General features: G+C 42.8%; 65 protein-coding genes, 11 tRNA genes and 1 rRNA gene (1 of these 77 running past the window's edge). 17 read left to right on the top strand and 60 right to left on the bottom strand.

All coding sequences use genetic code 11. From position 1 onward, the window contains the following. Positions 1-798, bottom strand: the 5' portion of a protein-coding gene (gene mmuM / locus AAA939_RS06345) for a homocysteine S-methyltransferase (protein WP_338209264.1). The gene continues 129 nt to the left of window position 1, outside the view; 798 of the gene's 927 nt are visible here — the first part of the coding sequence; it begins with the start codon at positions 796-798; the stop codon falls past the left edge of the window. Between the two features lie 107 nt (positions 799-905). Between mmuM and AAA939_RS06340 the strand changes: the two genes are divergently transcribed. The 3 genes from AAA939_RS06340 to AAA939_RS06330 all read left to right on the top strand — a co-directional run bounded on the left by AAA939_RS06340 (position 906) and on the right by AAA939_RS06330 (position 4,769). Next, positions 906-2,282 carry an amino acid permease gene (locus AAA939_RS06340; RefSeq protein ID WP_338209266.1) on the top strand — a complete coding sequence of 459 codons (1,377 nt, stop codon included), beginning with the start codon at positions 906-908 and terminating at the stop codon, positions 2,280-2,282. Between the two features lie 215 nt (positions 2,283-2,497). Continuing rightward, positions 2,498-3,454, top strand: coding sequence for a ferrochelatase (hemH, locus tag AAA939_RS06335; RefSeq protein WP_338209268.1), 957 nt, complete (start codon positions 2,498-2,500; stop codon positions 3,452-3,454). Continuing rightward, complete coding sequence (locus tag AAA939_RS06330; RefSeq protein WP_338209270.1) at positions 3,444-4,769, top strand: Nramp family divalent metal transporter; 1,326 nt, start codon at positions 3,444-3,446, stop codon at positions 4,767-4,769. Before hemH ends, AAA939_RS06330 begins: the two co-directional genes overlap by 11 nt. Before the next feature lie 218 nt (positions 4,770-4,987). Here AAA939_RS06330 and AAA939_RS06325 read toward each other — a convergent pair whose 3' ends face one another. After that, positions 4,988-5,884: an alpha/beta hydrolase gene (locus AAA939_RS06325; protein WP_338209272.1), complete on the bottom strand. Its 897-nt coding sequence runs from the start codon at positions 5,882-5,884 to the stop codon at positions 4,988-4,990. A 294-nt stretch (positions 5,885-6,178) separates the two neighbouring features. On the opposite strand from AAA939_RS06325, the gene AAA939_RS06320 reads away from it, so the two are divergent. Together AAA939_RS06320 and AAA939_RS06315 are read left to right on the top strand one after the other, a co-directional pair. After that, positions 6,179-7,015, top strand: a complete 837-nt coding sequence (locus AAA939_RS06320) for a metallophosphoesterase family protein (protein ID WP_338209273.1) — start codon at positions 6,179-6,181, stop codon at positions 7,013-7,015. A gap of 112 nt (positions 7,016-7,127) precedes the next feature. After that, the gene (locus tag AAA939_RS06315; protein ID WP_057705842.1) at positions 7,128-7,649 is read left to right on the top strand and encodes a GNAT family N-acetyltransferase; all 522 of its coding nucleotides are present in this window, start codon (positions 7,128-7,130) and stop codon (positions 7,647-7,649) included. A gap of 581 nt (positions 7,650-8,230) precedes the next feature. On the opposite strand, the gene AAA939_RS06310 is transcribed toward AAA939_RS06315, so the two are convergent. Further along, on the bottom strand, positions 8,231-8,755 hold the full coding sequence (locus AAA939_RS06310) for a hypothetical protein (protein WP_338209276.1): 525 nt from the start codon (positions 8,753-8,755) through the stop codon (positions 8,231-8,233). A gap of 182 nt (positions 8,756-8,937) precedes the next feature. Between AAA939_RS06310 and AAA939_RS06305 the strand changes: the two genes are divergently transcribed. Together AAA939_RS06305 and AAA939_RS06300 are read left to right on the top strand one after the other, a co-directional pair. Continuing rightward, complete coding sequence (locus AAA939_RS06305; RefSeq protein WP_338209375.1) at positions 8,938-10,014, top strand: NCS2 family permease; 1,077 nt, start codon at positions 8,938-8,940, stop codon at positions 10,012-10,014. 3 nt (positions 10,015-10,017) lie between these two features. After that, positions 10,018-10,563 carry a phosphoribosyltransferase family protein gene (locus tag AAA939_RS06300; protein ID WP_338209277.1) on the top strand — a complete coding sequence of 182 codons (546 nt, stop codon included), beginning with the start codon at positions 10,018-10,020 and terminating at the stop codon, positions 10,561-10,563. A 76-nt stretch (positions 10,564-10,639) separates the two neighbouring features. Here the strand turns inward: AAA939_RS06300 and murI are convergent, their stop codons facing one another. After that, positions 10,640-11,422, bottom strand: coding sequence for a glutamate racemase (gene murI, locus AAA939_RS06295; RefSeq protein ID WP_338209279.1), 783 nt, complete (start codon positions 11,420-11,422; stop codon positions 10,640-10,642). Positions 11,423-11,542: 120 nt separating this feature from the next. After that, positions 11,543-12,187, bottom strand: coding sequence for a Crp/Fnr family transcriptional regulator (locus tag AAA939_RS06290; RefSeq protein ID WP_338209281.1), 645 nt, complete (start codon positions 12,185-12,187; stop codon positions 11,543-11,545). A 98-nt stretch (positions 12,188-12,285) separates the two neighbouring features. Here AAA939_RS06290 and AAA939_RS06285 point away from each other — a divergent pair, with 98 nt between their 5' ends. The 5 genes from AAA939_RS06285 (at position 12,286) to AAA939_RS06265 (ending at position 15,580) form a co-directional block, all read left to right on the top strand. Further along, positions 12,286-12,849 carry a hypothetical protein gene (locus tag AAA939_RS06285; RefSeq protein WP_338209283.1) on the top strand — a complete coding sequence of 188 codons (564 nt, stop codon included), beginning with the start codon at positions 12,286-12,288 and terminating at the stop codon, positions 12,847-12,849. Positions 12,850-12,869: 20 nt separating this feature from the next. Continuing rightward, positions 12,870-13,259 carry a tautomerase family protein gene (locus AAA939_RS06280; RefSeq protein WP_338209284.1) on the top strand — a complete coding sequence of 130 codons (390 nt, stop codon included), beginning with the start codon at positions 12,870-12,872 and terminating at the stop codon, positions 13,257-13,259. 171 nt (positions 13,260-13,430) lie between these two features. Further along, positions 13,431-13,850, top strand: coding sequence for a hypothetical protein (locus AAA939_RS06275; protein WP_338209286.1), 420 nt, complete (start codon positions 13,431-13,433; stop codon positions 13,848-13,850). 141 nt (positions 13,851-13,991) lie between these two features. After that, on the top strand, positions 13,992-14,417 hold the full coding sequence (locus AAA939_RS06270; protein WP_338209287.1) for a MarR family winged helix-turn-helix transcriptional regulator: 426 nt from the start codon (positions 13,992-13,994) through the stop codon (positions 14,415-14,417). A 5-nt stretch (positions 14,418-14,422) separates the two neighbouring features. After that, on the top strand, positions 14,423-15,580 hold the full coding sequence (locus AAA939_RS06265; RefSeq protein WP_338209289.1) for an MFS transporter: 1,158 nt from the start codon (positions 14,423-14,425) through the stop codon (positions 15,578-15,580). 1,791 nt (positions 15,581-17,371) lie between these two features. Here the strand turns inward: AAA939_RS06265 and AAA939_RS06260 are convergent. From AAA939_RS06260 to AAA939_RS06065, 40 genes are all read right to left on the bottom strand, one after another. Further along, on the bottom strand, positions 17,372-17,728 hold the full coding sequence (locus AAA939_RS06260) for a holin (protein WP_338230631.1): 357 nt from the start codon (positions 17,726-17,728) through the stop codon (positions 17,372-17,374). Beyond that, entirely contained in the window at positions 17,725-18,084 is a 360-nt protein-coding gene (locus tag AAA939_RS06255) for a hypothetical protein (protein WP_338230629.1), read from the bottom strand. Before AAA939_RS06255 ends, AAA939_RS06260 begins: the two co-directional genes overlap by 4 nt. 1 nt (position 18,085) lies before the next feature. After that, complete coding sequence (locus tag AAA939_RS06250; RefSeq protein WP_338230627.1) at positions 18,086-19,279, bottom strand: GH25 family lysozyme; 1,194 nt, start codon at positions 19,277-19,279, stop codon at positions 18,086-18,088. An 11-nt stretch (positions 19,280-19,290) separates the two neighbouring features. Beyond that, the gene (locus AAA939_RS06245) at positions 19,291-19,650 is read right to left on the bottom strand and encodes a hypothetical protein (protein ID WP_338230625.1); all 360 of its coding nucleotides are present in this window, start codon (positions 19,648-19,650) and stop codon (positions 19,291-19,293) included. After that, on the bottom strand, positions 19,650-19,817 hold the full coding sequence (locus AAA939_RS06240) for a hypothetical protein (RefSeq protein ID WP_338230623.1): 168 nt from the start codon (positions 19,815-19,817) through the stop codon (positions 19,650-19,652). Before AAA939_RS06240 ends, AAA939_RS06245 begins: the two co-directional genes overlap by 1 nt. A 2-nt stretch (positions 19,818-19,819) precedes the next feature. Beyond that, positions 19,820-20,107, bottom strand: a complete 288-nt coding sequence (locus tag AAA939_RS06235; protein ID WP_338230621.1) for a hypothetical protein — start codon at positions 20,105-20,107, stop codon at positions 19,820-19,822. Further along, positions 20,100-22,757 carry a hypothetical protein gene (locus tag AAA939_RS06230; RefSeq protein ID WP_338230618.1) on the bottom strand — a complete coding sequence of 886 codons (2,658 nt, stop codon included), beginning with the start codon at positions 22,755-22,757 and terminating at the stop codon, positions 20,100-20,102. The genes AAA939_RS06235 and AAA939_RS06230 overlap by 8 nt, the downstream gene beginning before the upstream one ends. A 17-nt stretch (positions 22,758-22,774) precedes the next feature. Continuing rightward, entirely contained in the window at positions 22,775-25,174 is a 2,400-nt protein-coding gene (locus tag AAA939_RS06225; RefSeq protein ID WP_338230616.1) for a phage baseplate protein, read from the bottom strand. A 60-nt stretch (positions 25,175-25,234) separates the two neighbouring features. After that, positions 25,235-26,989 carry a distal tail protein Dit gene (locus tag AAA939_RS06220; protein WP_338230614.1) on the bottom strand — a complete coding sequence of 585 codons (1,755 nt, stop codon included), beginning with the start codon at positions 26,987-26,989 and terminating at the stop codon, positions 25,235-25,237. Positions 26,990-27,058: 69 nt separating this feature from the next. Next, a complete protein-coding gene (locus AAA939_RS06215) occupies positions 27,059-31,876 on the bottom strand; it encodes an NlpC/P60 family protein (RefSeq protein WP_338230612.1) in 4,818 nt (1,605 codons plus the stop codon). Between the two features lie 5 nt (positions 31,877-31,881). Continuing rightward, positions 31,882-32,034 (bottom strand): hypothetical protein, encoded by a 153-nt coding sequence (locus AAA939_RS06210; protein WP_338230610.1) that lies wholly within the window; start codon positions 32,032-32,034, stop codon positions 31,882-31,884. A gap of 95 nt (positions 32,035-32,129) precedes the next feature. Further along, positions 32,130-32,588, bottom strand: a complete 459-nt coding sequence (locus AAA939_RS06205; RefSeq protein ID WP_338230608.1) for a phage tail tube assembly chaperone — start codon at positions 32,586-32,588, stop codon at positions 32,130-32,132. Between the two features lie 45 nt (positions 32,589-32,633). Next, positions 32,634-33,032: an HK97-gp10 family putative phage morphogenesis protein gene (locus AAA939_RS06200; RefSeq protein WP_338230606.1), complete on the bottom strand. Its 399-nt coding sequence runs from the start codon at positions 33,030-33,032 to the stop codon at positions 32,634-32,636. A gap of 2 nt (positions 33,033-33,034) precedes the next feature. Beyond that, complete coding sequence (locus tag AAA939_RS06195; RefSeq protein WP_338230603.1) at positions 33,035-33,658, bottom strand: phage tail protein; 624 nt, start codon at positions 33,656-33,658, stop codon at positions 33,035-33,037. After that, complete coding sequence (locus AAA939_RS06190; protein WP_338230601.1) at positions 33,648-34,040, bottom strand: DUF806 family protein; 393 nt, start codon at positions 34,038-34,040, stop codon at positions 33,648-33,650. Before AAA939_RS06190 ends, AAA939_RS06195 begins: the two co-directional genes overlap by 11 nt. Before the next feature lie 8 nt (positions 34,041-34,048). Then, positions 34,049-34,381, bottom strand: a complete 333-nt coding sequence (locus AAA939_RS06185) for a phage head closure protein (RefSeq protein ID WP_338230599.1) — start codon at positions 34,379-34,381, stop codon at positions 34,049-34,051. Next, entirely contained in the window at positions 34,365-34,676 is a 312-nt protein-coding gene (locus tag AAA939_RS06180; RefSeq protein ID WP_338230597.1) for a head-tail connector protein, read from the bottom strand. Before AAA939_RS06180 ends, AAA939_RS06185 begins: the two co-directional genes overlap by 17 nt. A gap of 72 nt (positions 34,677-34,748) precedes the next feature. After that, complete coding sequence (locus tag AAA939_RS06175) at positions 34,749-35,909, bottom strand: phage major capsid protein (protein WP_338230595.1); 1,161 nt, start codon at positions 35,907-35,909, stop codon at positions 34,749-34,751. Further along, a complete protein-coding gene (locus AAA939_RS06170; protein ID WP_338230593.1) occupies positions 35,902-36,609 on the bottom strand; it encodes a head maturation protease, ClpP-related in 708 nt (235 codons plus the stop codon). Before AAA939_RS06170 ends, AAA939_RS06175 begins: the two co-directional genes overlap by 8 nt. After that, positions 36,593-37,759 carry a phage portal protein gene (locus tag AAA939_RS06165; RefSeq protein WP_338230591.1) on the bottom strand — a complete coding sequence of 389 codons (1,167 nt, stop codon included), beginning with the start codon at positions 37,757-37,759 and terminating at the stop codon, positions 36,593-36,595. The genes AAA939_RS06170 and AAA939_RS06165 overlap by 17 nt, the downstream gene beginning before the upstream one ends. Then, positions 37,759-37,938: a DUF1056 family protein gene (locus AAA939_RS06160; protein ID WP_338230589.1), complete on the bottom strand. Its 180-nt coding sequence runs from the start codon at positions 37,936-37,938 to the stop codon at positions 37,759-37,761. Before AAA939_RS06160 ends, AAA939_RS06165 begins: the two co-directional genes overlap by 1 nt. 13 nt (positions 37,939-37,951) lie before the next feature. Next, positions 37,952-39,832, bottom strand: coding sequence for a terminase TerL endonuclease subunit (locus AAA939_RS06155; RefSeq protein ID WP_338230587.1), 1,881 nt, complete (start codon positions 39,830-39,832; stop codon positions 37,952-37,954). Further along, positions 39,819-40,286, bottom strand: a complete 468-nt coding sequence (locus AAA939_RS06150) for a phage terminase small subunit P27 family (protein ID WP_338230585.1) — start codon at positions 40,284-40,286, stop codon at positions 39,819-39,821. Before AAA939_RS06150 ends, AAA939_RS06155 begins: the two co-directional genes overlap by 14 nt. Positions 40,287-40,502: 216 nt before the next feature. Beyond that, positions 40,503-41,012, bottom strand: a complete 510-nt coding sequence (locus tag AAA939_RS06145; protein WP_338209324.1) for an HNH endonuclease — start codon at positions 41,010-41,012, stop codon at positions 40,503-40,505. A 385-nt stretch (positions 41,013-41,397) separates the two neighbouring features. Continuing rightward, entirely contained in the window at positions 41,398-41,919 is a 522-nt protein-coding gene (locus tag AAA939_RS06140) for a hypothetical protein (protein ID WP_338209325.1), read from the bottom strand. Between the two features lie 40 nt (positions 41,920-41,959). Beyond that, on the bottom strand, positions 41,960-42,166 hold the full coding sequence (locus AAA939_RS06135) for a helix-turn-helix domain-containing protein (protein WP_338209327.1): 207 nt from the start codon (positions 42,164-42,166) through the stop codon (positions 41,960-41,962). A gap of 239 nt (positions 42,167-42,405) precedes the next feature. Then, positions 42,406-42,672, bottom strand: coding sequence for a hypothetical protein (locus AAA939_RS06130; RefSeq protein WP_338209329.1), 267 nt, complete (start codon positions 42,670-42,672; stop codon positions 42,406-42,408). A gap of 29 nt (positions 42,673-42,701) precedes the next feature. After that, complete coding sequence (locus tag AAA939_RS06125) at positions 42,702-43,313, bottom strand: DUF5052 family protein (protein ID WP_338209331.1); 612 nt, start codon at positions 43,311-43,313, stop codon at positions 42,702-42,704. A 39-nt stretch (positions 43,314-43,352) separates the two neighbouring features. Then, a complete protein-coding gene (locus tag AAA939_RS06120; RefSeq protein WP_338209332.1) occupies positions 43,353-43,538 on the bottom strand; it encodes a hypothetical protein in 186 nt (61 codons plus the stop codon). 72 nt (positions 43,539-43,610) lie between these two features. After that, positions 43,611-43,778, bottom strand: a complete 168-nt coding sequence (locus AAA939_RS06115) for a hypothetical protein (protein ID WP_338209333.1) — start codon at positions 43,776-43,778, stop codon at positions 43,611-43,613. Positions 43,779-44,090: 312 nt separating this feature from the next. Then, entirely contained in the window at positions 44,091-44,216 is a 126-nt protein-coding gene (locus tag AAA939_RS06110) for a hypothetical protein (protein WP_338209335.1), read from the bottom strand. Between the two features lie 12 nt (positions 44,217-44,228). After that, positions 44,229-44,990: a hypothetical protein gene (locus AAA939_RS06105; protein ID WP_338209337.1), complete on the bottom strand. Its 762-nt coding sequence runs from the start codon at positions 44,988-44,990 to the stop codon at positions 44,229-44,231. Between the two features lie 12 nt (positions 44,991-45,002). Further along, a complete protein-coding gene (locus tag AAA939_RS06100) occupies positions 45,003-45,461 on the bottom strand; it encodes a replication terminator protein (protein WP_338209339.1) in 459 nt (152 codons plus the stop codon). Then, positions 45,433-45,771 carry a hypothetical protein gene (locus AAA939_RS06095; protein WP_338209341.1) on the bottom strand — a complete coding sequence of 113 codons (339 nt, stop codon included), beginning with the start codon at positions 45,769-45,771 and terminating at the stop codon, positions 45,433-45,435. The genes AAA939_RS06100 and AAA939_RS06095 overlap by 29 nt, the downstream gene beginning before the upstream one ends. Continuing rightward, positions 45,772-46,467, bottom strand: coding sequence for a putative HNHc nuclease (locus AAA939_RS06090; RefSeq protein WP_338230582.1), 696 nt, complete (start codon positions 46,465-46,467; stop codon positions 45,772-45,774). A gap of 2 nt (positions 46,468-46,469) precedes the next feature. Then, positions 46,470-47,339: a DnaD domain-containing protein gene (locus AAA939_RS06085; RefSeq protein ID WP_338209345.1), complete on the bottom strand. Its 870-nt coding sequence runs from the start codon at positions 47,337-47,339 to the stop codon at positions 46,470-46,472. A 12-nt stretch (positions 47,340-47,351) separates the two neighbouring features. Further along, on the bottom strand, positions 47,352-47,858 hold the full coding sequence (ssb, locus tag AAA939_RS06080) for a single-stranded DNA-binding protein (protein ID WP_338209347.1): 507 nt from the start codon (positions 47,856-47,858) through the stop codon (positions 47,352-47,354). After that, positions 47,855-48,229, bottom strand: a complete 375-nt coding sequence (locus tag AAA939_RS06075) for a hypothetical protein (RefSeq protein ID WP_338209349.1) — start codon at positions 48,227-48,229, stop codon at positions 47,855-47,857. The genes ssb and AAA939_RS06075 overlap by 4 nt, the downstream gene beginning before the upstream one ends. Positions 48,230-48,233: 4 nt before the next feature. Next, a complete protein-coding gene (locus AAA939_RS06070) occupies positions 48,234-48,488 on the bottom strand; it encodes a hypothetical protein (protein WP_338209351.1) in 255 nt (84 codons plus the stop codon). A 224-nt stretch (positions 48,489-48,712) separates the two neighbouring features. Next, positions 48,713-48,997, bottom strand: coding sequence for a hypothetical protein (locus AAA939_RS06065; protein ID WP_338209352.1), 285 nt, complete (start codon positions 48,995-48,997; stop codon positions 48,713-48,715). 68 nt (positions 48,998-49,065) lie between these two features. Here AAA939_RS06065 and AAA939_RS06060 point away from each other — a divergent pair, with 68 nt between their 5' ends. Further along, on the top strand, positions 49,066-49,587 hold the full coding sequence (locus AAA939_RS06060; protein ID WP_338209353.1) for a hypothetical protein: 522 nt from the start codon (positions 49,066-49,068) through the stop codon (positions 49,585-49,587). 140 nt (positions 49,588-49,727) lie between these two features. Here the strand turns inward: AAA939_RS06060 and AAA939_RS06055 are convergent, their stop codons facing one another. From AAA939_RS06055 to AAA939_RS06045, 3 genes are read right to left on the bottom strand one after another with little or no spacing between them, the layout of a single operon-like run. Beyond that, positions 49,728-49,961: a hypothetical protein gene (locus AAA939_RS06055; protein WP_338209355.1), complete on the bottom strand. Its 234-nt coding sequence runs from the start codon at positions 49,959-49,961 to the stop codon at positions 49,728-49,730. 5 nt (positions 49,962-49,966) lie between these two features. Continuing rightward, positions 49,967-50,764, bottom strand: coding sequence for a phage antirepressor KilAC domain-containing protein (locus AAA939_RS06050; protein ID WP_338230579.1), 798 nt, complete (start codon positions 50,762-50,764; stop codon positions 49,967-49,969). Then, positions 50,765-51,013, bottom strand: a complete 249-nt coding sequence (locus tag AAA939_RS06045) for a helix-turn-helix domain-containing protein (protein WP_338209358.1) — start codon at positions 51,011-51,013, stop codon at positions 50,765-50,767. 163 nt (positions 51,014-51,176) lie between these two features. Here AAA939_RS06045 and AAA939_RS06040 point away from each other — a divergent pair, with 163 nt between their 5' ends. The 4 genes from AAA939_RS06040 (at position 51,177) to AAA939_RS06025 (ending at position 54,517) form a co-directional block, all read left to right on the top strand. After that, entirely contained in the window at positions 51,177-51,608 is a 432-nt protein-coding gene (locus AAA939_RS06040) for a helix-turn-helix domain-containing protein (protein WP_338209360.1), read from the top strand. A gap of 26 nt (positions 51,609-51,634) precedes the next feature. Further along, positions 51,635-52,129 carry an ImmA/IrrE family metallo-endopeptidase gene (locus AAA939_RS06035; protein WP_338209362.1) on the top strand — a complete coding sequence of 165 codons (495 nt, stop codon included), beginning with the start codon at positions 51,635-51,637 and terminating at the stop codon, positions 52,127-52,129. A 285-nt stretch (positions 52,130-52,414) separates the two neighbouring features. Next, on the top strand, positions 52,415-53,227 hold the full coding sequence (locus tag AAA939_RS06030; protein WP_338230577.1) for a hypothetical protein: 813 nt from the start codon (positions 52,415-52,417) through the stop codon (positions 53,225-53,227). Between the two features lie 174 nt (positions 53,228-53,401). Further along, positions 53,402-54,517, top strand: a complete 1,116-nt coding sequence (locus AAA939_RS06025; RefSeq protein ID WP_338209366.1) for a tyrosine-type recombinase/integrase — start codon at positions 53,402-53,404, stop codon at positions 54,515-54,517. 276 nt (positions 54,518-54,793) lie between these two features. On the opposite strand, the gene AAA939_RS06020 is transcribed toward AAA939_RS06025, so the two are convergent. The 12 genes from AAA939_RS06020 to rrf all read right to left on the bottom strand — a co-directional run bounded on the left by AAA939_RS06020 (position 54,794) and on the right by rrf (position 55,954). Further along, a tRNA-Leu gene (locus AAA939_RS06020) sits at positions 54,794-54,878 on the bottom strand. A gap of 54 nt (positions 54,879-54,932) precedes the next feature. After that, positions 54,933-55,003, bottom strand: a tRNA-Cys gene (locus tag AAA939_RS06015). A 22-nt stretch (positions 55,004-55,025) separates the two neighbouring features. Continuing rightward, positions 55,026-55,097, bottom strand: a tRNA-Gln gene (locus AAA939_RS06010). A gap of 7 nt (positions 55,098-55,104) precedes the next feature. Continuing rightward, positions 55,105-55,177 (bottom strand) — tRNA-His (locus tag AAA939_RS06005). Positions 55,178-55,182: 5 nt separating this feature from the next. Continuing rightward, positions 55,183-55,256 (bottom strand) — tRNA-Trp (locus AAA939_RS06000). An 8-nt stretch (positions 55,257-55,264) separates the two neighbouring features. Then, positions 55,265-55,347 (bottom strand) — tRNA-Tyr (locus AAA939_RS05995). Between the two features lie 5 nt (positions 55,348-55,352). Continuing rightward, positions 55,353-55,425: transfer RNA gene (locus AAA939_RS05990), tRNA-Phe, on the bottom strand. Positions 55,426-55,478: 53 nt separating this feature from the next. Next, positions 55,479-55,551: transfer RNA gene (locus AAA939_RS05985), tRNA-Val, on the bottom strand. A gap of 5 nt (positions 55,552-55,556) precedes the next feature. Continuing rightward, a tRNA-Glu gene (locus tag AAA939_RS05980) sits at positions 55,557-55,629 on the bottom strand. Between the two features lie 22 nt (positions 55,630-55,651). Then, positions 55,652-55,741 (bottom strand) — tRNA-Ser (locus AAA939_RS05975). Positions 55,742-55,758: 17 nt separating this feature from the next. Further along, positions 55,759-55,831: transfer RNA gene (locus tag AAA939_RS05970), tRNA-Asn, on the bottom strand. A 6-nt stretch (positions 55,832-55,837) separates the two neighbouring features. After that, positions 55,838-55,954: ribosomal RNA gene (gene rrf, locus AAA939_RS05965) — 5S ribosomal RNA — on the bottom strand. Positions 55,955-55,964 lie beyond the last annotated feature (10 nt).

Raw genomic sequence — 55,964 nt, 5'->3', positions numbered from 1 at the left:
TTGCCAGGTCTTTGTGATTGGATCGTACTCATCCCCTGAATTGGGATAGACAATCAGTGGAATATCGACCGCTGCACGTAAGGTTTCCAACGCTGGCGCAATGTTTTCTAGCGTCGTACAGTTGACCCCGACCGCTTCCACGTTTGGTTGTTGTGCAACCCACGCGGCGGCGTCAGCTAACGGTGTGCCATCCCATAACGTCTGCGGGTCGGCAATACTGAAACTGACCCAGTAGTGTTGTTCGGGCCATTTTTGATTGATCAGGCGAACCAGCGCTTGGACTTCATCAAATTTTGGCATGGTTTCTAAAGCTAATAAGTCAACGCCCACTTGGGTAATCAGTTCTAGCCGCTCACGGTGAAAGTCTTGGTAGCCGGCCTCGTCCAACTGGTACTTGCCGGTATATTCACTGCCATCGGCCAAGTAAGCCCCGTATGAGCCGATACTGCCCGCAATCAACGCCTGAAAATCAGGATGGCTAGTTACGTAATCAGTCCGCGCTTGTTTAGCAATGCTGACGGCATCCTGAATTAACTGCCGGGCGCGCGATGCGGCGATGCCCGCTTGCACAAACGCCGGTACGCTGGCCTGATAAGTGTTCGTAATCGTGATGCGCGCCCCCGCGTCAAAGTAACTACGATGCACCGCTGCAATTGCCTCTGGATGATCAAGCATCGCCGTTGCCGACCACAGTGCGCTATCCGTTTGGACCCCACGCTTTTCTAGTTCCGTTGCCATTGCGCCATCCAAAACGATGGGCCCTTGTTTTAATAGTTTCTTTACAGTTACAGCTTGCATAAATGATTTCCTCTCTGCCTAGAAGTTATGTTATTCTAATAGCATTACTGATTTCCTCATCTTATTCTAATACTTGCGTTCTTGCAAGTAGGGAAGGCCGTTTTCAAATGTCAAAACAAACTCACCTTAGTCGCCAGATGGAATCCCGGCACGTCCTAATGATTTCGTTAGGCGGCGTCATCGGGACTGGCCTATTTCTCAGTTCCGGCTACACGATTCATCAAGCCGGACCAATCGGGACACTGCTTGCCTATACCATTGGGGCAATCATTGTGTACCTCGTCATGCTCTGTTTAGGTGAACTTGCCGTGGCAATGCCCTACACCGGGGCGTTTCACGTGTACGCTAAAAAGTACATTGGGCCCGGGACTGGTTTTACGGTGGCCATCCTTTACTGGTTGACCTGGACGATTGCGCTCGGCTCAGAATTCACCGCAGCTGGGCTCATCATGCAGCACTGGTTCCCCCACGTTGCCACTTGGCTGTGGAGTTTACTATTCATGGTCGTCATTTTCACGGTCAACGCCTTATCAGTCCGGTGGTTCGCCGAAACTGAGTTCTGGTTTTCCAGTATTAAAGTCTTTGCCATCATTGCTTTTATTATCTTAGGTGGCTTGGCCATTGTTGGCATCTTGCCACTCCATGGTCATACCACCGCCCCGTTACTCACTAACTACACTAAAAACGGGTGGTTTCCTAACGGTTTTGGCGGGGTCTTTACGACCATGCTGACCGTTAACTTCGCCTTTTCAGGAACGGAACTAATCGGGATTACCGCCGGCGAGACCAAGGACCCGGCTCACACGATTCCCGCCGCAATTCACACGACCTTGTGGCGCCTGATCATCTTCTTTGTTGGCAGCATGTTCGTCATGGCAGCGTTGATTCCTTATAAGCAGGCTGGCGTGACGCAGAGTCCCTTCGTACTCGTCTTCAAGGAAATCGGGATTCCGTACGCCGCCGATATCATGAACTTTGTCGTGCTGACCGCCATTATGTCAGCCGCTAACTCGGGACTCTACGCCTCCACCCGGATGTTATGGTCTTTAGCTAACGAAGGCACCATCCCCGTGGTCTTTAAAAAGACGACTAAACGGGACGTTCCGATATTTGCCCTGATGGCTAGTATGATTGGCGGCATTTTAGCCTTATTATCAAGCATCTACGCAGCCGGTTCCGTTTACTTAGTCCTCGTTTCAATTTCGGGTCTAGCGGTCGTGCTCGTTTGGATGGCGATTGCCCTATCTGAAATCAACTTTCGTAAAGCTTACGTTAAAAGCGGGCAGTCGCTGGATAAATTGGCCTTTAAAACGCCTGGTTATCCGGTAGTTCCTTGGCTGGCCTTCATTTTAAGCGGCCTGTCATGCTTGCTCATTTGGTTCGATCCTAATCAACGGATTGCGTTATACTACACGCTCCCGTTTGTAGCCATCTGTTACGCCGGTTACTATATCAACGAAAAAATCAAACGCGCTAAAAATTAAGCTTTAAAATTAAACTTTAAAATTAAACTCATGGTCCGACAGTACTTTCAAACATTGAAAGCCTGTCGGGCCATGAGTTTTTAATTCAGTTATCGCTCGATAACGCTGCTAAATAAGCATTTAAAGCGCTTAACTAAAATTATTTATGCTATGATTATTTTAAAGTTACGAACTAAAAAAGACCCGTTTCAATTAAAAATAAAGGAGCTGATTTCATGGGTCGTGGGTTATTACTTGTTAATTTAGGGTCACCGGCAACACCCGAAACGGCTGACGTTAAAAGCTACCTCCGTGAGTTTTTAAGTGATCAAAGCGTGGTCGAAATGCCACCCGCCCTGTGGCAACCAATCTTGCGCGGCATTATTTTACCAACGCGGTCTTGGCGTTCAGCCACGTTTTACCGGGACTGCTGGTTGCCAGCCGGATCACCACTTATCGTACATAGTCAGGATTTACGTGATCAAGTTCAAGCGGCGCTCCCGGACTGGGATGTCCGGCTAGCCATGACGTACGGCCAACCAGATATTGGTGACACGTTAAGAGCCATGGTCGCGGATGGTTGCCAGCACCCTGTCGTTTTACCGCTCTTTCCCCAGTACACTCAAAGTACGCACCAAGGCATCATTAACCAGGTCAACGCAACGGGTATGCCGCACACTTTGATCCATCACTTTTACGATCAGACCACTTATCAGCAGTTATTAGCCGCCAAAATCGAGAAAAGCTATCAACAACACCACTTTGACGCCGTCGTATTTAGCTATCACAGCATTCCAACCGCAATGGTTCGCCACGGCGACCCCTACCAGCAAGAATGTGAAGCGACAACGGCGGGCGTCAGCCAGTACTTACAAACAGTACCGCAAGACCAAATCGTCACGGCCTACCAATCCAAATTTGGGCCAATGCCGTGGCTTAAGCCGTACCTGCGCAACGAACTGATGCAACTCGTCGAAATGGGTAAACGGGACGTTTTAGTCGTGACACCGTCGTTTGTTTGCGATTGTTTAGAAACTTTGGAAGAAGATTTCGTTCAAAATTATCAAACTTTTCGCGCTAGTGGTGGCGACCGGTTTGATCTGGTGCCCTGCTTCAATGACGACCCCCAATTTGCCCATTTTCTCGCAACATTAGCCCTAAATGCTCAGGAGGTGGTCATTAATGACGCCTAATAAACGTCACAGTTTAGAAGAGATCAACCAGAGTGTGGCCGTTCCCGACGTTTATCAGAGTGCTTTCTGGCAGAAATTTCTTGCCTACAGCGGTCCCGGGGCCCTAGTTGCCGTGGGCTACATGGATCCGGGTAACTGGTTAACCTCACTAGCCGGTGGGGCGCAATTTCAATACCGGTTACTGGCAGTACTCGCCCTATCAATTCTCGTCGCCATGTTCATGCAGGCCTTAGCCATCAAGCTGGGCGTCGTCGCCCGGCAAGACTTGGCCCAGGCCATCGCCAGTACGCTTCCTCGACCCGTGCGCTACGCCGCGTGGATACTCAACGAAATCGCCATGATGGCAACCGACATGACCGGGGTCATCGGAACAGCGCTAGCTTTAAAAATGCTGTTTGGCCTACCCTTACTATTCGGTATCTTACTGACAGTTGGGGACGTCTTAGTCGTGCTCCTTTTCCTCCGCTTTGGTATCAGACGGGTTGAGTTCATTGTATTACTCGCAATTTTGACGGTCGGCATCATCTTCGGACTAGAAGTCGCCCGGGCCCACGTTGATACTAGCGCTGTATTCCGGGGATTCATCCCAAACAGTCTCATTTTTAAAAACCACCAGGCGCTCGTTTTGAGCTTAGGCATCTTAGGGGCAACGATCATGCCACATAACTTATACTTACACTCATCACTAGCTCAGAGTCGGCGCTACGACTATCACGATCCCGTCCAGGTCCGTGAAACTTTACGCTTCGCCAACTGGGATTCCAACGTGCACCTCGTGGCGGCCTTTCTAATCAACGCGCTCCTGCTCGTTTTAGGGGGTAGCCTGTTTTTCGGGCACACCCACGCGTTGGCAAGTCTGCAGGCCGTCTTTCACGGCCTGCAAAATAACGCCATCGTCGGTCAATTAGCGAGTCCGTTAATGGGCGGCCTCTTCGCGTTAGCACTGCTCATCACTGGACTGATTTCTTCCATTACGAGCACCTTAGCGGGACAAATCGTGATGGAAGGCTACCTGCACATTCGCTTACCCTTATGGCAACGGCGGCTATTGACCCGTTGCGTGACACTCATTCCCATTCTCATCATCGGTTTTATGGTTGGCTTCAGTGACCAAGCCTTTGAAGCTTTGATCATCGATGCCCAGGTCGCCCTAAGCGTGGCCTTGCCGTTCACGATGCTCCCACTGGTTGCTTTGACGAGTAACCGCAAATTGCTGGGCACACACGTCAATTCAACCGGCGTTCGTATCCTCGGTTATACGCTTGCTATTATTATCAGCTTATTAAACGTTGACTTAATTGTTAATCTATTTTGAGTTAATTATTGCCAACGCAAAAAGGGAGTTGAGACAAATGTCTCAGCTCCCTTTTACCACCGTGACTAAGATGGCGGATCAATTAACCAGTTCAAATCGTCATTCGAACCCGTGAAGTGATTTAATGACATTACAACATGACGCCATCGATAAGTCAATCCTTATTCAAGTTTAACTAATTATTTCAAAGTACAGCCGTCAAGGTTAAGAATCGTTAATCAGTCGGGGGTATTAACAAGGTACGCCCGTAAGAACGCCTCTTCGTCGTCATTGGCCTGCTGACCGACAGCATTCTTTTGATCGACTAAGAACACGTGGCCTTGGGGCTTTTCCGGCGTTCCATACATCTTGAAGACGTGTGGGATTTCCTTAGCCGTCATAAACCCGTCCATCTTCGCCGAATTATTGCGCAAGAAGTCCGTGTTGCCCGTACAAATAAACGTCGGAATAAACGGCGCTTGCAGGTAATCTTCCGTTGCCAACCGTTGCCGCTGAGTTTTGACGATTTCAGGTGAAAAGTAGGCTGCACCCGCTGCCGTAATCATCCCCGGATCCAACATAAATAACGCCGCACTGTTCAGGACTAACGCCCGAAAATGCAACTTAGTCAACGGATAACCGAACTGACTCCGGTAGTCGGGGTTCGTCAAAATCGTGGCGTACTGTTCAGCCATCTGACCGCCAGCACTGTCCCCCATTAAGATTACGTTATTTGGATCTAACCCGTATTCTTCGGCGTGTTCGGCGACCCAGTGAACGTAGGCGTTAACGTCATCCAACTGGTCTGGGAAAACGACGTCCGGAGCCAGCCGGTAGTTAGGGTTCACAAAGGCGAATCCCCGCTGGGCCCAGTTCAAGCCAAAGAATTGATAGGTTTCCTTAGTCCCATAACACCAGCCCCCACCGTGAATATTGATAATCGTTGGAATGGGCTTGGACACTCCGGTTGGTAAATATAAATCTAATAGGTGCCACGGTGTTTCTGCCCCATACCTTAAGTCATTAACCCGTTTGACACCCGGTACTTCGGTTGGTAAACCCGCGTCACGGCGATCATCGTTTGCCTTAAACGACTGACGCAGGTCCATAATTGCCTTTTTTTCTGATACACTCATTATGTAACCGCCTCCATCACCAGTTAATTTTAAGCCTTAAACTTAGCAACCGGCAAGGGAAACTTTATGCTACAATAAAAACCGTCGTTATCATGAAGATAACGGCGGCTATGAAACGAATTGGCTTGAATATACGTGCTATATATTACTTCGTTTCATCCATAATTATAACAGATAAAGGTTACGATGAGTTTGCAGAGTAATTACAAACGTGCAAATTATCATCCTCACTTTTTCCAGTCATCCACTTCCAAGCTAGTGGATATGGATACATAGAGAAAGGAAGTCCTACTGATGGTTAAAATTGCAGTGCTTTCCGACGTTCATGGTAACGCCACTGCTCTCGAAGCTGTCTTGCATGACGCTTCGGCACAAGGCGTAGACGACTACTGGACGGTCGGCGATATGACGGTCCGAGGCCCCGAATCCGAGCGGTGTTTAGACTTACTAGACGCTGTCCATCCGTCCGCTTACGTCCTCGGCAATCATGAACAAAATTACCAAAAAGTTCTGAACGCAACCCCGACTAACTTCACTAAGCCTAAGCAAGTTATGGCGACCATTTTGACTGCTTATGACCGCCGACAGTTAAGCCCGTCACACTTCCAGCAATTATTACAATTACCGCTGACCGTGACCAAACACGTGGGACCGCTGACCATTCGTTTACAACACGTCCTCCCAAATTTTGCCAGTGGACACTCACTTGCGCCCACGGCCGAACAGGTTAACTTTGACCAGGCTGCCGCTGGAAACGTGGACATCGTGATTTATGCCCACACCCATCAGCCCATCATGCGTTACTCAACCCAAGGACAACTGATTTTAAACGCAGGGACGGTCGGTCTTCCGACTGCCATCAATCCCAGGTTACGTCAGCCCCGGGCTTCTTACCTGATTTTGACGATCGATGAACAGGGGTTACAAAATACGGAGTACCGCCAAGTTGATTTTGACTGGCGACTGGCAATTCAAATTGCAAAAGACCGCAACTTGCCCTACCTGTCATTCTATGAACAGACGTTGGCCACGAATGCTTACCAATACGCCCCCAGTGCCGTATCCGCTTACAACATCCAGCACGACATGGATAAGCAAGCGCGTTTAATTCTTAGCGATAATCGTCGCTGAAAAAACACTAAGAATTCGGAAGAAAATAGTTTCATTCTGTCATGATTTCTGTATACTGTTTAAGTCGAGCGTTGAACGTTAACGTTTGGTTTCAAGAGAGGAGTCATGATTAATGTACATTAAACAAGCAACCCTTGATGATTTAGATACGATCATCGATATTTTAAGCGACGGGCGTAACCAGTTAGCCGAGGCCGGGGTCGACCAATGGCAAGGCGACTACCCTTCCCGCAAGCAAATCACTGGCGATATTATGCAAGGCGTCGCGTTCTTAGTTAACGCCGACGATAACGCTACGGTCGGTGCCGTCGCAATCGTGCCATCACCAGACGCCACTTATGACACGGCTAACGCTGAATGGCTGAACAAGACGGAACCTTACCGGGTCCTCCACCGCGTAGCGATTCATTCAAGCCACGCTGGCCATGGCTATGCCACCCAATTATTTGAAAAAATCATTACTCACATCACTGAAAAACACGCCGAAATTAAAAGTATTCGGATTGATACCCACTCAGACAACTTAGCAATGCAACATTTAATTGCAAAGATGGGCTTCCAACGGGTCGGTGAAATGGTCGGTGTTTACCACCACGATGACGTTTGTTATGTTTATGAAAAATTGATCCACTAAACAAAGTGCTCCTCAAGCCGGATTTCCGGTTTGAGGAGCTTTTTTTGTCATATTTCAAAAATTAAAAAAATCAAATTTTGCTTTGGATGTCGTTATATCAATGCTCAAACTAATTAGTCCGGTCGTCACTGATAGCATGCGGTCGTGGGACCGGGTCAAGCCAAAAACGTCTTGTCCCTCGCCCGGAACGATTGCAAAAAGCGCAATTGTCCCGGACCGTCCGTGGTGTATGGCCGAAAACCATCGGCCCAACGCCACCTTCACGACCGATACTATCAGTGACAACCTCCGATGGTTTAATGAATTTTTGGATTATCGCATTAGTAAATCTACTTTTAGCGAAGTCGGACAGCCTGGTTGTGCTGTGTCGGCAAGATTAGCGAGCGGTTTTCAGTCGCCAATCTTGCGGGGCGATTCAAAGACGCGGGTTATCGGCTTTGAATCGAGGTCGCAGACCGCAGTTTTTGGCTGCGGCCGTCCCCCATAGCACAACCAGGCTGTCCGACGAAGCGAATATTTATGAATAACTATGGCATTGACGTTAATCTTAGACCTTTCAGTTATTGTAGCCGCCCTTAAATCTACTGATCAGGATTAGACAGTACGTGCTTGATTCTAGATAAAACATCTTTATTCTGGTGCACCGTTTGACAGTCTTGGTCTAGCAAGTACGCCAACTGAGCTCGGCGTTGTGGCCGGTCCAAGAAAACGTAACTCCGCGGCGCAACAAAGTTCGGGAACTGCGCCTTTAGATTTGCCAAGCGCACCGGCTCAAAAGTAATGACAGTCGTCACCGGAATTGCTAAGCCCGTGCTGGCGGGTGCTAAGTAGGCCATCGTTGACTGGGGATCATCCCCTTGTAGCTTGGCACCTAGTTGGCCGAGGACTGCGGGGGCCGCTGTAATAGCCGGGGCACACTGGACGTAACTACCGATGCCACCCTGCTTTCCAGTCGTATAAATAAACGCTTGAAACGCGCGTGAATAAAAGCGCCGCCGAAACTCAAGCACCTTATCGCCAGCTTCAATCGCCGCAGCCGGTTGCGGATGTAACGAAAACAGTAACGTTGGTAATTGAGGCTCATAATAATCTTGAATGGTTGACACACTGCCACCTCATTTTGCTTTAAATTGGATGTCTTTAGTATAAAACAAGCCCCACCGGCGAACAAAATACGAACTTTATAGCGTTTGTAATTTTAATTATCCGGATTTATATGTTGATAAGCTGGAAATTACCGTTTTTTTATTGTATATTGTTCGTATCAACAGCAAAGGTGGAATTAATTGTGCACTGGTTAGCAGATTTATTAGCCGCCGTGGGGGTCGTCTTGAACGGGATTCCCCAAGGTATTATGGCAATGACGCTCGGATTTGCCGTTTTTCCGACCGCCTTTTCATTTGGATTAGCAGCACTGGTTAACGGCGTTGCCGGATCGGTTGCCCCGATTTCATTTCAAGCGGAATCCTTAGCCTTAACCGGACATTTAGGTAAGGACCTCCGCGAGCGAACTTCAATCATTTTCTTTGGGGCGGCAATCATGTTAGCAATTGGGCTAACCGGTTCTTTGACCCGCATCGTCGACATTTTAGGCAATCAAATTATGGCTGGGATGATGGCCGGAGTTGGCTTAATGCTCGCCAAGATTGCCCTACAAATGACCAAGGAACAGCGCAATTTTGGGTGGCTGTCGATTGCTCTAGCCACCGTGACTTACATTATCAGTAAGGACTTAGTCTGGACCATTGCCATTTCCGTTATTGGCACGAGTCTATACGCGGTCTTCGGCGAGAAGTATCATGTGACCCTTCCAGAACACGTCACGGCCCGCAAATTTCAATTTGTGAAGCCCTTAGTCAACGTAAAAATCTTACGGGGCGCTTTGAGCCTTGCCTGCTTAAACATCGGTGCCAACATTTCATACGGCCTGATTACGGGGCAAATGACGGGACAAAAACCTAACCCAGTTAACCTTAATTTATTGACGAGTACGCAAGCGTTGGCCGACTTTGGCACGAGTTTACTCGGTGGTGCGCCCGTCGAAACCATTATTTCTGCGACTGCCAGTGCACCGGAACCTGTGATTGCCGGCGTCTTAATGATGGTCATCATGGCAATTATTCTATTGATGGGCTGGCTCCCTAAAGTGGGGCAATACGTTCCTAGTGCTTCAATTGCCGGTTTTCTATTTATCTTAGGGACCGTCGTCATCTTCCCAGAAAACGCCGCAACCGCCATGCACGGTTCAATGGGAACGATTGCTGGAATCACTTTAGTCATTACCGCGCTGGTCGATCCGTTTACCGGGCTTCTCAGCGGTGCCATTTTGAAATTTGGTTTGCCATTATTAGGATTGGGGATCTAACACATGTCAAAAACTTATGAACTAACACTTGGGCCACTCAAACGCGACTTACCACTGGTTAGGATCAGCCCAACGACCACCATCGCGTCATTCGTGCTACTAGGCGACGCGGAACTAACGGAATACGCTGCCGACCAACTGAGCCAAAAACTGGCTACCACGCCGTTTGACTACCTCGTCACCATGGAAAGCAAGGGCATCCCGTTAGCACAGGTGCTAAGTGACAAGACCCACCATCCCCACTTCATCGTGTTACGTAAAAGCGTTAAGGATTACATGCACGCCCCGGTTTCCGAACCCGTACATGCGATTACCACCAGTTCGGATCAAAAATTAGTCTTGGACGGGGCCGACGCAGCGCTAATTAAGGGCAAACGGGTCATCATTGTCGACGACGTCATTAGTAGCGGGGGTTCGTTAAATACGGCTCGCGCCCTGCTGAATCAGGCTGGTGCCACAATCGTTAAACAGTTGGCGATTCTCGCTGAAGGGGACGCCGCGGACCGTGACGATATTGATTTTCTGGCCCCCCTACCTTTATTTAAATAATCTTTCACTAAAAAATAGTGGTTCAGAAATCTACACTCAACAGATTTCTGAACCACTATTTTTAATTTTGCTTAATTTAAGCTTCAATCCCACGGTCAAACAACTCTTGGTACAAAGCTAATTCTTCAGGCGTATTGCGACTACTCATGAAGTGAATCGTCCGCTCACGTGATGCAGTCTGTAGCAAATTCTTTTGTTTTAATTGATACTGTAAGTTCCGACTGATTCCCGCATAGCCGGTGTAGACACTAACGGGATGGTCAAATTCTGATTGAATTAACTTTTCAATAAACGGGTAGTGGGTGCAACCTAAAACTAAACCGTCCACTTGTGCCGTCGCGACCGTTCCTAATAACTGATGAACAAGTTGCTTGATAGCGGGAAGCGCTGTTTTTCCTTGTTCAACCAAGTCGGCTAACCCCGGACAGGCTAACGATTGAATAGCCGTTTGTGCTTGATACCTAGCGACCTGCGCGTTGTACTTTGGCAAACTGATTGTTAGCGGCGTCGCCATCACTAATATGTGACGTTTACCCGCATCCACGGCTTCTTTTAAAGCTGGTTCAATGCCTAAGATGGGCAGTTCTGGATAAGCAGCCATTAATTCGGGCTTAGCCGCACTGGTTGCCGTGTTGCACGCAATTACGACTGCTTTAACCTGTTGCTGCCGTAGCGTTTCAATCACGTTAGTAGCTAACGTACAAACCTCGGCAGCGGATTTCTCACCGTACGGGGCGTTAGCCGAATCCCCATAAAAAATAAAATCTTCATTTGGCAAATCGGCTGCTAACGTCCGCAGCGTACTAATTCCACCAACCCCGGAGTCAAAGACTCCGATTGGTGCATCTAATCGTTCCATTTCAATCCCTCTTATGTCATCCAACCAATTACCCACTGATTGGACCAATCTTTGTTGTTACGTGTCACAATATTAAGCATACGCTCGTTTTTATCCCGATACAAAATTTATTATACGCAGCTAATACACGGTAATTTCACGACCATCCACACTGATCAGTTGATCTTCAGCTAGAAGCTTAAATTGTCGACTCAGCGTTTCCGGCGTCACGCCTAGGTAGCTGGCTAATTCTTTCTTCTTCACCGGTAATCGGAAATGTGTTTGTTGGTTTTCTTGGCTAACTTGTTGTAAATATGTCAGTAGGCGCTCCTTAGAACCAAGATTACTAGTTAAGGCACTCATGGACTCTAAGGCAGTTAAGCGGTCCCCTAACGCGTTTAACAAGTTCAGGGCCAAGGTTGGGACTCGCTTGACTAAGCCCTGGAAATCATGGCTCCCGATGGAACAGATGCGGGTATCTTCCACCGCCTCGGCGTAATTATAATGCGGCCGTTGCGTAAATAGCGCTGCCTCACTGTCAATGCTGCCGGGACGTAACATGTACAAGATCTTTTCCTTACCATTTTCATTCAACTGGTACACCTTGACCTGGCCCTGATCAATAATCATCATTCGGTCTAGCAGCGTCGTGGGCGCGTACAGGACGGTTCCCTTGGGGAAAAGTTGTTGGTGAACGGATATTTTAGCTAACGCCGCAATGTCGTCATCACTCAGTCCCTGGAAGATTGAAGCGGATTGCACACATTTAAATGCAGAATGGGTCATTTTTTCTCCTTTCTTGATAAATGTCAATTTTTTCTAATTGCCGTTAGTATACACTAAGTCTCGTTGAAAGAAAGTCAAACAATCTGGAGGATCAACTTATGAAAATCTATCAAGCAAACATTGTTCCATTAAACGCCGATATTATTGGTTCAGCTGCCCATGGTTCCGCACTATTCGTCGTCAACGGCGACCAACTCGTCGTTACGATTGAAATGTTCGATACGCCAGCTAATCAGCAACACTGGGAACATTTCCACGGCTTCCCAGATGGTCAAACGGCGCAGATTGCAACGGCCGCGCAAGACGTTAACCACGACGGCTTCGTTGACTTACCAGAAACCGAAGCCGTTTCCGGGACAACCATGGTCCCATTCAACGACACGCCGGAGACCATGGACATCCCCAACGACGCCTACCCGGTTGCCGATGCCAACGGTTACTTTGCCTACACCAAGATCGTGCCATTAAAACAACTGGACGCTGAATTTAAGAACGCTTTTCATGATAGTGACCTTGAACTTGATAAGCGGGTTATCTACATTCACGGCGTTGCGAATAGTTTAGACTTACCCGCGACGGTGGCTGGCGAAGTCGCAAACTACGACGCGCACGTCACCCTGCCGATTGCGGTCGGTAAAATTAACGCGATTACATTAGACTAAATATAAGGAGTGACTTTCCAATGCCATTAATGAAAATTGATATGCTGACGGGTCGTTCAGAAGACCAGATCAAACAAATTTTAGATATCTCTTACCAAGTAATGTTAAAAGCGTTTGATGCGCCCGTTGGTGACCGGTACCAGATTGTCACGCAACACGCACCCTATGAGATGCAAATTTTAGATACGGGTTTAAACATTCCGCGGACGGATCAAGTCCTCATCTTTAGCCTCGTCACTAGGCCCCGAACTGAAGCACAAAAGGAAGCCTTCTATCACGATTTAGTCACTGCACTACATGATCAGTTAGGCCTTGCGCCAACTGACGTGATGATCAATTTAAGTGTTAATACGGATGCCGACTGGAGTTTTGGCAACGGCGAAGCCCAATTCTTAACTGGTAAACTCTAAAAATAATCACCGACCCTCGCTGAGTGCTCTTATGGCTCAGTGGGGGTTTTATTGAACTAGCCCAATTCCATTCCTTTTCTGCTGATAACTATGATACGATTAACTCATAAGATATAAAGCGCTTTCGAAAATTTTATCAGACCCTGTTTGTTTTGAAAGGAGCACCCTACTATGCAGACCACCGGCACACAAGCAATCAGTCCTCACCTTACAATCGACTGGGACCAGCAAACTTTTACCGTCAATAACGGGACTCATCTAAAGACTTATCAATTTGTGCAACTGAAAGACAGCCACGTGATTCAGGTTAGGGATACTAAGCAAAAACAGAATTTACTGACGCGTACCCTCGTTGGCAGCTTCATTGCTGGTTCTGTGGGTGCGTTGGCGGGCGCATTAGGCGCGGACCAGCAATACACGGTCTGTCGTGAATTGACGCTTCACCTGACACTGACTAACGACAAAACTTACGATTTCAAATTGATTATGGCACCTACTAAGACCAGCACGACTGCGTACCGGAAAAAGATCATCGCTACCCGCGATATGTCGCAGGCATTCCAACGGATTGTTGACCTTAATCGTGCGTAAAATGATGACTGTTCAGAAAAGATTTTACCAAAATAATGATTAACCGTTCTTGCCAACTGACAAGAACGGTTTTTTTGAAAATAAAATTTTCCCTTACAAAACTATACAGTGTGCTGTATAGTTTATTGGTGAGGTGATTAGATGAATGAAGATGAAATGATTGCACGGCAACTGTTACAGTTAGCCCGCAGAATCAAACAGCGGCGGAATCTCCATATTCAAGATTTGAATTTAACAACGGTCCAGGGCGATGCCTTGAAATACTTTTTTGATCACCCTAATCAGACCATTGCAATGTTTAAGGATTATCAAGGGATTACCCATCAAACCGCGCGGGTAATCGTCCAACATTTAGTACATTTAAGAATCGTCACTTTGGCACCCAACCCTAAAGATGGCCGGTCAAAACTAGTCGTGTTAACACCGCTAGGATTTGCCAAGTACGATCAGTTAGACAAACACGGATGGCAAACTAGTGAAGAACTCTTTGCTGGGTTTACACCAGAAGAACAGCGGCAATTCTTAGCATTAGCGCGGCGTGCCAATGCTAATTTGGAAAGGAAATGACCTGCGTGAAAACACGCTTATATACCAAAGATGTGACATTAGTTTTAGTAGCAAGTTTCTTTTATTTAATGAGTCCCATGTTAATTAATCCAGTTATTGCTGGCTTTGCGGCAAACGCTGGGGCTAGCAGTATTTTAGCGGGCGTGATTGCTGGTGCCATGAACTTAACAGCACTGGTATTACGACCGTTAGCTGGTAACTTAACCGATCGCGTTTCGAAGTATAAATTGACTCTAGCTGGTGGACTGTTCATTTTATTAGCAAGTTTAGGCTATACTTTTACAACTAACGTGGCGTTAATCATAATTTTTCGGATTATTAATGGGATTGGCTACACGCTGTGCTCAGTCTGCATGGCGACCTGGATGGCAGCCTTATTGCCAGCGGATCGGATTGGTTCCGGAATGGGCATTTACGGCTTAGCCAGTGCCCTAGGAATGGCAGTTGGCCCAGCAGTTAGTGTCTATTTATATCAACACTATAGTTATCAAAGCGTCTTTTGGGTCGCGTCAGCGTTTAGTATCTTACTGTTAATTGTGATTCAATTCGTTGGCAACCGTGGTGTTCCTAGTCCCACGCAACAAACAGACGCGACAACGCCAAAGAAATTTCAGTTTGTCCAGCCGAAAGTCGTCCCTCTGGCGTCAATTTTACTGTTAATCTCGTTACCATATTTCGCTACGGAAACGTATATTGTGAGTTACATTGCACACCGCCACTTTTCAGTGCCAGCAGGTGCTTTCTTCCCGGCTTATGCCATTATTTTGCTAATTATGCGGCTGGTGCTACGCGATGCGTTTGATAAGGTCCCGTTTAAAAAATTCTTCTGGTTGGGATTAGGGTTTAACCTGTTAGGACTGATTGGCCTAACTGATTTAAGTAATTGGTTCATGTTATTTTTGGGGGCGTTTGGATTTGCGGCTGGCTATGGTTTGATGTTTTCAATTTGCCAAGCCAAGGCGTTAACACTGGTTCCAATGTCAGACCGTGGTTTAGCGAACAGTACATTCTACATTGGTGTGGATCTAGGCATGTCAGGCGGACCAATGTTAGCGGGACTGATCACGGCCTTCTTACCGTGGGCATGGCTCTACCCAGTCATGGCACTGACATTACCGTTGGCAGTTATCGTTTACCTCGCCAATCGCCGGTTATTAGCCTAATTAGGAAAAGATAATATTTCTCACGGAAATAGACCCTTTCAAGATTTTATTGAAAGGGTCTTTTTTACATGAATATCCGTACCCGGATCGTTTTAATTAAAAAGTCAGTTCAATTAGCATACCTTTTGATGATTAACAAAACACCGTCTAAATTGAATTTCTAAACAATAAAGTTCGTCTCACGCTTCTCATCTTTAGGTTTCTTTGGATATTCCAAAAAGAGTCGCTTTATATTTACGAGAAAAGCATTCAAAATTATACTTTACATCATCAAACCAGACCGTTGCCGGTATTCAAATCGTCAGTGTCACTCCTATAGATACGGTGTCGATAGAAGCCATCTTGCCAAGTCCCCCACTCCGTTTATGAAAGTGGTGAGTGTTGTGCGTAAAGCATTCCAACTATTTAAGGACTACCTGTCATGTCTACCGATTTTTATCATCAGTTTTTATTTCGTCACGGCACAACCTGATGGTCACTTTAGCTTAACTTGGAACCCGCTTAATTTACTACTTGTTTCCTCCTATCTTTTAACCTATCCCCTAGCTTTACGGTGGCTACCTTTCTTTCACAACAAGTCCCTTTATATGCAGTCCTACGTGACTTTAGGCATCAGCCATTACCCACATCATGCCATACTGTACGACAAGCTAAAACTTCGCGATGATATCGTCAATGTAATGGCTATTTGGGCCCTACATGGAATTGTGTTTCTGTTTTCCATTCCAGTGGTTGTTTTCATAGGTTGTTTTCGGATTATAAAGATTCTGATACATCACGGATAACTAATTTTGGCGCACAAAAAAGTCGTTATATCGATGATATAACGACTTTTTCAAGGTACTTAGAGCTTTCTGAAAACCTCTTAGTACCGGCGATCGGGGTCGAACCATCCACTGTATCCATTGGGGCCCAACGCATGTGGCGGGCAATTTTTAAATGTGCACCAAATGTGCACCAACTTTTCCCGGGTAGTTTTTATACATAAATGTTTTTTATTTCAGGGGGCTTGAGCGGGCTCGGAGAGCTCAAGCCCCCCCTTGCACCTGTCGCTAATCATTCTTCAGCAAGTAAACGAAAATCAAGATTAAGATGATATATTGCATGAGAAAAACACCTCCTTCCAGGTAGCCCCCACACCGCTTGCGGTGTATTATGGGGCGGACTGAAGGTGGTGTTTTTCGCTACGCCACAACTGACAGCGACAGGTGCAAAGAACTTGCGTCTGCTTTACAGCCTAGTTCCACATCCTACTGACTCGGATAAAGTTAGTTCAGAAGGGATGCACTTTTTTATTCTGATTAAGTATAACAATCTTTACTAAATCTCCTAATTGTAGTAAGATACACGCATTAAGATGATATATTGCATAAGGAAAAGGACTCCCTTCAAAATTTTATTGACGGGAGTCCTTTTCTGATTTTTAAAACTGGTTTTGACTTTAGGGGGGGCTTGAGCGGGCTCGGAGAGCTCAAGCCCCCCCTTGCACCTGTCGCTAATCGTTCTTCAGCAAGTAAACGAAAATCAAGATTAAGATGATATATTGCATGAGAAAAACACCTCCTTCCAGGTAGCCCCCACACCGCTTGCGGTGTATTATGGGGCGGACTGAAGGTGGTGTTTTTCGCTACGCCACAACTGACAGCGACAGGTGCAAAGAACTTGCGTCTGCTTTACAGCCTAGTTCCACATCCTACTGACTCGGATAAAGTTAGTTCAGAAGGGATGCAACAAAATAAAAACGGCCTAACACCAGTCATATCACCAGTGCTAGGCCATTTTTCAGTGCTGTCAGGCGTGTTTTGAGCCATCGTTCAGGGATGAACCCGTAGAAGTACCCGAACTAGTTCCTGAAATTGACGTACTTTTTTCATCATCCACTGCTTCATTCGCAATTTTTGTGATTTGTTTCGCTTCATCATCCGTTGATGGTAAATTTACAAATTGCACGTTGGTAACCACCCCTAACATCCCTAGCATGGTTAAAATAATATCAATCAGTAAAATAATTGTTCCCCAATCACCCATAAACTTGATATGGAAAATAGAAAGCAGTAATTGAATAGCAATAATTGCCAGTGAAATAAATGCTGCAAGTAATTTGCCATTTAAGGTGCCATCTGGATTTTTTAAAGTACTCTTTTTCATAATTGTGAATCTCCCTTTTTAAATAACGTTTTAATATCTTCGTCATGTCTGATCAACCGTGCTTCATGGTCTCGCAACATATCTGAATGCTGTTTTAGTAACTCATCAGTAATTTTTGCTGTCTTTTCACGGTCCACGTTCATGTCACTAATTTTAGAGGACAAAATACTGATTTGCGCATTTAGCGGTGAAACAATAATTGTCTTGATTAGCCATGAAAGTGCAGCAATAAACATTCCGATAATTGAAAACAGAGTCAGCCATTCAGTAAATGAGTAACCCATGATGTAATGCGGCGGTACTAAATATTGATGTGTCATCATTCCAATTACAGCCATTTCAAACTTTGAAAGCACATTACCGCACCACCAATCGTTGACCAGGTAAAATTACCGTAGTCGTTCGAATGCCATTTAATGAAGTTAACTTATTAACAGTGGCTCCGTATTGCCGTGCGATGACCCACAAGCTGTCACCCGACTTAACTTTATAGTACGTATGGCTAACCTTTTTACCTGATACTCGCTTGCCATACGATTCACCACCGTTGCGACCCAACTTAATAAATCCGTTACGCCCATTCGCACGCAAATAACGGGCCCACACACGATCAGGTTTAATGATCACTCGATTATATGATACTGACTCACCTTTATAGTAAGTAGCCACTTTGGTTGCTTTTTTATTAGTGCTGGTCCACACCGCTAGCTTGCGATTAGGATAAAAATTACCGCGCTGTGAATACACTTGCGTGGCAATTTTTTTAGTCTTAGTCTTTGATACTAGCCGTTTAGATTTGTTTGCAACCTTATTCTGATGCTTTACCGCCGTCTTATCGGTTGGCTTTACCTTTGATTTTTGACCGGCAGTGTAGTAGTGATCATACAGCTGACTTACATCAAATCCACCATAACTAATCCGGAAATGTGCAGTTGATGACCATTGCCATCCGTGATTGCTTGTATACCATGACTTTCCAGCCACTGTGTAAGGATATGCAGCAATCCACCCTTGTCCCTTTTTGATGGTAACTTTAGTGTTTACCCAGGATCCCGAAGTATAGATATCTGGTCGGTAACCGAACTTTTTAATTTCTTTCATAAAAGCTTTGTTGTTTGCAGTATTCGTAGCTTTAGACAGATTATTCTGTTGCTGAGCTTCAACGTCAGTTGCCAGGACTGCGCCTACTGGTAATCCCGCTGAATTAGCAGTCCGACCAGCAAAGTCCGCCTCAGCGATTGCCTGAGCCTTTGTTTGATAGCGGGCAAAATGATAACCATTTACATATAGACCAGCAGACTGTACGTTCTTGATATTACTTGCAGCATAACCGTCTTTAAAATACGCACCTTCACTAATTTTCACAGTCACAGCTTTCACACCAAACTCATTACGCATTGAGGTATACTCTGCTGCTGACATATATCCGTTGTTATTGCTAACGTCCACCATATCCATTTTAGCTGCATTGGATTGAGTGCTTGCCGAAAAAATGCCAAATAAAATAGCCCCCGCAATTAATGCAGGCGCCTTAAGCTTATTGCTATTCAATTAGATTCCTCCTACTCTAAACTGCTATTGATTTGAAACTGAAGTGTACCGTCGCTAGGGTAAATTGAAACTCCGTTTGAGTCGGTAACCCAAACTTCAAGTTGATACTTACCAACAGTCAATTTAGTCATCAAATCAGCATCAAACTTTAATTTAACCACCCCGGTTTCTGGATCATCCAACGTGGTTAAATCGATTTCTTTATCGCTTACCTTTCCCAAATCACTTCCAATTTTGATATTAATACCTGTGACATCACTCAAGTCAGTCGGAACATTGTCATCCCCGCAAACAAGGTCAAAAGCCGTGGTAGTGTCGCCGTGCTTGACTGATTGAGATGATTCATCTGAAAAGCTTAATGTTTTGGCCACTACTTAGCCCCCTTGGTATTTGCCTTAAGCTGACTATTTTCAGTTCGTAACTGTTCATTTTGAACTTGAAGAACTGCAACCTGAGCTTCATATTCAGCCACCTTTTTAGCAAAGTTCACTTTAAACCGGTTAATCAAAGCTTCAGCATCAATCTTAACGTCATCCATAATCAATCCTCCTTTGCCGCTGCGACTTCTGTACTACTATCACTGGTATCTGTTGTGGCTAAATATGGCGAAATATCAGCAGTTAGTGCTTTCATACAAGCAATGTATAATCCTGCATTAGGGTCTTCAAGTGTCCCTTTCTTCATAGCATCAAGGTACGGACCATTAGCCAGTACGACATATCCATCTAGATTGTCACCGGAAACTGGGAAAGCAAAGGTATAGTAAATGCTTGTCCCATCACCATTCCTATTTTTTTCTACCCGTGTGATTTGCAAATTATCAGCCATTAGTATTTTCCTCCATAATTTCAAGTTTTCTCAATCTAATTTGAAGCTGCTCATTTTCTCTTTGCAATGCTTTAATTGCCGACCACCCATAAAAAAGAGATCTAGTGGTATCAATACCAGCGCCATCAAAGGATGTAATTTCTTGCCGCGTGTAGTAATCCTTCTTCCCATTCACATCATCAAGGATAGGCCCCATATGTTGTCCATTTGTGTTATCTTCACCCTTATATTTGTAAGTAGCCAAGTCAGTATTTGCAACAACACTACCTTTATCGGAATACGGAATAACTTCCTTCTTTAATGAAGCAAGGCTAGGAGTATCCAAGCCAGCCGCTTTAATTCTGATAAAGTTACCTGTGTTACCGTAACCTCCCTGAAATCCAATAACCGAGCTATCAACTGAATTAATAGTATGCGGTGATTGTCCAATTCTAATCTGGTTAAATTGGCCCCAGGTTGTATCCGCGTTGACGCCACCTTTGACCTCAATCCCTTGGTCCTTAATGTGAATGCCATTGGTATTAATCACTACCAAGTCATTCAGGCTTTTAGTTGAGAGTGAAATTAAATCAGCGTCCATGTAAGTTCGGTTACCCGTATCACTTGTAAACTTCAGATAGGAAGCCGCTAGGGTACTTTGAACGTTACCAACGTTTTGGGTCGCACCATCAATGGTTCTTGAACCGTTTGAAGCTGCAACGATGTAGCCACTGCCAATTTTTAAAGTTCCTGTGTTCAGTTTCCAAGCGTGATAGTGATTTCCAATGTCTTGGTCAATACCATCATAAGTAGTCGTTAAGGTTCCGTTGGTGTCTAAAATTACTTGACCAGCCGATAGGATATTACCAGTGTCAGCAGTGTAACCTTGGTATTTATCGGTATGAGTTAGCATTGGTTGACTAAATGCGCCGTGCCCTTGACCATTGTATAGCCAATATTGTAAGCCAACAGAGACTGCACCATCTGGCGGAATTACTTTTTCAACCGTAAATAGTTGCCAATCATGAAAGTTTCCATCAGGATAGTAGTCTTTTACTCCAAAACCCGATAATCGGTTGCCGTTCGCATCGTAAAAGGCAAGAGTCAGTTCATAAATGGCTCCAACTTGCGAACCCCAGTCAATAAACCAAGCTGAAGCACTATACGCAAGCATATTGCTTTTAACGAACGGAACTTTCTTTGTTTCGCCAAAAAGGTTCCACGTTCCACCAGGATTCTTATTGACAGCAATTCCCAAGGTCCCGGCATGAGCAGATTGGCTGGTTATATAGCCACCGTTGTTAATACTCCACCCTGCACCGTTTGCTAGTAATTCAGAATTATAAACAAAGTTTTTGTTTCCGATTAGTGAAAGTGAAGTGGCGGTGATATTTCCCTTGTCGTCTGTGGTAAAAGTTCCGTTGGGATTACTGAAAGTTCTTGCAACGATATCGACGCCTTCCAGCGTCCCCGTGGTAACTTTTCCAATATTTGCAGATAATGCAGATAGGGACCCAACATCGATATGACTGGCGCCTATTTTTCCTGTGGTAATGTTTGACGCGTTCAAATTTTTAACAGTAATCACATTTGCATCAATTGTTCCAGCAGTTAGTTTGTTGGCACTAACTTCGCTAATTTTAGCCGTGTTAATTGACGCGTCTTTAATTTGAGCGTTGCCGATAACGGCGTTACTCAAAACCGTTTCAGCGGGCGTATACATAACTTCTTTAGACGAATTAGACAAAATGAAATTTTTAATTGTGACCTTACCGACGCTTATCGACTGATTTACGTGTAAATGGACGTTGGTGGCCTCGTTTTGAATCGGGTACCAATAAATAAGGCCAGCAAAATGTCCAGAAAGTTGATTGGTTACTGTTATATCAATTCCATTACGGTTTGAATCGGCAAATATGTCATGCCAAATTCCCACCCCATTAACGTTTTGAACTTGGTTAAGTCTCCATGCTCCCGCTTTTTCAACCATCCAATCGAAGCTAACCCAAACAGGGTCACTAACTTTTAAAGCGTCATCGTCTAACCATATATCTGTATTATTACCTGTATCGACAAAACCCGGACCAGTCATCAACGCTAAATTTCGATTACTGATTTTTAATTTGTCATACGCATCACTTGCATCTTTACCAGCTTGAACTGCATTTTTTGCGTCGATGCTAGCCTGACTACCAGCAACAGCAGCTTGTGACGATACAATATCAGCATTTGACGCAACCTGACTAGCAACTGCGACGTCAGACTTTGTGTTTGCTATGTCGGTGTCATAACTTGCTTGAAGTTTATTTTCCATTAGAGCCATTTGATTATTAAAGTCAGATAAGGCCGCAGCGTACTTGTCACGATCAATATCACTTGCCTTGTCACCAGTACCGATAACCGTCCCCATGAAGGTGTTCAAGGTGGCATAAGAAGATTCTAGCTCCTTAGTATCAATACCAGCATCCTTTGCACGGGCTAAAAGGACGTTGTAGCGCGACGTTTCCCCAGCAAATCGTGCCGTGGTACCCTGCTTCTCGATCACTGACATCATATTAGGATCATACAAGTTTTTCACATCTTGATCAGTAGACTTGGCCTGATCTGTAACTGCGTTAATCCTAATTCCATCATCCGATAAAGTGACTTGAACCGGATTTGATTCTGTCATTTAATCACACCTTTTTTCTATTCTTCATCTGTCTCGATAACTCCCGTATTGATTTCAGTTGCTGCGGGACGCACTTTAATCGGAATTGTGAATACTCGTTCCGTTTCTGTTCCTGCAGCATTCGTACAATTGAAGGTCACCAAAAGCTTCCTATTCCCTTGGGCATCATAAAGTACATTACAAGTTTCTGGTTCTTGGGCGTCATCAGTCATTTTCAAATCCATATCAAGCAGGTAATTCATTGCGAACTCCTGGCCTTTATGAACCACATTGATACCGTAAACCATACGTGAATCATGCATATCCACGTTACCGGACTGCCAGTAAACGTATGGAAAATCCAATACCTGGGATTGATAGGTCTGTTTCCCTTTTCCAATTTCAAAACCATAATTAGTAATATTGAACGAGTACAAGACATCATAATTGCCAGATTGAATGGCTGCCAGCTTCAAAATATCTTGGTGACCATCTGGATAACCACATAATACGTAGCCGTGCTTGATGTCAGCATTCACAAAACACTTTTTCCCGGTGTCATAGTATTTAGACACTCTGCTATCGCTTGGCGTAATCGTTGCGTCAGCTACATAAGGAAAGCGACTGATAGCATAGCTTTCACTGCTCATATCAACGCACGTAGATGCCCAAATATAGGTACCGCTACTTGTTTCTTCAATGGAGAAACTTGCACCGTGGCCACCATTTGTAATTTTCATCATGCTTACGGTCGAAAAGTCCGCATTATGAAGGACGTACAAAGTATCCTTAGTCGTTTTCTTATTAACGGCACGCGAAGTAATATATTGCCCATTGCTCAGCCTGCACATATATTGGGCAGCGTTCGTGGTACCAACCGTCGTATTTATTGGGTTAAAATCACCCAAGTGAGTAATTTCAGTTGTATCCAAGCTGACCTCTGGTGAATCCTGGATATATCCCGTTTCGATAGTCCCGTGTAACGTACCCACAGCGGACCGCGGTGCGTTAATCAAATACCCGGTTGCTTTATATCCAGGATCAACAGTGCCATCTGTATTGTACCGACGCCAGATAAATCCTTTGTTATCAATATATGAGCTGATATTGGTCCCAGATTCCCAAGCGCCTAAAATAACCCGCTTAGTTTGGCCCGCATCATTAAAGTTCACGCCATCAGGAGTAGACGCAACCGGGCGAACTGAACTGGCATCAGTACGTGCTTTCTCTAGCGCTGACAGCAAAGCATTTTGATATCCCGTTAACCAAGCTGGCGTACTAGCAATAACAGTCACATATTCACCAAAACCGACAGTATTCCCATCAGGATTGGCAAAACTTATTGTCCGCTGAATGGCCCGGCCCTGTGCGTCTAGAACCGGCTTAATCAATTCGTCTTTAAAACGAATTGTGGCACCTAGAGGCGGGTTAAAATCAGGCGTAACCGCAACTTCGTAGTAGCTCCGCGGATGATTGTAAAGCTTCATAATCTCCTGGGCCCAGGCCTTCAAACCAGCCGGATGCTCAATTGAATTGGCGGTAATTACGCCTTCATAATACATTCCCAGTTGCCAGTCAGGATTATATTCACGGTTAGCATCTTCATCAACAATGTATGCTTTTCCGCCATTAGCCTTCGCAATCGTGCTGCCGTTGTGACCATACGGAATTATCTTAGTAATGGGATTAAAGACCGTTGTCCGCTTGATGCTAGTCATATTTCGGCCAAAAATTGCTTCGTTATAAACAACGTTCACATTTAACTGATCAACCACTTCACATGTTTTACTAAGAATATTTCCCTGACTATCAATTTCAACGTACGCATCAATCTCAACGTTGTAAGTTTGAAGCAGCGTTTGCAGTAACGTGCTGGCCTTGCTCTTTCCGTCAATGCTAAAAGAACTAACCATAGTGTTATTAGTATTAAACTTGAGCGTCCAGCCCGTGCTACTGAACACTTCTTTGAACGCATCCTGAATGCTCGTGCTAGTCGTCGGCATGGCTATCGGGTAATGATGCGCCAAAGTGTACAGCATTAGGTTAGTTAGATTTAGCGTGGTGATGTGCCTTACAGCTCCTGTATTCGCTTCATCAGTACTGTAAATTCGCATCACGTACCAGTGACCGGCCACAGCGTCATAGTAGGCTAAGTTATTGCCAGCAATTGCTTTATCACTGTCAGGCTGGCCCTGCAGGACGTCCGCGGAGCCACTGTGATCAAACTTCTTTGATTGCGCATTAAGATTAATGGTCCCGCTAAAATTATCTTGAGTCCCCACGTTAACATCATCATCATAGCTAGTGCTGGTGTTATCACTATCCGCTAGTTGAATTTTGATACTATCATTTGAGAACTGCGTGGCACCATCGATAGTCAGTGTTCCGACGCGTTTCAAATTTTTATCAAGAATCAAATACTGATTCGTCAATGACAATTGTCATCCCCCTTTCTATGTAAAAAAGAGGCTACCCGCTAAGGTACCCTCTAAGCTAGATCATAATATCCGTGGCAAATATTTGAGTGTGATTTGAGCATCGCTTAAGTCGCCAACCATCGTTAAATTATTCACGCCAGGTCGTAATTTAGGATAGTCAGTACTCCATACTGGTGAGACTAGTCGGCCGTTAACAGTGGTTGAGTCCGTTTCACAATCCATCACGATTTCTTCACCCGCGTTTGCAATGAATGTCGGCTGGGAGGCTGCTGGCTCGGTATGTTGCCAAATTTGGATACCAGTCACCGTCATGTATGGATCCTTATACTTAATTTTGCTAATGTCTTCAGTAATTGGTCGTTTTAAAAACACGGCGCCGACGCCGCCAAGCGCCGTCGTGTACTTGCCCGCCGTGTCTACATACTTTCCCTTTACAACTAAATGATGGACTGCATCCTTGTATGGTTGTCCCGTTTTAGTGTTGTACTGCGTTAAGGACCATGTAAAAACATTGCCTTTTTTAGTAATATCCAAAACAATCCAAGCGGAGGTTAAGGCTGATTTTTCCTCTTTATTGACGACATTTACATATTGTTTCTTCTTTTCTTTAATAGTTTTCTTAACGACTTTACCCTTTTTATTCTTTGATTTTTTTACAACGGTTTTAGTTTTAGTCCCAGTTTTCACCTTGAACTTTTGTGGCGTAGGGTGGTTAAACGAACCGGTGGGGCCATAGTCATGATAAAGATTATGATGAGTCCCATCACCCTTGGCTAACTTACTACCAGGTTCACACAACTGTAAACGTAGCAGCGGGCGCGCACCTTTACTAATATCCACGAACCCAAATCGCAAAATAGTATCACCGTTGGCATCTAGCAGTAAAATTTCACAACGCCCCATTGCGCGGCCATTATGCGTACCAGAATACTTAATATGGTGTAACCCGGCACGCACCCGCCAGTCAGTTAACGCATTCGTAAGCCCGGTATACCGATAAGCCGGGCCATACGAGGTATCCCCAAGCTTGGTCGGCATCTTGCCAAAATCTTTGACCATCATAGCAGTGCTCTTACTACTAATCTCACAGCTACCTTGATAGACATTACTACCGCTGGTTTGCATCCCAGAAACAGCTGTTGAATCATTTGTCCACATCGCCATTGTTGCGATTGGATCGTCAACAACTCTGACATCCGGTTGCACGGCATCAGCTTGGTCCTCATCCGTTTCCGGTCCTAACCCAAATATTCCACCATTCAGGGAAAAACCGATATACTTAAGATCACGTTTTGCGACTGCTTGGATGACTGGCTCTGTTCTGGCCGTTCCACCAACGGTAATCGTGTTCAAGCCTTCTTTAAGTGGCGTTTCAACTTGCGGTTTAGTTGCCCGCGGGTCTGATTGAACAAAAGTAATTGTTAACGTTGCGTCAAACATCCCAGTATTAATCGGGGCGGGGTCGCTGATTGCTGTAATATGGCCCCAGTACGTAACATCTGGTTCAAAACCAAACACTAATGGGTATTCTTCGCCATTCTTATCTGGATCGTCACTCAGCAATAATCCGGCCAGATTATGCATCACCTGGTTAAAAAGTCTTTGATTATCGGCACAATAGACGGTAACCGGAATATTGATTGTCCGTCCTGTGTAGTCCGTCCCCAGAAACTGTGTCCCATACTTTGCCGGAATGTCGGTTGTTTGCTCTGCCATTGCGGGTGCACTCGGAAGAATTACATTCCCCATCTCTACCTGCAATGTTTCGCGGCTATTCAATCCCGCATACTCAAAATCATCGTATTCTAGTGTCACGATATTGCCTCCTTATTAAAATCAACCTATGTAAAAGGCGCCCCTAGTTAAGAGACGCCTATTTTTCGCTTAGTAACCCATCATCTGGCTGTATTGTGCTTTAGCTAAATTGTCTGCTTTAACAGCATTCACAACATCACTTTTTGCTACAATTGCGTTGACATTACCCTGACCAGCCAACAATGCAGTTACTAATTTAATCAATTTATCCAACTTGCCGTCATTGCCACCAACACCAGCAACCTGGTCTTCATCCCGATTGCCGTTAACGATTGAGCTAGCCTGTTTAATCAATTGGTTAGCTCGAGTCTTTAGCGTGAGTGGAATCACCATTTCTTGCCGGTTCTTTTCAGCAACTTCAATTAATTGATTGGTGCTAACAAGACCGCCGTTCGCAAAGCGCTTGTGCCCTCGAGGACCACTATGCAACCAATCAAATTTGGGAGTATGCCAAATAACAGTATTCCCTGCTGCATGGAGGTAATCCGAATTATTCAAGTAAGCAGTCACTTGATCATAGCTTGAGCGCCAATTGTGGCGTTTGGGCGCTTCAAAGGCTTTAAAAGTCGGATATGTGAATTGTAATGGACCAGCTGCACCATTGCCAGCCTCAGAATTAGAATCCTTAATAGTTTGCGCGATATTACGATTTCCAGTTTCAGAATTGGCAACACCGATAATATCATGTTGCATTTTTGACCAGTAGGAACGAGGAATTTTCATTTCTTTAAGTGCCCGATTAATCATGCTGTGGGTGATTGCGCCACCTTCAATCGAGCCATTACCATCGTCGCCAAACATGTCAGCAAGTTTACTGATGAATGACCAGAAGCCAGTGCCAACTTGATTCTTGATTGTGCCTAACAAGCCTTTAGATTTCGGCTCTGATTTGCTTGAACTACCACCACCAGACGACAGTCCAGGAACACGTCCGTAGCCAGCAAATGAACCATAGCCACCGCCATGAACGCTGCTAATTCCCATACCATCCTTCTCGTTTTCAGCACTATAAAATTTTCCGTTACCTGTATAAACACCAACGTGTTCGCTACCGCCCGGGCCAAAGAATACCAAGTCACCAGGCTTCGGGTCAGAGACGTGCTTAGATGCCCGATATTGCTCACCAGAAGTACGTGGAAAACTGATACCCATCTTCTTTAGCGTGTACTCAACCAATCCGGAACAATCGAATGCACTAGGACCCGCAGCACCCCAAACATACTTATTGGTAGCGCCATACTTCTCCATTGCATTTACTAATCCTGAATCTGATCCAGTGCCTCCATCTAGTTTGCTTGATACAGCACCCCATAAAGTACTCCACCAAGTCTTGGCTTGCTTTGTCGTGTCCTTAAACAGGCCTTCCCCAATATCAGTCATAACACCCTTGGTCTTGCCATCAGTCCACTTAAACAGACCTTCTAACGACTTAACCGGGTGTGCAATGACATTTTCAGCGGTCTTGAAATACTTTTCCAGTCCCTTGACCTTGTTACCAACCCAGTCAACTGCACCGCCTACCGTTGAGGAAACACTGTGCATGATAGAACCAAAGAATCCGGTCCCGTTTGCGTACCTCGTCACACCTTGCATTGCCATAATGTTTTTTGCTTCTGAGGCGTTAAAAACTTCATCCCCAGCTTCCAACATCATCTCAGTGTTGACGCCTTGAACGACTCCGGCACGCCCATCATGCTTCATGACAATCTCTTTATTCCCAGTCTCTGGGGAATCGTGGCCATCATTTAAAACGGCTAGTGTCGGCTTTGTAATTGGCTTACGCATACCAGAAAAGAACCCAGTCCCGGTTGCCAGTTTAACGTGATTTAACGGCTTTATAGTTTGACTTTTACCACCAAACGTATGAATTACAGCATCGACTGCTTTAATACCGCCGTTGACAATATCGAGGGTTCCGTTCATTCCACCTTGCGCAGCTTGCTTTAATCCTTTCCACATATCCGAAAAGATACTTGAAACACCTTTGCCAAGGTTACGCCAGCCACCTTTGAACATCTTCTTAAAGTCATCGAGCCATTTGCCCATAGAAGTACCGAATACTTTGGTATGCTTCAGGTCTTTATTCCAATAGGAATGTAGGTTTGACCGCATGTCATCCCAATGTTTATCCCAGTTATGTGACCAGGACTTTTTAAATGAGCTAAAATGCGACCCCATCGATGAAAAGAAGTTCTTAGTGTTTTTGACTGAATCCTTCCAGCCAGTATGCAGTTTCTTAGTCATAGCGGACCAGTGCGAACTCCAACTCTTAGAAAATTTCTTTTTCCATGAGTTAAACGCATCAGACATCGTTGCAAACCACTTGCCAAACTTGGATTTACTAAAGGCTTTGCCAGCAGACTTGACCTGCTTATCCATCGCCTTTTTAAGTCCCATTTTCTTAACGTCTTTACTAAATCCCTTAACCCACTTTTGGACGTTCTTACCAGTCTTCGTATCTTTTAAGAACCAAGCCGACAAACCAGCGAACGGGCTAACAATACCAGCCAAGATTTCCTTTTTATGTTTAGAAACAAATTTACCAGCACCTTTACCCCACTTACTGATGGTTGAACCAACCTTTGATAACTTTTTACCAATTGTTTTTTCCCAATCATACTTGCCAGTAAATAGTTTGCTCATTGCATGGCCTACGCCAGTTACAGCATCCCGGAATGGCTTGAAATGCTTGTAAGCCTCATAAATCCCAGTACCCAGTACCGCTAATCCAGCAACAGCAAGCACAACCCAACCGAATGGGTTAACTGCTTCCATTGCCGTTTGAATGGTAAAGCTGGCTTTTTCAGCTAATGTTGCTCCCTTAGTAACTTCGGTAAATAGCTTCACATTTTTAATCATGGTAGACATGCCAGAAATTATTGCCTGTCCAGCCCATGTTGACTTCAAAACAGTACCAGCCTTCTGAACAGCACCAATAAACTTGATTACCTTGGTTGTTGCCCAAATTCCTGCCAGTACGCGACCAAAAGTTTGTAGTCCTGACTTTTTCTTTGAAAGGTTCTCCAATCCCTTGGTTAAGGCACTGACATGTTTACTACTGGTTCCCATCTTTGATAATGGTGAGACGATAACTGAAATACCACTTGCAATTCCTTTGAAAAACCCGGTTCCAATCGAACCAAGAATCTTAGTGGTTGACCATAAATCTTTAAAGAATCCAATAATAGCAGGTGCATGCTTGGCAATTGCTTTAGAAGTACTAGTAACACCCTTGGCCAAGTTCTCCATAAATTTATTCATGCTGCGCGGAATAGATTTAACATTCATGGCCTTTTCAAAGGCTGTCGAAATAGTTGAGAATCCCTTGGATGCAGATGTCCCAACCTTAGTAAATTCTTTCTCAGTTTTCTTATCGCTTACCCATTTAGATACTGATGTAAAAATCGGATTTTGTACCTTACTAAAAGGGGCCACCAAATCACCAGATAACTTTGAAAACTGGGATTTAATGGACCTTTCAGCACCAAAAGCCGTTGCCATCATATTCTCTGAAGCCTTTTTATATTTGTTACCAAGGCCATTCATGACGGCCTCTGCATCCTTTGCACTAATCTTCCCGGCACTCATCTGTTTACGAAGATCAGACATGTTAAGCTTAGTGTTATTCTGTGCTTTACGTTCATAGTCAAGTAGTCGCTCACCGAACATCGGCAGTTGATCACTAATCATATTAAAGTCGCCTAATTGCATACGCCCAGACGACATCATATGTGTAAAGTTAAGACCCAGTCTTTGAACTTGATCGCCAGACATCCCTAAAGTATCGGCCATTGTTAGCAAGGACTTAGTTAAATGCTCGGTAGGGGCCTTTTTATCCAGAACATGATAGAACTGTTGGTCTAATTCATTAACAAGATCGTTAGACTGCCCAAAGGCCGATGACATTTTATTAATCGATGTAACAAATCCAGTACCTTTTTTTGCACTTCCAGTTAATGTTGTCCATGTGGCATTCATTTTTTGAGTTTCTTTATTGAATTCCAACCCAGCATGAATGATTCCAGCGCCAGCTTCTTTAACCAGACTCATCGCACTGCCTGCAGCATTAGCTAAACTGTTGCCAATGGCACTTCCTAATGCGAAATGCTTAACGTTTTCAGTACTCTTACGTTCTTCACTGTTTAATAACCCGAGTTTATGACGTGCGCTATCCATCGCTTTAGCAAATGGACTGGCACTTGCCTTACGCATCGAGCCTTCAAGCGAGTTAGTCTCCCCTTTTAATTTAGCAAGTGCTGTGGCTGTCTCATTGACACGCAACTGCTGACGCTTATACGCTTCGCTAGACTTACCACTTGAACTAGCTAACTTTGACAGTTCTGACTCTTGAATCTTAAACTGCTTTGAAAGATTGCTAACAGAACCTTCATAGCCCTTTAACTTCTGTTTATTTGCTTCGGCAGTCTTGCCCTCCGCCATTAAACGGGTCACAAAAGATTCACTCAGTTTAGAGCTTTGCTGATAACTGTGCTGCAGTTCAGATAAACCGCTTGAATAGTATTTAAGGCTATTTTTGGCCTTATCCTGCTGCTGAGTATATGATGATAACTTACGCTCAGCGTTACTAATTTCAGTGCCCAGTTTGGCATTAGCTTCAATACCCTTTTGAGTAGTCAGGTCTAAATCTTTCTGCCGTGATTTAAGCTCATTGACCTTAGCCTTTTGAAGTTCTAATGCCTTGGAAAGGCCCTTAGCTTTGACGACAGCTGCTTCAGTATATTTACCCTGAGACTTTAACTGGGCTTCCTCAGCACGGTATTCAGCGGTAACTCCGCTAATAACACTCTTTAATTCTTTATAAGTATGGATAGCACCGACGCCATCCACTGAAATCTTGGTTTTAAGTTCGTTCTGAACAGTCGCCAATTTTATTACCTCCTTTTAGCCTTATTGCCGTACGTCTGTGAAATTGCTTCGGCCGGGTCAATCAATTCAGTCCGGTCTTTGCGTTCCCGCGCCTTTAAGGTTTGAATAAATTCAAAGAACGGTTGTTTGTCAACGTCCTCTGGGAAAACTCCTTTCATGAGTAATTGCTGCTTAAACAAATCAATGTCTTCACTCTGATTTTTAGAGTCCGCAATTTCACTTCTGAGTTCGGCAATTTGGGCTTTCAGAGGTTTTACTTTTTTGACGCTTCCGCTTCCTGGGCTCCAGTTAATTCCTTATCAGACATCCCCTGAATTCGGTAGTAAATGTAGACCGCACCTTCAACTAATTCCTGATCGTCATGATTTTCGGCAATCTGAGTCATTTGTTTTTCGGAATAGCGCATAGTTTCTTTGATGAATGCTAAGACCTTATTACGTTGCGCCGTGTCTTTTTCATCAGTGGCAAGTTGCTGTTCGAGCTCTGCAATTTGCTCTTCCAGGGAAAGTTCTGGGGCTTCATCAGACTCTGAATCACCTTCCTGATCAGCTTCATTTTTAATCTTTAGCTGAGCCTTAGTCGCTTCAAGTTCAGATTCCAGCATCAATGTCTTGAATTTGGTGCTCTTTTGCATCATTTCAACACTTACAAAAACGGTAGTTGCCTTATTAACGCCAAAATATTTTTTACAATTAATTTTTACAGTTTTCATTATTTACCACTCCTAAATTTATTTTATGTATGCAAAAAGCACTCCCTAAGAGTGCTTTTCACTAGAGCTTTTATCGTAGACTGTCCGCATTGCATCCAAAACGTCTTTCTTACTACGGTTAATGGTGGCTTCGTAGAAGTGATCGCCTGGTCGGTATTTAGTGCCTTCATCAAGGAAACGGGCAATGTACGCTTTCTTATGGAATCCGACCCCAGAATTACCATCGTCATCATGATCAACTGCCAACTCATCCGCCAAATGTGGATTTTTACTGGTCCCATTTCGGTCGGTATAATGCTTCGACTTAGTCTCTTGCACCAAATTTTTCTTCAGCACCTCACCACCCGCAGCAGTCATTTTTTGCTTGGTTTTGACATCGGGAATCAAGTCTTTTACTTGCCCTAGCCAATTATCTAATTGCTTGTCCAAGTCATTGGTTGCCATGACTAGCCAGCTTGAGTTGAACCACTAGCCGGTGCAGTATAGCCGCCAAACACTTCACCCCAAAGCTTATCCTTGTCAAAGTCATCATCACTCATAGCAATCATGTATGGTTCTTGTGTGATTCCATCGGTAAAGACATCCTTGGAGAGTGGTGCATTTGCAGTGGCATTCAATGTATCCATTGAATCAACTTCATTGTTATTATCGGTTGAGTTGTTAGATGCTTCTTCGATAAAATCTAAGTTAGCAAAACATTCATAGTAGACTTCACCATCCCAACCCTCTGATTCAGCAATCATGGCAATATGTGGTTTAGGTAATTTCCGCATCCAACCGCCATTCTTAGTCTTCACGAAGCCTTTAATTTTTTGTTTCATTTCAAAATCAACTGCTCCAGTCATTGCAATGACTGGCTGTGATTTTCCATAGGAATTATGCTTAAGTTGTCCGTTTAACCAGACAGCAACCCCGGCAGCTTCAATCCCAGTAATATTAAGGGTCGCAAAACCTTCTTCATTATGATCAATAACATATAGACCATCAGTAGAAAGCCCTTTTTCACCGCTTAGCAGTTTCCCTGTATCATCAAGTTGCGCAATAGTTGCCCGCGAAATATTATGTCTCATTACCTGTTCCTCCTAATAAATAATCCCAAGTAGCAAAAAGGACCTTGGTCACTTGATTGGTGTCAGGGTCCTTCACGCGTGCTCGAGTTTCAGTTTTATATCCTAGCTGCTCTAATCGGCTAGTTAAATCAATTTCGGCATCCTGAGTATTAAACTGCGCGCCGACTTTATAAAAAATTTGTAACTCAACACCCATTAACCATCCCTTGTGCCGCCCATTAAGACTCACCTGGGGTTCATTCATTGATTCAGTAATTAGCATCGTCGTAGTATCCGTTTTATCACGATATGCTGGCGGGATTGACCCGCGAAAAACATTATCCAGCCAGGGTAAACTAAATGAATCAATTACCTTCGTCATCGTCACTACTGGTAGTTCCATTCAATCACCTAATTTTTCAGTTTCAATGTCATCAAATCATACCCAACTGGTAGTCCAGAACTATCCTTTGAAAAATCAACGATTTGATATTCATTGCCCTGGTACTGGGCAATCATCGATTTATCAATTTTGGGATTTCTTCGAACGGCCAGTATGATAGTTTCCTCATACGCTGTACCGATTATTTGAACTTTTTGCTCCATGGTCCGTTGATAACGCGCACAATGAAGGTCAAAGCCTGGTACAAATTTATTATCATAATCACCAGTATTATCATTTGGCACCGGCTGATAGCTTCCTAGGGTAACTCTTTCTGAAAACCGGCTAACCGCCATCTTCATTTTCATCCCTCCGAATCTTCCAGCGAAGTCTGTTGATCATCAAAAGATAGCTAGGCGGATAAGCCAGTTTCATTTCAGACAGATTACCACGATTGAAATAGTTAAAATCAACCATTGTCTTAACTGCTTGATTAAATTGTTTATACACACGATACTTCTCAACATCAACGTCAAAACCAATATCGCTCATAATCCCGGACTCCGCTTCATCAATCATGTCCTGTAAGACTGTGGTATCGACACCATCATCCAATGATAAGTAATTCTGCATATCTTTTGGAGTAACACCCGCCATCTTCTCACCTCATTTCAATACAGTTGGTCGTCGCTTAAATGAACGTGGCCTTAGATTACGTCTCTCAACACACTATTTTGTGGTAGATGTCGTTGTAGCAGTTGATGCAGAAGATGATAACCAGTTGATGAGATCAGGCCATGCTTGACGAACATCTTCACGCATGTAAATCCCCAATGCCTTGTACCAAACATCGTAAGTATCTTGAAATTGACCAGTAATTTCATTGTTCTTGAATTTAATAATAGATTTTTGAAGCGGTGTGACAATAATATTTGCGTCACCAATCTTAGCATTTGGAAATAATAAATCATCTAAGACAATTACGGTGCGTCCTTTAATCATATCCCCTGAGCCCAAAGAAACATTTGGTTGTAAAATTGGACGTCCAGTGGTGTCTTTCAAATTGTCAATCTCATCGTAGGCAGACTGTGAAAGAATAATAGAAGCATTTGTGGAATCCATTGGCTTCAAACTCTTATTCAGTGCATGCTTAATTTCGGTAATTAAGTCTGTCACTGCAACAGCAGTGATTCCATCCGTCAATTTACCTGCAATCAGCGAATCATCAGTATTATCACGAAGTTCTGTTAACGTGTTACGTAGTTCGCCTTCCCAATCGTAGCTGGAGTCAGAAATCAAATCCTGAGAAAAGACATAGCGACCGGTGTATGTTTGTAAATCCCAGTTAATTGGCTTGATCCCTGGCTTTTTATTCTCCGGAGTTTCACTGAATTCAGTATGTTCTGTCAGTTTGTCATCAGAATCCTGAAATACAGGTAATTTACCAGTAGTTGTGGAGACTTGGACATTGCGAACTAACCCACCCAATCGTGGGAACTGATGAACTTCATGTTCAGCAGGTAAAATTGTTTCAGGAATAAGTACAGACCCATCTCCCAAACCGATTCCGGTCATATCGTCAGTAACCTTGCCAGCTTTCAAAAAATTATGAAAGACAGTCTTATCGTTGTCCTTCGCCTTTTGAGTCAAGCTCGTACCAGCCTTTTTAGGCTGATTAGCCTTTGACTTATCAACATTGGAAGCCTCTTCAATGGACTTGAGTTGCTCGTCAATTGCATCTCGGCGCGCTCGTTCGGAAACTAATTCATCTTTAATTTTTTGATATTCTTCTGGGGTTGAATGGTCGTCTGCCAGTTTTGCATTTAGTTGTGCATTCAAATCGGCGCAGTGTGCACTGACCTTATTGAAAAGTAGTTGTAATTTATTCACTTTGTTCATCCTCTCCATAAAAAATAGCCAATTTAGCATTCACCAATTGTTGGTGTGCATTAAGTTGACTACTCGATTGACTTTGTTTTAATTTTTCATTCTCTGAAATTAGATCACGAATTTTTGCGATTGCTTGATGCGGGATAAGACCACCAACCGTGTTCAGCACAGGTTCAGCACTGAAATCTGTTTCTTCATCGGCAAGTCCTAGCTCTATTGCATCATCAGCAGTTAGCCATGTCTCTTTATCCATCAAGTTCAGAAATTCTTGAACTGGTTTTCCAGTCTTAACTGAGTACATTTTTGCAATTGCAGTACTAGTAGCTTGCAACATTCCGGCGGCAGAAGACATGTCATGGTAATTTCCTTGGGCACCACTGGATGCATTATGAATCATCATTTTGGCACCTGGAGACATTTGAACTTTGTCTGCCCCCATCGCAATGATTGTTCCGGCTGAATACGCATTAGCAACAATATTGGCAGTAACTTCGCCAGAATAATTATGCAATGCAGTATAAATTTCTGTCGCTGGATCGACTTCACCACCATTGCTAGCAATTTCAAGCGTGACTGCTGAATTATCGGTAGGTAACTGGCCAATAATATCCTTTGGGGAAACAACGGTCATTCCAAGCCATTTCCGATAAATAGGAGCGTCGTCATCATTCGTAATCATCCCATTAACTTTTATCAGCACTTGAATCACCTCCTTTCATCGCCAAATTAGGATTAAATTCCGGCAAATCATCCGGCAAGAACCCTGATCGTTTCAAAATGTATTGCGCTTGTAGTGAATCAATGGTGTTAGAAGTCCTCAGGTCCTTAATTTGACTGATTAATATTGAATCATCAACGTCCAACATATCTTTAATATCAATTTCCAAATCCGGCGCCTGTAGCTTATTACGTAGTTCATCCACAATCGGATTAACGTAAGTATTTAGATTAGATAGATACGTAGCTTTAATTTGTTCGATATTGCTATGCGCCGATTCCGTTGAGCTACCGCCACCCAAAATATCACTTGGTACACCAAAGGCTTGTGAAATTTGAGCAGCTGAATAACTAGCATTTTCGTTCAGAGCCTTAAAAACATCAGACTTCATTTCAAACTGCTCGTAATCAAAACCATCTGGTAGAGTCATCAATCGACCGGCATTATCGCCACTATTGGCTTTTTCAAACATGTCTCTCGCATCACTTAAATCTTTAGAATCATTAACTAATCCAGTAATCTTTAACTTTCCCGCTGGACTCATTTGATTTTCAAGCGTTTTAAGGTTGCTCTCATTGCTTTTGGCATCAACGGTTAGAGCGTTCTGAAGGCTATCTAGTGGTGACCGTCCAATCAGAAAACGATAACTGGGGTCAGGCATCAATCTAAAATGAAGCATTTGGCTCTGTAGTAATTCCATTCGCGGTCGCTCATTGTTTTGAGCAACAGTATAGCTAATACCCGCGTTACCAGGTAAGTAATTAATTTCCACGTCTGACAAAGGGATATTCTCAAGGTTGGGGCCTACTAATGGTACATAAGCATTGCCACCCAGACATAATTGAATGAGAATACCTTGCCAAAATGAAAAGCGACTAATTAGATCACTTGGTTGCTCTAATCTACGTAAAGATGCAGTATTATCAGTTTTAAAGTGTGCTGAAGCAACGTCGCTGGCAATCCGGTTGATAACACTAAAAACATTAATGTTTTTCAATGCACTTCCAGCTCCAACATAGCTGATTGGTTTACCACCAACTGATGTTAGTAGCGGCGTAAACCCGCCGCCACTGGGATAGACATAATTACTAACTTTAGATTTTTTGTAATTATGTGGCGTCAATAGTCCCATTATTGTTCACCCCGCTCTTTATCTAGGATGTAGGCAATAATACATAGCTCAACGCCACTAGTTAAGCATCCAATTGCCAAGTTAAATAAAAAGGCAGCAACTGCAATTAAAGTAGCACCGCCGACAAACAATATGACTGTAAACCAATTAGCAAACCATGTTTCAATCACTTTTGACATCTAATCACCACCTCTAAGCGCCGAACATTACTTTGAAAAAGTTACGGCGCTGTTCTTTATTCATGTCATTAAGCGGGTTATTCCCATCCTGATGAAAGTCTTCAAAATAATTCTGTGCTTCTGAATGCGCATTGATTAGTGCATCAGTCGTATCAATATGATCATTAGTGCGGTTTTGACGGTCAATCTTAATCGCACCACCGTTATCTTCCTTCAAAATAGCGTTATTTAGTCCATCAATCAGTAGCGGGTCATTCAAAATATTGATGCTGCCGTTAATGAAATTGTTTTGAAAGTCCTTAGTTGGCGTCGATAAATTAAACGAAGTCGGCGCCAAGGTTAAAATTGGCCATTCAGGTTGGTAATTTGTAATTTTATTGACGAACCAACTAGCAAGGTTAGGGTCGGCAACAATAGCTTTAACTTTCAAGTTATATCGTCGAACAAAGTCTATCAACCATTGATAGACCTGGTCCTTATTAATTACCCCACTAGGTAAGTTGGTCACGTCAACGAATCCCTCACGTTCCAACTTGCGATAGTCCAGACCATCTTGCTTTGATTTTGCTTCAATGGTCTTAGCCTGAGCAAACGGAATAAAACTGTGCTCCAAGGCATAAAACTTCGGGCTGCTACCGTCCATGAATGGAAACTCCATACCAAAAGATGAATTGTCATTGGTCTGGCTGCCGTCAAATCCAATGTAAACATCCCGACCAGTTACGTCAAAATCATCGATGATATTTTTTTGAATGACATCCAACGATAAAAAACTATTTTGAAAGCGACGGCTCCACAGGTTTAACGTCTTGTTAACGAATGTTTCCAGTGTGCTTTCACGTTCGTTTTGGTCACGATCTGCAATTAGTGATTCTAGTAGGCTGTCGGATTTTTCTTTTGGATATTCGTTGAGTAAAGGATTCGATTTAGCCCAGGTTTCAGGCTTAAACACCTCTTCCTCCGAGTCCTGGTTATAAAGGATTTGAAAAACATCATCACCATCACGATCTGCATCATGCTCAATGACTGAACGCATTGTATCCTGGTCACTTTTGAATTTAACTTTGATATCAGGATAAGCCGTTGAGATTTTTACAAACAATTTATTATGAATTCCATTTTGTCCAGATGTAATCTGATTCAACGTTTCATTTAATGCCGGTCGTAGATTACCTATTTCATCAAAAACAGCAATAGCATTATGGAAAGAATCAAATCCGCCACCTTGTGATGTACCTTTGCGCACTGTGTTTTTATTCTCTTTACCAATAATTTGATAGGACTGTGCTTCCACGTCATTTTCAGCCACCCAGTCCTTAAAATCATCTAATCTCATAATTTGCTTAGCTTGAATCGAAACATCATTAAATAACTTACTTGCATGATCACTATCATAGCTGGCAACAAGCAAATCTTGTGAAGATGCCTGAGCACAAACAACGAAATAATAGAAATTGATTAACATAGATGCAATCCAGGTTTTTCCTTGCTTACGTGCAACTGAAATATTTGCCGTTTTATAACGCGTCCCATTTTTAGTACGCCAGCCGATTAAACTATCAAGAATAAATGATTCCCATAATTGTGGTTCAATCTTTTGCGCCATATTATCAGGATTAGGTAGCAGCCTCGTAAAATATTCGATTGCATTAACCATATCTACACTGTATTGATATCTAAAACCATCAGTTCCAATTCTTAGCAAGTCGTTTAAATGCCTAATACATGCAAGTTGGCAATCACGGCCAGTAACAAAATCATCGGTAAATATCACACGATACGCATAATTTGTAGCTGGGTCATTATAATGGTCCAAAATAGGCTCATATTCTGATTGAAATGGGTGAACTGCTGCTTTAATATCTCTTACACCGGTAAAATCATACGTCTGCACCAAATTTCACCTCTTTCAGTGGAGTTTTTGTTTTTTTCTCATGTGGCTTAGCAATGGTTAGCTGTCGTAGCCCTGCATCGAACGAAAAGCCCATTTCATACCCCAAGGATTTCATATTACGAACACAATCATTTAGTTGAATAGCCTGAGGCGCCTTATTTAAGGGTTTACCTGTTTTTGACCTTAGATATGCCCCATTATCCCGAAGCTCATCTTCAGCATCTAAATAAAGCGCGTAGTATGTACAGTACAATTCTAAATTAGACTGATCAACTCGCTTTAAATAACCCATTTTTTTAATTTCTGGTATCAAAATACGCCAAATTGCTTGCGCATTTTTCAGCAAGTGGGCCGGGGGTGTAATCTGGATATCATCCAAATCAACGGTCCCGTTCATCTTTGTAATTTTTTTATCGCTAGTAATGACTTTAAGCGCCTTTTTCTTGGAATCCATCGTGATTTACACCTCCTTTCAACTAATTTTATTGTGATTCTTGTCGATTCATGGCTAATTTTAGCCACTAAAAAAGGGCTTAATCGCTGATATAACAGCATTAAGCACCTTTAAAAAAGCAATATTTTTTAATTCTTGTTCGTGAAAGAAAGAGACGGCAATGTGTGAGCTCTTCTCTGACGCACATAGGCGGGCCCCATCAACGAATTATAGCAGCTACTTTTTATTCTGAGACTGCTCTTCTTTTTCTAAAATCCAGTGTGCAACTTTCTGACGGTTCCACTGATGACTAGCGTCTATGTTTGCAACCAACGAATCGGAATTATAAACCTGCGATTCAAGCTCGCCTTTCCAATAGTGACACCTCTTGCAGATAACCCACAGGTTGTTCAGGTCTAGCTGTCGTCGCTTGTCAACGCGTCTAGGAATAATATGGTCAGTTACAAGATACCCTGGTTTGTCGTACGTGTGACCGCAAATGGTGCACGTATTGCAAGCCTGAGTCTTTAGTGACTTACTAATGCCTGACCACTGCTTAGTATGATAGAACTGGTTAGCTTCCTTATCGCGTTTGAATCGATTGTACTTGCTATAAGACTGACGTCGCTCTGTCTGTTTCCAAGTTGAAGGATGATACAAGTTACGGTGCTCATCACAGAACGGATTGCTTTGGTCATATGGAATCTTAGTAGTGCATCCCGACTTACGACAAACTTTAATGCGCATTACTAATCATCCCTAACTTGCTGGCTTAATTGCCTTATAAACATAAAAGCCCAGCTATTAACTGGACTTCATTACTGAGAATTAAAGAGGCTGCTCACCTCCCATATGTAACTTGTAGGTCTCGAACCTACGCTCCTAAACATACGTTCAGTGCTCCACCCAACCGAGCTCAAGCTACACTTAGTGACTGGCTCTTAGCTTCCAGTCACCTATATCATCGGCAGGATTCGAACCTGTATCCCATTGTGACTTAACCAATTAGTCTACGATGATACCTATCTCTCAAGGAAGATTATTCATCGACTAGTTACCGTGCGTTCCAACTAATCCACGCTAACACTATACATCATTCAATGTCCCACTTGTGGACATATAATGGACATTCTTACCTACTTAAATCATCAATTGCATCTGCACCCCACATCATAACTGACAGGTCATGCATTGCCTGCTGAATATCGCGATCAATAGTCTTACGATTAACATTGAACCGTTCCGCAGTGGCCTCCCGAGTCATCATAGGCTTCAACAAATAGACACACTCAATCACCGGATAGCGACGATGTAAACGTTCATCAGTACTTTTCTGGCAGTCCTTCTTGTATTGGCCTAGGACTGCATCAATAAATAGAATCATTGCCTTAGAACGTGCATGATATCCTAACAATGAATAAATTGATAACTGGTCCGCTGGGAGTACAGATGCATATTCAAAGTCTTCATCGGTTAACTTTGGCAACCCAACTTCAACATGATCTTCTAAGTAATGATAATTTGTTAGGATTAGTTTTGTATTACGTTTCTTCTTCTCATAGTCAGACTTAATAGCCCTCTTATGACTTTCTCGATACGCTTGCGCACCGACAGCTGCTGCTAGTTTAATCTGTTCATCAGTTAGTTCCGTCAATTCTCTCACCCCGTGTTGCTATTCTAATAATCAGTGCTCACTACAAGTTTGGAGTATTGTTGTTCATTGCCAGATAGTCCATCGATACTCCAAAGATATTTGCCATCTTAATAAATATGTTAATGTTTGGATTACGTTTCCCAGTTTCATATTGGCTTAACGTACTATCGCAAATGTCTAACTGCTTACTTAGTTCTTTTAATGTCCATCCGTTTTTTTTCCTCAACTTGGCAATGCGATTATTCATAACTAACACCTCATTTTCCAGTGCATTACTTGTCTGTACCATCTACATCCCTAGCAATGCATTTATCTCATGCTTTATAAAAACAAACCATTTTCAATATTTTGATTTAATATACTGCCATAGAATATAAATTCCACCACCGATACAAACTATTGTGAATACCGCTGATGCAGCTAACTTTACATACAAATAAAGATTCAATGGATTACTAATCATAGTTACTTTCTCACCTCATATTGCTAATCTAGCAGTGTATCTTCAATCCCTTGATTCTTTTTGGCTATCATGGACTGAATCGTATCGTTAGTTTCTTTTATCAGGCTTATCTCGCCAAGATTAACTGATCTAACGATTTCATTTCTACCAAATACTGTGATTGGTGTTCCTTTATCGTTAAACGCAATATATTTCATAATATCCAAATCGTAAATCATGGCACAAAATTTTCCTTTAAGTGTTCCCTGATTGATTAGGTAGTATCCAGATTGATCAACTAATTCGCTCATTATCTAATCTCCCTCTGAAAATCATGTTATTAATTTAGCAGTGCATCCCTCGTGTAGATCGTGTAGTCACAGCGATATACGAACAGACGCTTGCCATCTATCAATAATGACGTACTACTTGGAACACTCGTTGCTTTGTAGCTAACCTTATTACCCGCAAACGTTGCAAGGGGTTGCCCTGTCTGTGACCTAATTAGAATTACTTTCTTTGATCCAGTGAAGTAGTTCTTATATTCATTAACAAATCTATTCATAAACGGTAATGATGGGTTATTATTGGTTACCTCTGCACGTTTAGGATATTTATCTAACACATTGGTTAGTCCATTCTGGTAAGCAATAAGGCTACTGCCAACGTGTGTAATTTGCTTACCACCTAGCGTGATATCTAAAACCTTAGATTCTTTCGTGGTGGTACCTTTTTCATTGGTCTGATCAAACTTTGTATCACGTTCGATTGATAATGACTTTCCGTGAATATTATCTATTTTTTGTGCATTATCATCATAGGTTTCAACTGTCATCGGCAGACCAACCATCTGCTGCTTGAAATCAGAAGTCCAATCATCAATCCATTGGCAACCACCTAGCAGTAATGCAACGGCTGCAATCACAATTCCGTAAGCTACTTTCTTTTTCAAAGCATTCTCTCCTTGCTTTCGGTATCAAGTACAGAAATTTCATTTAGTTTCATTCATTCTAAATTCCAATGCATCATCCAATTCTCCAGGATGTGAGAACTGAGAAATAACACCATTGGGAGTATTAATAAATACAGGAAACCACTGCATTTCTTCATCTTCAGTATCAGTATCAAGATGAACTTCAATTGATAACAAATCACGAATCTCAAACTTTTTTTTCATACTTTTCTCTCCCCGTATATTAGAAATTTCATTTAGCACAATGCTCCAAATGTTAATCATGAAAGCTTGATTCTAGTCTATCTCAGTCATATCAAAGTTAACTGCTTCATTTTGCGGGATGGCTTCCCATATTGGCTCATTTTTACGTAATAAATAGGCGTTAACTTCATCCCAATTATCAAATTCTTTTACATACGGCTTTTCACCGCTGCCTTTTGGTGGGACTATCTTAATTTTCATTTATTAGTCATCTCCAAATGTTTCAAATGCCTGTTCGATAATTTCCGGTGTTAATTCTGGGATTAAAATACCGTCATCCCCTCGTTTCATTCTGTTTCCTCCTACTTGCTATCTGAGAAATGTGCAATAAATATATCCTCATTGACTACATCATCATGCACATAATTAACACGGACTGGACTCCCAGTCTTATTCCACAATAATAGATACGCATATAGTAAAAACGCATCAGCATCTGACTTTGTGCCAAGTCTCAACAATTTCTTATAACACTTAAGTACAACTTTAGTTAATTCCATCTTCATTGCCTTCTTAAAACAGCGCGGTGTAATACCACAGCGCTGCCACCTTTGCTAGTAGTATCAGTGCCGCAACGAACGCAATAATAACTACTGCCACTTTAAATCGGTCCACTACCGCACTGATCAATCTCTTCATTCGCTCCATGTCTTAGCCTAGGATTGTTACTTTATTTTCAACGTTATCTAAGTCTGCCAACGTATCAATTAAATACTTTTTAATGTTATTGATGGCCACTTGCCGCCAAGCACCACCATCAGCTTCAAATAATGCAGCATTCATGTCAGTATCGATTCTGAAAATGAAATGGCTCTCTGGTTGGTCAACTTCTGTAAAAGTCCGGAATGGCTTCAGCAAAACTGGATTAGGAACCTTTGCTTCTGCCTGATTGGCAACGCCTTGGCGTACATTTGCCGATTGAGTTACACCATCGTCTTGAACGTGAACTGAGTTGTTGTCCTGGACCAAGTTACCAATAAACTTAACAATGGCATCCCGGTCATCTGTAGTCGTACCATCGCTGGTTGACTGGAAACTGGACTGAAGTAATATATTCATCGATTCACGATCATAAAAGTGTCCCCAACGGATTGCGTCATTAGTCGGCGCCGCTGTCATTAATTCTTCACGAGCGCCGTAGTTATCTAAATCTCCTAACAAATCAACTCGAGTTGGCGAAACTACATGAATCAATACATGTTTCCGATTATCCATTCCTGACTTGATGTAAGTCACAATACTAGACAACGTGCTTGTCTCGATTGCCTCATCTGCGTGGCCATCACGGTGGTAAGGTCGCACATCATCGCCAATTAAGAATTGTTTGCCGCTTTCATCCGTATAAACCTTTTTACCTGCCGCCGTTAGGGCTTGGTTTTCAATGTGTTGTAGTGTTTCAGTAGTCATATCCATGATTAATTCCTCCTAGTTTTCTTGTTTCTTCTGTGCTTGAAAATCAACTAATTTGTTAGAACCGCTTTTAGCAGTAGCTTGTTCCTTTTCAACTTCTTCAACTGGCTTACCCGTATCCGTTTTAACCGTGCCATCATCGTCAATATACGTTTGTCCAGGCGTCCCAGATTTAAGTTCATTCACTGCAATTTCACCAGTATCTAAATTACGGCCAGTCATGATTGTCGTTGGTACTGCTGACTGTGGTGCCAGAACTGACTTAACTTCGGTATCGACATCAACTACCGTCCTAGAATCATTAGGTGCGAGACTAATTGTCAGCGTAATTTTGCGTTTCTTCTTAGCATCGGTATTTGGATCAATGATGTTAGCAGCCACTCGTTTCATTTCCCGGTCAATTTTTTCTTGAACTGCGCCACCACTAATTTCTGATAAATTAAAATTAATACTTTTCTCTGTTTTCTCTGTCATGTTTATACCCCCTCTTCGTAATTTTTAGTTCATTGCATTTGTATGCCTGCACCATCTTGTCAATCTCGCTTGGGCTACGATTTAAAAGACTAGCAATTGCTGAAACTGACAACCCATGATTAACGCTCACTCGTATAACCGTGTACGTCCGTCTAGTTACAAATACTCTTTGTGGGTCATCAGGGATGACGGCCCCGGATAAATGCCAAACGTTTATCATGGCCTTAGCTGGCGCATCGTTCACAGAATGATATTCGTTTTCAACTTCCTGAATGCTTTCAAGCAACATTTGACTATCAATTCTTGGCATTTAAGCATCTTCTCTCGTTAAGGTGATGTCTTCACCATAGTCAATATGCCAATCACCAATTTTTAATTCTCTTTGAAGTTCAGGCGTGACCTCCACACCTTTAATTTGAAACTTCTTCATAAAGCTCTTAATGCCGACCTTATGCTGCAAAACGTGGTGCATTCGGCATAGCGGCATTACCCGATTGCCCACGTTATTAATATGATTGCGGTCCCGACCGATGCCGACCGCATGAACATGAGCGATATCTGCGTGCTTACCGCAAATACAGCATTTTTTATACTTCAAGCACGTTCGTTCCCATCCGTATTGGCCTTGAATCTGATCTAAGGTCTTACTGCCGAACGGAACATCCATATCCATACAGAAATCTATCAAAAATTCGATAAAATCATTGGCTCTCGTCATTGAACAATTTGCCAATGAAAATGGCGTAGCGATGTGGTTCTTACTCAAGAACGTATTTTTCAATTGTCGCTTAGTGAGTTCACAATCATGATTGCCGTTCCAATCATCAACTTCATTAAAAATTGCATAGCACTTAGCACGCTGCTTTGCTGTAATAGTTCGCCCATCTTCAAAGCCAAGCTCTACAACATCCCCAGGCTTGATAAATTTAGCGTTGTGGTCATCACTTAATCGGATGACCACCAGATCGCCTTCGGCTCGTACGACAGCACTGTAATCCTGTAGCATCCCTACACCGCCTCTTTCGATTTACTATCTAGCCTTTTTACACGCTCCTCTAATTCCTTGCGCTGCTGGTCAGTCACCTTACTTTTATTAGCATTAGGTTGGTACCCATCCTCTTGGTCCTTAAGCCACTTAGGTTTTACTTCTCGATTCTTATAGCCTTTACTACTCTTTGATTTATGCTGAGAACGCTTGTCATGTTCAGCAGCGGCCTTTTTTGCCTGTTCAAGTGTGGTAATCTTTCTCTTCTGCCAACCTTCAATTACTCTAGTCAGGTACTTTAATGCACCAGATACTTTAACTGAATGCTCACCAGCTACTTGGATAGCAAAGCAAACCAATTCGGGATTGAGATTCTGAGACCATTCACGTAGCTGAGCGCTAACAACCGCATTAGGTTCGGTCCATAGGCTTACCCAGCTCTTTTTAATAGGATCATCCGTTTGGGGATGGCCCTCATCATCATCATTAGTACCATTAGTAATTGGTAAATCAGTACTTAGTCCATTAGTACTTGGTAGTGTTGGGTCATCCTGCATAGGTTTTTCCTTTGTAGGTTTATCCTGTGTAGGTTTTTCCAACATAGGCTTATCCGACAATTCCCAATCGCTAGTTTTGACTTGTCCTTTTTCATTTCTAGTTCGTTGGCGTCGCATATATCCGGCTACTTGCAACTCTTTAATTGCGCTCCGAAGTGCATCACGGCCATCCTTAGCATGCGTCATAACTTCAGTTTCATAGAAGTCCCAATTTTCGGGCATCGACCATAAATAAGCAAACACACCTTTAGCCTTCCAGCTAAGCGTTTCATCTCGAATTATTTGATTATCAATGACCGTATAGTTTGTCTGTGCTAATTTCCGAATTTTAGCCATTTTTAGCACCCCCTAGAACGGTAAGTCATCATCGCTTATATCGATTTGATCACCATTATTTATAAAAGGGTCATTTTGATTTGTACTATCAGCAGAAGTAGCAGCACTGCTACTTGCCTCAGAATCTACCGCGGGTGCGCTTGAGCCTGTCTGGTGTTGTGAGTACCGGTCATTCTCTTCACGCCGCTTATCGGCTTCTGCTTTCGACTCAAGCAATGAGAAATTATCAACGACTACTTCCGTAACGTAAACCCGCTGTCCTTGTTGATTTTCGTAGTTCCGGGTTTGAATATGTCCATCAATGCCAACTAGCGAACCCTTACTAGTGAAATTGGAAAAGTTCTCCGCTGACTTGCGCCAAATGACGCAATTAATGAAATCTGCTTGGCGTTCACCATTTTGATTTGTAAAGCTCCGGTTTACCGCGATGGTAAACGTCGCAACGGCTGTACCACCACTCGTGTACCGTAATTCAGGGTTACGCGTCAGGTGGCCAACTAAAACAGCTCGATTAATCATCTAACCCACCCCACAATTCGTTGCCGTAAGCTTGGTTTAGCCGTAAAATAGACATTGGATACGATTCTTAGCAAATCGTTTTTATTGCCCAACACTGGCTGTAACCGGTGTTGGGTTTTGTTTTGCGCTTTTGCCCATTCTTCAAATGGCTTGTGTGATACCTTAATCATTGCTATCCGCCTCCCGTGGTAACTGATCCCGTATTCAATGGCCATTGCATCATCAAACCAGAATGTATAACGCTTTGTCATTCTTGCGGGTGCATCAATGCCAACTATGCTCAGGTAGCCGTGCTTACTTACTGCGTAATAACTCGGACCATAGTTACCTTGCTGACAAAAGTGGCCTGGTACTTTAATTCGATAACTCATATTGCTACATCTCCTCATAAATCTCCGACCAATCAAGTAAATAATCATTTTTACTTTTACGTTTAATGACGCAAATTCCTTCACCTAGCAGAGCATTAATGATATCGTCATCAAGTTTTGATTTATCCCACGTGATTTCTTTTTTGCCCCATCTACTGGCAGTGATGATTGTATTTCTAAGCTTTTCAAGTACAAATAAATTGCGACTCTCCTGTATTTGGGCATTAAGCCCTTCAAATATAATTTGAGCATTATTCATGGCAACCGCCTACCTTTCTAAATTCCAAACATGTTCTGAATTCGTTTAATCGCCGCCTGCCAGCCGATTGCATCGGCCATAATTAAGAAACAGGCAACTCCAATGCCAGCAATAGCTAAAATGTTCATAAAATCATTTTCCTCCTGAGGGGGGCGCAATTTGCGACTCCCTTCTATACTTATCCTTTCGAATTAGACAACCAACGTGGAATCCTGCCCGGGATATTAAGAACGTTGATTATCATCAATCCACTTAATCACGGACCGCTTCCAGTACCGTTTCTTAGTTCCAACCATGTAATAAGGAAATCCCGGCCTAAAAATAAATGCTTCATCCGTCATTTTTAAGGAAATCCCTAGCCAATCAGCCAGCTCTTGACGTGTCATCAACTCATCCCCCAGCAACCGATCGTTTAAAACTGGTAGCATAGCGGTGATTACTTTTCCCACCATGCGTTGCAGGAATGAGTCTGTTTCTTTAGGGTCCAGGTTTAAACCAAAATGGTTCATGTACTCACCGCCTTTCACTTTGTAATGCGATATAATTTAGTTAATCCAACTAACCGAGGTGAAAAATAATGCAAACTTTTAAAACAGATTGCTTTTCCATTGAATATACTGGCTCCATGAAGTTAGACGGTTTTTATTCTTTTCTTGGAAAAATGTCTATTCACGAAATAAGTTCTCAATTTATTCCCTTCATAGAGAAAAACTCCGGCAAGGCCGTTCCAGTAGAATTCAGTGATCAGAAACTCTATTTAATTCCTGGTGGTTTTAATTTTGATAACAACGGTAATATTCAATTTGCGTTTTATACGCCAGAATTTTTAGAACAACATCCAATTGGTGATCAAGCACGTGATATTACTGCTGAGAGTATTGATTACAAAAACTTGTTAGTAGCAACAGAACTACAACATCAAATGATTATTAAGATCATTGATAAAATTAGTGCCATGGATCCTGATTTTAAAAACGACCCCACCACACTAAAATATTCTCAGAAATACCCTGTAAACCTACGGCATGAAGTTAATGATTTAAATGAGTATCGAAAATCTGTATTTGGTACAGATTTTCTCAACATTCATCTAACTTGATCGTCCATCAGTTGATGAAGTGTATTTTCATGCTTAGACTTGGCTTCCATGTTACTTGCGATAACATGGAGGTCTTTTTCAATTACCCAGAGTACATGTACCAGTTGTTTAAGTGTTTTTACCATTCAGCTCACCTCCCTTCAAAGTTTCGTAATTTTGGCATCATCAGCCTCATACAATTCCTGCATCCCCAACAGATCAGCTAAATTGGCTAACATTTCATAATTACTGTCCTGAACGTCTTTGACTGTATCATCGACTACTGCTGTTCCACTCAAGTGCGCTGGTGACGGATTATGCAACGCATCATTGTAAACAAGCAATCTGTCTAACGCTTCGCGTACATTTTCTGGTTTTCTTTCCATTTCAATCATCCCTTCTAAGCTTCTGACACTGCTAAGAATTTATTGATAAAGTATTGCTGCCCTTTACCAGTAACCTTAGTGGTCTTATTTACCGTCACATGACCGTCCGCATGAGTAATGCTGGTCTCTTTAACCTTGAACAGCCCTAAGTCCATTGCCTTCTGTGTCGGCATGTTGCGACTTGAACCGTAACGACTAATCAAGTAACCGTTAGCCCGCATCCACTCAAATAAACGATTTTGACCGGTATCAATTCCATTTCCACGCAGCATCTTGGCCAAGTCGCCAATTAGAATATCGGTCTTGCTAGTAGCTACCGCATCGGCAAATAATGCTTTGGGCTTTAGTTCTTTGATAACCAAGTCTTTTTGTTTCAGCTGGTTCCCAGCTTGTAGCAGTAGGTCCGCTAAACCGTCCTTGTTATGAGTAATGTCATATGCCTTCTCATCAGTCATGTAAGCACCATGCTTACGAATTGACGGCAAAACCTCACTTGTTACCCAATGGCGGAACCGTTTAGCTTTCATACGTATTAGTTGGTTCTTACCTTGACGGGCAGCATCAAAAATTAAGTCATATAGCCCTGACTCATTGATGATTGTCGTTTTAGATTCAGACACCTTCCCATTTTGGGAATGTGCAATCATTTTCATTCGTTTGTCTTCATTGTTTACGTGAACGATTACAGCCTTACTACTATTTGAATACCCAAGTACACGAGCAACATCTGAGCCAATAAAATACAGTTCATCATCAACCTCAATTGTTCGAACCCGATTTTGTTCAAAATTGAATAATTTAACTTTATTCACCTAAATCGCCTCTCTTTGTCGCGTTAATGCGACTTTCTTTGTTAAAAAAATATCAATAACCTCTTGATCACTTAATGGAATAAAATCTTTCATTTTAAATATCTCATCAGCAGTAAATCTCTTCCCGCCCTCACTAATTTTTCGGTAGAGAGTGCTTCGATTAATTCCTAATGCAACAGCTAATTCATCCTGTGTCACATGACGCTCAACTAACAAACCTCTCAGGCGGTCCATATTCATATCTAACATATTCTCTCCTCCCTCTTGTCGCATTCCTGCGACTTGATGAATCAAGCATAATGCCTATAGTTGCGTTTGTCAATATAAAAATCGCAATAATGCGACATAAAACCGTTGCAATTTTGCGACACAGGTATATACTTTATTTATATTATATGAGGAGGCATTACTTATGAGCGTTGGGGAAAGAATGAAGCATATACGTGAACAAAAGGGACTAAATGCTGATCAGCTTGCTAAAAAGATTGGCGTTTCTCGTTCAACTATTTATCGTTATGAAAAAGGCGATATTGAAAAAGTTCCAGTTGAAGTTATTTCTAATATAGCTGATGCACTAGATGTAGATCTCACATATTTGATGGGAATTAAGAATACAGATACGGCTAATCAAATAAATACAGTAGTATCTAAGCTCCATTATGATAGGCAGAAAAAAGTATTGAACTTTGCTGCTGACCAGCTGGGCGCTCAAAATGATAATGCCTTCATCGAAACATTGGCCGCTCACCAGGCTGATTCTAGTCACAATATAAATAATACTGAAGCTAATAAAATCAGCAAGTATCTTGATGATCGAATTAATAAATTTAATGGTGATAAGTAAGGTGTGATTCAATGGCGTTGTCAAAATTGGAAGAGTTAGAAGCGACGTATGAACAATACGCAACTATTATCGAATTTCGGGGATTAAAACGTGATACAGGTCTTTATGGTGCTTACAAGAATATAAAAGGTAAGCCATACATAATACTAGAACCTGACCAGCCAGAGATTGATAAACAGGTTATCCTACGCGAGGAGTTCATGCACTTTCTCACATCGGTAGGCGTAATTGTTGACCAAAAACAACTAAACAACCGGAAGCAAGAACTACTCGCACGCAGGTTGGCATATAAGTCTGCAATTTCAATTGACGATTTAATTAAATGCTATAACTTAGGACTACAAACCAATTATGAAATTGCAGCCGAACTTGAATTACCGGAAGATTTCGTTTTAAACGCAATCAACTACTTTAAAACTCAGATGTCCAATGGAACAGTTTACAAGGGTTACCGGGTAAATTTAAGTAACACTATTACGTTCACTAAAGTTCGTAGTAAGGAAAGAATAGCTATCAACTAGGGGATGTTCATTTGGCTATTTTAGGATTCATAATTATTTTTGGATGGTTAGTGTACAAATTTTTCACTAAATGGATGTGGTGGTATATCGGACTGATGATACTGTTTGCAGTTATCGATTGGTTTACCACCTACGGATGGATTATTTGGATGATTATCTGTTTTACGATTGCGCTGGGATGTTTTGTACTACTATTTGCGCATTTTCGGGAAATGCACCGAGGAAAATAATTTTGTGACCAAATACTGATGTCCTTAAAAGCTGAAATATTCGGGGATGAATTACTTGAAACATGGATTAATAGCCGCGGGGGTTGTGATTGCATCGTTTGGAATGTTCCAAACTACTGCGCAGGCAAAAAAAGCAACAGAAATATATGCAAAGAACAGTTTTCTTGACACGTACGCAGCAAATAAGAACTACTTTTTAGATGATGGTGATGCATATGGGGAAGTAATGAAAACTTACAATCCCAATGCAAAACCGTGGATTACTCTAATTACCAAGGACAAAACCTATAAATATGTTCGTAGTTCTGATGTTACGACGAAGCCCATTTACATTTCAGACAATACGCATAGTCGTAAATGGTGGTCATCTCCACGTAAAGCAATAGTTACTAAGTCAACAATAATCTACAAGATTCGCAATCATAAGTCTTCTAAAAATAACTATATTGTTAAAAGATCAAGATTAAAACGTGGTGCCGTCATCACTGTACAGCATACGTCAAACTACGATTGGTCTGTGAAAAAAGCGGGATATGCGCATAACAGCCGTTACTTCTGGGTAATGGACAGATCAAGTAAAGCTAATTGGATCACTCCTTATTCTAAATATTGGACCGTTTACAATGACAGCCTATCAGTAGATAAACAATTAGTTCGCAAGTCCGCTAAAAATGCCTGGATTTTCAACAATCCTGGTAAAAAGAAACTGTATAATCTAAAAAACTTTAAGTCTTCCTACGTTTGGACTGCTACTCGTTCGCAAAAAGTTCGTGGTGGCGCTATTTATTATTATGTTACTAATTCCAACCATTCTTTACGTGGCTGGGTATGGCGTGGGCATCTAAAAAATGATCCAAAAGCCTACTAGTTACTAAAAAGCACATCCCCCTACCCGCCAAGATACTAGGATGTGCTTACAAATAAAATTCGTGGATAACTCCACACTTTTTATATACATAATTTTATCACAATTTAAGGAGGTGTTGCCTACAATATCCGATTTTATGAATCCTGCCCGGGAAAAATAGAAAGGATAATAACAATGGCAAGTATAAAAAAACGTGGCTCATCATGGGCCGTAAGAGTTACATTCTATGATCTTGATGGCAAACGCCATCAGAAAAACGCAACATTTAAGACAATGAAAGAAGCCAAGTATTTCGCTAATCAAAATGAGGTAAGTAAACTACGTGGTGATGATATTCTCAGCTCTGAAAAAACATTCGTTCGCTACTTCACTGAGTGGTATCACACTTACAAAGAACCAAGTGTAGCCGCAGCCACCAAGAAAAATTATCTTTTTACTATTGATCAACTTGAAAAAGCATTCAAGAAAACACGTATGGATGAAATCAGTCGGTCAATGTATCAGGGGTTTTTAAATAGTCTAGCAGATACTTACGCACGAGAAACGGTTGCGAAGATTGCTGGTCATTGTCGTGCTTGTGTAATAGACGCAGTTGAAGACGGTGTAATTCATCGAAATTTCACTACACGAACCATAATACCTACCTGTATTGATTATGAAGCTGAGGTCGGCACGAACTATCTAAATCTTAGTGATATGACAAAACTTAAAAAATTTATATTGCCAAAATCTTCAATCAACAATGTAAGTGCATTAATGGTCCTAACCGGTCTTTTATCTGGAGCCCGTTACTCTGAAGTAGCAGGACTGACCTGGAGCGATATTGATTACAAGAAAATGTCATTGAGAATCAATAAGACTTTAGACTATAAAGGTGATGGAGATTTCTTACCCACGAAAACAAAAGCATCTAATCGTGTTGTAATCGTCCCCGACTACCTCATTAAGTTGCTAGGTACTTTGCATCAAGAACAGGTTGCTGCTGGTGTTCAAAATGATCTAAGACTGATTTTCATTGGCAAGCATAGCACTAAGGTTCCTACCGATAATGCAGTTAATAAGCTACTGCGTACTGCGCATAAAAAGCTAGGCATTAAAAAAATAACTTTCCATGGTTTACGGCACACGCATGCAAGCTACTTACTCTACAAAAACGTCTCAATCTACGTTATTTCAAAGCGTCTTGGGCATTCAGACGTGGGTATCACTCAACGCGTTTATACGCACGTTATTGACGAATTACAGAGTGAGCAAACTGAAGCAATCAAAAACGCTCTCGAAAACTTCTAAATATTACAAAATTGTGCACCGTTGCGTGCACTAATGTGCACCACCTTGTGCACCGCAAACTCTGAATCGCATATGTACCAAGGGATTAAGAGGTATGGTTCGACTTAGACACCAATCCCCTACTCTGTAATGTTAGAAAACGTGAAATGTGCACCGATGTGCACCACAAAAGTACTTTCCATACCTCTGCATACCTTTAGAAAAAACAAAAAAGCCTTCATATCAATGATATGAAGACTTCTCGAAGGTACTGAGAGCTATCTGAAAACCTCTTAGTACCGGCGATCGGGGTCGAACCGATACTCCCTCAACGGGAACTGGATTTTGAGTCCAGCGCGTCTGCCAATTCCGCCACGCCGGCAAAATAAAACTATGAAACTAATGATACTGATCAGGATTATAACCTTTTCAGGAAAGGCGGTAACCGGATTTGAACCGGTGATGAAGGTTTTGCAGACCTCTGCCTTACCACTTGGCTATACCGCCATCATTTTTTGCCCAAACCCAACTGGGTTAGCTGGATTCGAACCAGCGCATGATGGAGTCAAAGTCCATTGCCTTACCACTTGGCTATAACCCAATCAAAGGGCGGTATGTGGGAATCGAACCCACGCGTGCCGGAGCCACAATCCGGTGCGTTAACCACTTCGCCAATACCGCCATCATGGCAGGGATAGTAGGAGTTGAACCCACATCGATGGTTTTGGAGACCATTGTTCTACCATTGAACTATATCCCTATGAAAAATGGAGGGGAGTGGATTCGAACCACCGAACCCGAAGGAGCGGATTTACAGTCCGCCGCGTTTAGCCAGACTTCGCTACCCCTCCATAAATGGCGCGGGACGGAATCGAACCGCCGACACATGGAGCTTCAATCCATTGCTCTACCGACTGAGCTACCGAGCCATATATTTCATGATGTATTATATTAAATTGTTCTGATGAATGACTTCATCATATGGAGGATACAGGGCTCGAACCTGTGACCCTCTGCTTGTAAGGCAGACGCTCTCCCAACTGAGCTAATCCTCCATTAATGACCCCTACGGGATTCGAACCCATGTTACTGCCGTGAAAGGGCAGTGTCTTAAACCACTTGACCAAGGGGTCATATTTATAAATATCTAACTAACGGAGAGTAAGGGATTCGAACCCTTGAAACAGGTAATACCCGTTTACAGCATTTCCAATGCTGCTCCTTCAGCCACTCGGACAACTCTCCATGGCTTACGTAGATAACTCCGACAGGCGGGCTCGAACCGTCGACATCTTGATTAACAGTCAAGCGCTCTACCAACTGAGCTATGTCGGAATAATCGCATGGCAACGTCCTACCCTCGCAGGGAGCGATCCCCCAACTACTCTCGGCGCTAAGAAGCTTAACTTCTGTGTTCGACATGGGAACAGGTGTATCCTTCTCGCCATCGTCGCCACACTACTGAGAA

Source organism: Lactiplantibacillus paraxiangfangensis (genome assembly GCF_036246185.1).
In the GTDB taxonomy this organism is placed as follows: domain Bacteria; phylum Bacillota; class Bacilli; order Lactobacillales; family Lactobacillaceae; genus Lactiplantibacillus; species Lactiplantibacillus paraxiangfangensis.
The sequence above is the reverse complement of the archived record's forward strand: the minus strand, read 5'-3'. Positions and strand labels throughout refer to the sequence as shown.

Coding starts and splice junctions, on each gene's coding strand:
- AAA939_RS06340 (WP_338209266.1), top strand. CDS start 906: ATGTCAAAACAAACTCACCTTAGTCGCCAGATGGAATCCCGGCACGTC.
- hemH (WP_338209268.1), top strand. CDS start 2,498: ATGGGTCGTGGGTTATTACTTGTTAATTTAGGGTCACCGGCAACACCC.
- AAA939_RS06330 (WP_338209270.1), top strand. CDS start 3,444: ATGACGCCTAATAAACGTCACAGTTTAGAAGAGATCAACCAGAGTGTG.
- AAA939_RS06325 (WP_338209272.1), bottom strand. CDS start 5,884: ATGAGTGTATCAGAAAAAAAGGCAATTATGGACCTGCGTCAGTCGTTT.
- AAA939_RS06320 (WP_338209273.1), top strand. CDS start 6,179: ATGGTTAAAATTGCAGTGCTTTCCGACGTTCATGGTAACGCCACTGCT.
- AAA939_RS06315 (WP_057705842.1), top strand. CDS start 7,128: ATGTACATTAAACAAGCAACCCTTGATGATTTAGATACGATCATCGAT.
- AAA939_RS06300 (WP_338209277.1), top strand. CDS start 10,018: ATGTCAAAAACTTATGAACTAACACTTGGGCCACTCAAACGCGACTTA.
- murI (WP_338209279.1), bottom strand. CDS start 11,422: ATGGAACGATTAGATGCACCAATCGGAGTCTTTGACTCCGGGGTTGGT.
- AAA939_RS06290 (WP_338209281.1), bottom strand. CDS start 12,187: ATGACCCATTCTGCATTTAAATGTGTGCAATCCGCTTCAATCTTCCAG.
- AAA939_RS06285 (WP_338209283.1), top strand. CDS start 12,286: ATGAAAATCTATCAAGCAAACATTGTTCCATTAAACGCCGATATTATT.
- AAA939_RS06280 (WP_338209284.1), top strand. CDS start 12,870: ATGCCATTAATGAAAATTGATATGCTGACGGGTCGTTCAGAAGACCAG.
- AAA939_RS06275 (WP_338209286.1), top strand. CDS start 13,431: ATGCAGACCACCGGCACACAAGCAATCAGTCCTCACCTTACAATCGAC.
- AAA939_RS06270 (WP_338209287.1), top strand. CDS start 13,992: ATGAATGAAGATGAAATGATTGCACGGCAACTGTTACAGTTAGCCCGC.
- AAA939_RS06260 (WP_338230631.1), bottom strand. CDS start 17,728: ATGAAAAAGAGTACTTTAAAAAATCCAGATGGCACCTTAAATGGCAAA.
- AAA939_RS06240 (WP_338230623.1), bottom strand. CDS start 19,817: ATGGATGACGTTAAGATTGATGCTGAAGCTTTGATTAACCGGTTTAAA.
- AAA939_RS06235 (WP_338230621.1), bottom strand. CDS start 20,107: ATGGCTGATAATTTGCAAATCACACGGGTAGAAAAAAATAGGAATGGT.
- AAA939_RS06230 (WP_338230618.1), bottom strand. CDS start 22,757: ATGACAGAATCAAATCCGGTTCAAGTCACTTTATCGGATGATGGAATT.
- AAA939_RS06210 (WP_338230610.1), bottom strand. CDS start 32,034: ATGAAAGGAGTTTTCCCAGAGGACGTTGACAAACAACCGTTCTTTGAA.
- AAA939_RS06205 (WP_338230608.1), bottom strand. CDS start 32,588: ATGAAAACTGTAAAAATTAATTGTAAAAAATATTTTGGCGTTAATAAG.
- AAA939_RS06200 (WP_338230606.1), bottom strand. CDS start 33,032: ATGGCAACCAATGACTTGGACAAGCAATTAGATAATTGGCTAGGGCAA.
- AAA939_RS06195 (WP_338230603.1), bottom strand. CDS start 33,658: ATGAGACATAATATTTCGCGGGCAACTATTGCGCAACTTGATGATACA.
- AAA939_RS06190 (WP_338230601.1), bottom strand. CDS start 34,040: ATGGAACTACCAGTAGTGACGATGACGAAGGTAATTGATTCATTTAGT.
- AAA939_RS06185 (WP_338230599.1), bottom strand. CDS start 34,381: ATGAAGATGGCGGTTAGCCGGTTTTCAGAAAGAGTTACCCTAGGAAGC.
- AAA939_RS06180 (WP_338230597.1), bottom strand. CDS start 34,676: ATGGCGGGTGTTACTCCAAAAGATATGCAGAATTACTTATCATTGGAT.
- AAA939_RS06165 (WP_338230591.1), bottom strand. CDS start 37,759: ATGGGACTATTGACGCCACATAATTACAAAAAATCTAAAGTTAGTAAT.
- AAA939_RS06160 (WP_338230589.1), bottom strand. CDS start 37,938: ATGTCAAAAGTGATTGAAACATGGTTTGCTAATTGGTTTACAGTCATA.
- AAA939_RS06150 (WP_338230585.1), bottom strand. CDS start 40,286: ATGGATTCCAAGAAAAAGGCGCTTAAAGTCATTACTAGCGATAAAAAA.
- AAA939_RS06145 (WP_338209324.1), bottom strand. CDS start 41,012: ATGCGCATTAAAGTTTGTCGTAAGTCGGGATGCACTACTAAGATTCCA.
- AAA939_RS06135 (WP_338209327.1), bottom strand. CDS start 42,166: ATGAATAATCGCATTGCCAAGTTGAGGAAAAAAAACGGATGGACATTA.
- AAA939_RS06130 (WP_338209329.1), bottom strand. CDS start 42,672: ATGAGCGAATTAGTTGATCAATCTGGATACTACCTAATCAATCAGGGA.
- AAA939_RS06120 (WP_338209332.1), bottom strand. CDS start 43,538: ATGAAAAAAAAGTTTGAGATTCGTGATTTGTTATCAATTGAAGTTCAT.
- AAA939_RS06115 (WP_338209333.1), bottom strand. CDS start 43,778: ATGAAAATTAAGATAGTCCCACCAAAAGGCAGCGGTGAAAAGCCGTAT.
- AAA939_RS06110 (WP_338209335.1), bottom strand. CDS start 44,216: ATGAAGAGATTGATCAGTGCGGTAGTGGACCGATTTAAAGTGGCAGTA.
- AAA939_RS06105 (WP_338209337.1), bottom strand. CDS start 44,990: ATGGATATGACTACTGAAACACTACAACACATTGAAAACCAAGCCCTA.
- AAA939_RS06100 (WP_338209339.1), bottom strand. CDS start 45,461: ATGACAGAGAAAACAGAGAAAAGTATTAATTTTAATTTATCAGAAATT.
- AAA939_RS06095 (WP_338209341.1), bottom strand. CDS start 45,771: ATGCCAAGAATTGATAGTCAAATGTTGCTTGAAAGCATTCAGGAAGTT.
- AAA939_RS06090 (WP_338230582.1), bottom strand. CDS start 46,467: ATGCTACAGGATTACAGTGCTGTCGTACGAGCCGAAGGCGATCTGGTG.
- AAA939_RS06085 (WP_338209345.1), bottom strand. CDS start 47,339: ATGGCTAAAATTCGGAAATTAGCACAGACAAACTATACGGTCATTGAT.
- ssb (WP_338209347.1), bottom strand. CDS start 47,858: ATGATTAATCGAGCTGTTTTAGTTGGCCACCTGACGCGTAACCCTGAA.
- AAA939_RS06075 (WP_338209349.1), bottom strand. CDS start 48,229: ATGAGTTATCGAATTAAAGTACCAGGCCACTTTTGTCAGCAAGGTAAC.
- AAA939_RS06070 (WP_338209351.1), bottom strand. CDS start 48,488: ATGAATAATGCTCAAATTATATTTGAAGGGCTTAATGCCCAAATACAG.
- AAA939_RS06065 (WP_338209352.1), bottom strand. CDS start 48,997: ATGAACCATTTTGGTTTAAACCTGGACCCTAAAGAAACAGACTCATTC.
- AAA939_RS06060 (WP_338209353.1), top strand. CDS start 49,066: ATGCAAACTTTTAAAACAGATTGCTTTTCCATTGAATATACTGGCTCC.
- AAA939_RS06055 (WP_338209355.1), bottom strand. CDS start 49,961: ATGATTGAAATGGAAAGAAAACCAGAAAATGTACGCGAAGCGTTAGAC.
- AAA939_RS06045 (WP_338209358.1), bottom strand. CDS start 51,013: ATGTTAGATATGAATATGGACCGCCTGAGAGGTTTGTTAGTTGAGCGT.
- AAA939_RS06040 (WP_338209360.1), top strand. CDS start 51,177: ATGAGCGTTGGGGAAAGAATGAAGCATATACGTGAACAAAAGGGACTA.
- AAA939_RS06025 (WP_338209366.1), top strand. CDS start 53,402: ATGGCAAGTATAAAAAAACGTGGCTCATCATGGGCCGTAAGAGTTACA.